Origin of the sequence: Fuscovulum sp. (assembly GCA_035192965.1) — a bacterium.
Lineage (GTDB): Bacteria > Pseudomonadota > Alphaproteobacteria > Rhodobacterales > Rhodobacteraceae > Paragemmobacter.
This window is the reverse complement of the sequence record CP136571.1, coordinates 1,385,849-1,443,207: the sequence shown is the minus strand read 5'-3', so window position 1 is coordinate 1,443,207 and position 57,359 is coordinate 1,385,849. Positions and strand designations below refer to the sequence as shown.

Sequence of the window (57,359 nt, the reverse complement as noted above, 5' to 3'; positions counted from 1 at the left end):
ATTCGGCCCACGCGGTGCGGGCCATGGAGCGGAAGACCATGATCTCGAACGCGTCCGGGCCAGTGCGGGAGAGGATGGCCTGCATGTGGTTGAGCGGTGCGCGGGCGGTGCGGCCCGCGGGGAAACTGGCCGCGCGCAGGTCCAGCGGGACGGGGCGCATCAACGCATCCGTAGCCGCAGGGCCGTGCAGGGTTAGAATGGCCCAGCCATCGGTCTGATCCGTCAGCGCGCCGTGATCGGCCAAGGCATCAGGAGCCGGGGCGCCGATCAGGAAGGCCTGATCGCGACCGGTCCAGATCAGGCGGACCTCGCCATTGGTGGATTGGGCATTGGGCGGCGGAAAGGCCAGACCGAGCGGCGCAAATGCGGCGTTGACCTGCGCCATCCGCCCCGGAAAGGGCGCGATGGAGGTGATCGGGGCCGCCCGCCCCTCGGCAAGAGTGGTGCCGAGCACGGCTACGGGCGCATGGCCGGACAGGGGGGATTTGGCGATGAGTTCAGGCACGGAGCTTTGCCCCTTCCTTGTCATGGAACACGGGATCGGTGATTTCGGCCATCACATCGATCTTGCGCAGGTGATCGACGACGCGGACCTTTTGCCCATGTCGCGCGCGGCCATCCTTGACGAAAGCCAGCGCCAGATGCGCCTCCAGCGTGGGTGACCAGCAGACCGAGGTGATATAGCCCTGATCGGTTTCACGATGCACCCGGTCGCCGGGGGTGAAGACATGCGCGCCTGCCGTCATGGCGGCACTGGCCCTCAAGCCCACCAACTGTTCCCGCTCTGGCCCGTGCATGCCGGGCCGCGTGGCGGCGGCCTTGCCGATGCAGTCCTTCTTGGCCGACACCATCTTTTCCATGCCGATGTCAAAGGCCGTGGTGCGGCCATGAATCTCGGCATGGGTGATGAAGCCCTTCTCGATCCGCAAGACGTTGAGCGCCTCCATCCCATAAGGACCGCCGCCCATGGTTTCGGCCCGCGCCAGCAGGTCGCGGAACAGCGCCTCGCCAAAGCGGGTGGGAACGGCGATCTCATACCCTTCCTCGCCCGAGAACGAAATGCGGAACAACCGCGCCGGGGTGGAGCCGAGCGTGATGTCCGTCACCCCCATGAAGGGCAGGTTGGGCGCCTCGCCCAGCAGCGTGGCCAGCAGATCGCGCGCCTTTGGCCCAGCGACGGCGAATTGCGCCCAGCCTTCTGTCACCGAGATGAAGCGCACATCCCAGCCCGCACAAAAGGCCTGATGCACGAAATCCAGATGGCGCATCACCAATCCGGCGGCGGCGGTGGTGGTCGTCATAAGATAGTGGTTTTCCCCCAGCCGCGCGGTGGTGCCGTCATCCAGCACCAGCCCATCCTCGCGCAGCATCAGCCCATAGCGGACGCGGCCCACGGGCAGGGTGGAGAAGGTGTTGGTATAGACGAAATCCAGAAAGCGCGCCGCATCCTTGCCCTGAATATCAATCTTGCCGAGAGTGGAGACATCGGCCACGCCCACGCTGCCGCGCACCATGCGGACCTCGCGGTTGCAGGCCTCCAGCCATGTCGTCTCACCCGGTTTGGGGAAATAGCTGGGCCGATACCACAGCCCCGCCTCGATCATCGGGGCACCCCGGTCGCGGCTGGCCTGATCGGAGGTGAGAAAGCGTTGCGGCGCAAAGCCCGCGCCGCGCCCGCCCGCCCCCATTGCGGCGATGGAGGTGGGGATATAGGGCGGGCGGAAGGTGGTGGTCCCGGTCTGCGGAATGCCGCGCCCGGTGGCATCAGCAAGGATCGCCAGCGCCGCCACGTTGGAGTTTTTGCCCTGATCGGGGGCCATGCCCTGTGTCGTGTAGCGCTTCATATGCTCGACGCTGCGGAAGTTTTCCTGCGCCGACAGCTTTACATCCTTGGTCGTCACGTCATTGGCGAAATCGAGCCATTGGCGGCCCTCAACCCCCGGCGTCTGCCAGAAGGGTGTGATGGCATAAGGCGCGTCCTCGGTCACCGGCAGGGGCATGTCCGGGGCGGTCTTGCCCAGCGCGGCAAGGGCGGTGCGGGCGGCCTCTATCCCGTCACGCAGACAGGCGGCGGTTGAGAAGGCACCGTTGCAGGCCCCGGCAGGCGTCAGGCGCGGCACGGCATCGGGGGCGGGGATGAAGGCGGCGATATCCTCGCGCCACAAGGGGCGGCCGTTCATGTGGCAGGTCAAATGGACCGTGGGGTTCCATCCGCCCGACATGGCAAGACAATCGGTTTCCAGCGTCGCTGTGCCGCCCGCATGGCGGAAGGTGATTGACGACAGGCCAAGCCGCCCGGCCGTGCCGGTGATCTGGGCGTTCAGGTAGACCGGGCAATCCTCCAGCGCCGTGGCATCGGGGCGGGTGTCGAGGATGGCGGTCACCTTGACGCCAGCCGCCATCAGATCGCGCGCGGTGGCGCGGGCGGCATCGTTGTTGGCGATGACGGTAATGCGGCTTCCCGGCACCACGCCGTAACGGTGCAGATAGCTGCGCACAGCCGAGGCCAGCATGATGCCGGGGCGGTCATTGTCGGGAAAGGCCAGCGGCCGTTCCAGCGCGCCGGCGGCCAGCACCGCCTGCCCCGCCACGATGCGCCAGAAACATTCGCGCGGCAGATGTGGGGCGGGTTTGACATGCAGCCCAACCCGCTCCAGCGCGCCGAAGGTGCCGTCATCATAGGCCCCGGTCACCGAGGTGCGGGTCATCAGGCGCACATTGGGCATTGCGCGCAACTCGGCCAGCACGGCATCGGCCCAATCCGCGCCGGGTTGCCCATCGATGCGAAGATTTTCGGCAAGCAAGCGGCCGCCCATGCGGGCATCCTCTTCGGCCAGGATCACATCCGCCCCCGCCTGCGCGGCGGTCAGCGCGGCCATCAGGCCGGTCGGGCCAGAGCCAATCACCAGCACATCGCAAAAGGCCCAGGCCTTTTCATACTGCGCTTCGTCATGCTTGCCAGACAGCGAACCAAGACCCGCCGCGCGGCGGATCAGCGGCTCATACAGCTTTTCCCACAAGGGGCGCGGCCACATGAAAGTCTTGTAATAGAACCCCGCCGACAGGAAGGGCGCGGCAAGGTCATTGACCGACAGAAGGTCGAATTTCAGCGACGGGAACCGGTTCTGGCTGCGGGCGGACAGACCGTCGAACAGTTCCTGCACCGTGGCGCGGACATTCGGGGTCTGCTGGTTGCCCTCAAGGATTTCGACCATCGCGTTCGGCTCTTCGCTGCCTGCCGTCAGCACGCCGCGCGGACGGTGGTATTTGAAGCTGCGCCCCACCAGACGCACATCATTGGCCAGCAAGGCCGAGGCCAGCGTGTCCCCCTGGTAGCCCTGATAGCTGCGCCCGTCGAAGGTGAAGCTCACAGGTTGGCTGCGGTCGATCAGTCCCTTACCGGCGAGCCTCATGCCGCGTCTCCCTTGCGGTCGGCCACGGCTTCGACGGACAGGATCTCATGCGTCACCGTGTTGCGCGTTACCACCAGCCACGAAGAACAGCCCATGTCGTGATACCACAGATCGCGTGTCACCCCCGCAGGGTTGTCGCGGTTATGCAGGTAATCATCCCAAGCCTGCGGCGCGGCATCAGGGGCGGGGCGATTCAGGTAATCCTCGGCGCCATAGTAATAGAACTCGCGCCGGTCGCGGGGGCCGCAGAGGGGGCAGGTCAGGCGCATGGCAAGCTCATTTCGTGGAAGCGGTGGTTTGTCTGACGGGCGGATTTCATCTTGGCCCAAATACCCTCGCCGAAGGCGGCGACAGAAGGGGCCGGGTGCAAGGCATGAGGTCTGGTCATGGTCAGTGCAGATTGTGTTGGCTGCCGGTGCCTTCCTCATCGAGGAGGTGGCCGGTCGCGAAACGGTTCAGGCGGAAGCGGGCGGCAACGGGATGGGATTCCCCCGTCGCCATCAGATGCGCCATGCACCAACCCGAAGCGGGGACGGCCTTGAAGCCGCCGTAGTTCCAGCCGCAGTCGATGAACAGGCCATCCACCGGCGTTTTGTCGATGATGGGCGATCCATCCGGCGACATGTCCATGATCCCGCCCCAGGACCGCAGCACCTTGGCCCGCCCGATCATCGGCATCAGCGTCATGCCTGCCTCCATCACATGTTCCACCATGGGCAGGTTGCCGCGCGACGCATAGCTTGCGTAAAAATCCAGATCGCCGCCAAAGACCAGACCGCCTTTGTCGGACTGGCTGATGTAGAAATGGCCCATGCCGAAGCTGACGACATGGTCGATCACCGGTTTCAGCCCTTCGGTCACGAAGGCTTGCAGAATGTGGGATTCAATGGGCAGGCGCATCCCTGCCATGGCGGCGACCTGCGACGACCGGCCCGCAACGACGATGCCCACCTTCTTGGCCCGGATCGCGCCGCGCGTGGTCTGCACGCCGGTGACGCGGCCATTCTGGACGTCGATCCCCGTCACCTCGCAGTTCTGGATCAGGTCCACGCCGCGCCGGTCGGCCCCGCGCGCATAGCCCCAGGCCACCGCATCATGCCGCGCCGTACCGCCGCGCGGGTGGAACAGGCCGCCATAGATCGGGAACCGCGTCTGTTCGAAATCGAGATAGGGCAGATGCTCGCGCACGCCTTCGCGGTCCAGAAGGATCGCGTCGTCGCCCTGATTGATCATCGCATTGCCGCGCCGGGCAAAGGCATCGCGCTGGCCATCGGAATGGAACAGGTTGATCAGCCCGCGCTGGGAATGCATCACGTTATAGTTCAGGTCGGGCTCTAGCCCTTCCCACAGTTTCATCGAATGGCTGTAGAATTCCGAATTGCCCGGCAGGAAATAGTTGGCGCGCACGATGGTGGTGTTGCGCCCGATATTGCCGCTGCCCAGATAGCCCTTTTCCAGCACGGCGATATTGGTCAGCCCGTGGTTCTTGGCCAGATAATAGGCGGTAGAAAGGCCATGCCCGCCCCCCCCGATGATGATGGCATCGTATTCCGCCTTGGGGGCCGGGTCACGCCAGGCGGGTTTCCAGCCCTTGTTGCCGAAAAGCCCTTCCTTGATGACCTGAAAGCCTGAATAGCGCATCGCTTTATCCCGTCCGCTGGCCGCGCCAAGACAAGCGCGCCACGGGCGAAGATGCAACCCCCGGCGGGCTGGGCCATTGCCGGGGGCGACAGGAAATGTCGCTTATGGTCAGAGACCCTTGGACCGATAGGTCTGCGCGACGCGACCGATCGACACAAGATAGGCCGCCATCCGCAGGTCTTCGACATCAGCGCGGCTGTGCCAGACCTCGCGCATGGCCTGATAGGCCGATCGCATCGTGTCATCCAGTCCCGACCGGACCAGTTCCAGCTCCCCTGCCCCGCGCAGATAGGTTTCCTTGAAACCGGGGTTCAGTGTCCAGCCCAGCCCTTTGTCGGCGGACAGGCGTTCCAACTCATCCACCAGCAGGTGATGTCGCGCCTCTTCGGCGCGGCGCTGCATCCGGCCAAAGCGGATATGCGACAGGTTCTTGACCCATTCGAAATAGCTGACCGTGACCCCGCCCGCATTGGCATACATGTCGGGGATGATGACCGCACCCTTGGCGCGCAGGATTTCGTCGGCGCCAAAGGTGATAGGGCCATTGGCTGCCTCAACGATCAGCGGCGCGCTGATGCGCGCGGCGTTGCCCTTGTGGATCACGCCTTCCAACGCGGCCGGGATCAGGATGTCGCAATCCTTTTCCAGCACCGCCGCACCATCGGCGGTGAACTCCGCCCCGGCAAAGCCTTTCAACCCGCCGGTGGCGGCCATGTGCTGACGCACGGCTTCCACATCAAGGCCGGTATCGGAGATCAGGGCACCATCGCGTTCGATGATGGCGGTGATCTTCGCCCCATCCTCTTCCGAAAGGAACTTGGCCGCGTGATAGCCCACATTGCCCAGGCCCTGCACCACCACGCGCTTGCCGTCCAGCCCGCCGGACAGCCGCGCTTTGGCCACATCTTCCGGGTGGCGGAAAAACTCGCGCAGGGCGTATTGCACGCCCCTGCCCGTCGCCTCAACCCGCCCCTGTATGCCACCGGCATGGGGCGGCTTTCCGGTCACGCAGGCCCGGGCGTTGATGTCGGTGGTGTTCATGCGGGCGTATTGATCGGCAATCCAGGCCATTTCGCGTTCGCCCGTGCCCATATCGGGGGCGGGCACGTTCTGCGCCGGGTGGATCAGGTCGCGCTTGATCAGCTCATAGGCGAAGCGGCGGGTGATCTGTTCCAATTCATGTTCATCCCAGGCGCGGGGATCAATGCAAAGCCCACCTTTCGATCCGCCAAAGGGCGTTTCTACCAGCGCGCATTTATAGGTCATCAGCGCGGCCAGCGCCTCTACCTCATCCTGGCTGACGGAAAGGGCATAACGGATACCGCCCTTCACCGGTTCCATATGTTCGGAATGGACCGACCGATACCCGGTGAAGGTTTCGATCTTGCCGCGCAGACGCACCCCGAAGCGGACGGTGTAAGTCGAATTGCAGACCCGGATCTTCTGTTCCAGCCCGGGGCTGAGATCCATCAGCCGGACCGCGCGGTTGAACATCAGATCGACAGATTCCCGAAAGCTGGGTTCACCGGAATGTTGCATGTCATCCTCCCTGTCGCGCCAAACAGGGGACGCGGCCCTGACTGCGACGCTAGCACAGCCTGATCCTGTAGCCTCAGGATTACGACGGACAGGTTTGCAGGGATTTAAGACAGCTGCATGAAACAGCCGCAAATGCAGGCGCGCGGGGCCGGTTCGGCAGGGCGCTGCGGCGCTAAGATTTACCTCAATACGCCTGCTTCTTTCCCAATCCTGCCTCAATCCTGCCTAGCGGAATGGTTAACTTCTGCAGACTTGAGGATGGGTGCCAATCCGCTTGGAACATCCCGGAAAGGGTAAGACATGACGATTTACCATATCAACCGCCGCACAAGGGCAATAATTGCCCGGGCGGCATCGGGCGAATCAGTCTCGGGCAGCCTTCGGGCCGCCCGCAAAGCACTGTCTGCGGCCCCGCCACAATCATGGCGGAATTTGGCCGACCGTTTCGGCGACACCCCCTCTGCCAACCTTGAATCTTCACAAAGCTTGCAGCCAGCACAGGCATCCCGCATCCCTGATCGGGGGCGCAAAGATGCGGTAAACCGGGTTACCGGGCTGCCGTGCAATGATCATGGGATCACGAGTCATGCGTAATTCTGTCCTCTCACTTCTCGGTCGGCCGTTCCGTCGGTTCCACCGCAGCGAGGACGGCTCGCTGCTGGTCTTCGGTCTGTTCCTTTTCGCGACCTTCTTCCTGATGAGCGGCATGGCCGTTGATCTGATGCGGACGGAAAACCGCCGCACGGCGCTGGCGCAATCGCTGGACCGCTGCGCGCTGAACGCCGCCGCCCTGCGCCAGACGCTGGACCCCGCAACCGTGGTGCGCGACTGCGTGGATCGCGACGGGATGCTGTCCTACCTGACAGACGTCAAGGTCACCAGCGTCGCCGGTCAGCGGTCGGTCGAGGTGAAGGGAAAGATCCCTGTAGAAACACTGTTCATGGGCGCATCGGGCGTGGACGTGATCGATGTGGCCGCCCGGTCGGTTGCCGAACAGCGCGCCACGAATATCGAGATCGTGCTGGTTCTGGACGTGTCCGGGTCGATGCAGGGCAGCAAGCTGACCTCCTTGAAAACCTCGGCCAAGAATTTCGTGTCCACCGTTCTGGCAAACAACACCGACAAGATTTCCATCGCTGTGGTGCCCTATAACGGTCAGGTGAACCTTGGCGCATCGTTGCGGACCAAATTCAACGTCACCAATATTCCCGGCCTGACGGCCACCCAGAATGTGAACTGCGTGGACATGCCGTCGAGCGTCTATGCAAACACGGGCATTGCGCGGGATTTCCCGATGCCGGCAACGGGCTGGGTTGATGCTTTCACGACATTGGCCAACGGCAACAGCACCACGGGCGGTTACGGGACTAACATGTCCAACTGGCCAACGACCTATACGCACACTCTCCGCGCGCCGGATGGTGCATCGGTCTGGTGCCCGCCGTCCACGGTCAACGTCGTGCGTCTGCAGGATGACAACATTGGCAACCTGCACACTTACATCGACGCGCTGGTCGCCATCGGCGCAACGTCGATCAACGCCGGGATGAAGTGGGGCGGCGCCATGCTGGACCCGCAGTTCCGCAGCGTCGTGAACGAATATGTCACCGCAGGCACCATTCCGACAGAATTCCGCGACCGCCCGTTCGATTATTCCAAGCGTGACGCGCTCAAGATCGTCGTTCTGATGACCGACGGGGAAAACTTTGGCGACGTGCGGCTTAACAATGACTATCGCACCGGCCCTTCGCCAATCTTCAAGGGTACCGATGGGAACTATTCGATCCAGTTCACCACCGGGCGGCCGACTGCGGCAGGAAACAACCAATTCTGGGTGCCCCACCGCAACAGCAATGCGGGCGAATGGCGTGCCACATCTTGGGGCGGGGCGACCAACACACAGGGCACCCGTATGAGCTGGCAGGAAGTCTGGCAGGATATGAACACCAGCTGGACGGCATGGCACCTTTATGCACGGGCATTGGGCACCACCTCCACCACACGGACCAACACCTACAACACCTGGTTCAACAACTTCCGCGCGCAACGTGGCAGCAGTTCATCGACCCCGGAAATGGATGCAGAACTGCTCCAGATCTGCAATCTGACGAAACAGCAGGGTGTCATGGTCTACGGGATCGCCTTTTCGGCACCCACGCGCGGCATCAACGCGGTCAGAGGCTGTTCTTCTTCTGAAGGTCACTTCTTCAACTCGACCAACACAACGCAGCTGAACGCCGCCTTCCAGGCGATTGCCACCAACATCACCCAACTGAGGCTCGTGAATTGATGCGTGTGTCATCCATGATGCGCCGCTTCCGGCGGCGCGAGGACGGAACGGCAACGGTGGAATTCGTCATCCTCGTGCCGCTGATCTTTTCGATCTTCATCGCGACGCTGGAAATCGGCATGATGATGTCGCGCTGGTCCAGCATCGACCGTGCCGCCGATATGGTGATCCGGTCGCTGCGCCTTGGGCAGTATACAAACCCGACGGCGCAACTTTTGCGGCAGGAAATCTGCGATGACGTGTTCCTCGTGGAAAACTGCTTCGAAAACATCGCCGTCGACATCCGCCGCATCAACCGGGCAACCTTCCTGATGCCCGATGATGACGAACCCTGCGTGACGCGCGATCAGGACATCATCCAGCCGGTAACGCAGGTCACGCCGGGCCAGCAGAACGACCTGATGCTGATCCGCGTCTGTGTCGCGGTGGATGCCATGTTCCCGACATCGCGCTTTGCGCTGCCGATCACGCTGGATGCACAGGGCGGCTATGCGCTGTCGGTCGCGTCTGTCTATGTCAACGAACCAAGCTAAGGGGCAGTTCATGCAAATCCTGTCCTCCATCACTGCGGGCATCAAACGGTCTGTCCGCCGCTTCGCCAAAGATACCTCGGGCAGCATGCTGGCCGAAGCCATGTTCATCGTGCCGGTCATGGCCATGGGGATGTCGGGCTTTTATGCCTTCTGGGATGCCTATCAGACCCAGAACCGCGTGCAGAAAGGGGCCTATGCCATTTCCGACATGCTGTCGCGCGAGATGGTTCCCGCGACCCCGGCCTTTCTGAACGGGCTGGAAACCACGTTGGAATACCTGATTGGCACCAATGCCCGCACCCGCATCACCAGCATCCGCCGCAATTCGGACGGTCCGCTCGGGGCGACCGGGCTGGTGGTGCTGTGGTCGCATTCGCCCGGCAACACGATGCCGCCGCTGACCAACGGCACCCTGAATCAGGTGATTTCAGAAGTCCCGATGATGGCCGTCGGGTCGAACATGGTGGTCTATGAGGTGGTGGTCCCCTATTCCCCGGTGACCGAGATCCTGACACTGAACACGATCAACGAAACCGTCGCCATGCGGCCGCGCTTTCTGCCCACCCTGTGCCTGACGGGCGTGACCTGCTGACGTTTGCCTGACGCGCGGCCCTTGCGGGGCTGTGCGCCACGGCACCAACCTTCTGCACGGGGCGGCGTTGTCCGCCCCGTTTGCATGACCTAGGTTACGGCTTGTCCAGCAGCAGGAAGCCCGCCCATGTCCATCCGCCCCGTCGTTCAGGAAAACCGCGCCCAGCCCACCTATGAAGGCGCGGGCGTGCATCTGCACCGCGCCTTTGGCTTTGGCGACCCAGACCGGATGGACCCGTTCCTGCTGTTCGACGATTTCCGCAACGAAGACCCGCGCGATTACATGCGCGGCTTCCCGTGGCACCCCCATCGCGGGATCGAGACGATCACCTATGTTCTGGCCGGGGCCGTGGAGCATGGCGACAGTCTGGGCAACCACGGCCTTCTGAAAGGCGGCGATGTGCAATGGATGACCGCCGGTTCGGGCATCCTGCATCAGGAAATGCCGCGCGGTAACGCCCGCGGCCAGATGCACGGCTTCCAGCTATGGGCCAACCTGCCCTCGACCCTGAAGATGACGGCGCCGCGCTATCAGGATGTGAAGGGCAAGGACATCCCCGAGATCATGGATGACGACGGCACGGTGGTGAAAGTCATCGTGGGGTCATTCTGGGGCAAGACCGGCCCGGTAGACGGGATCGCCGCCGATCCGCAATATCTCGACATTTCCGTCCCGCCCGGGCGGCGCAAGACCTTCAAGGTGGACACCTATCGCCGCGCCTTCGCCTATGTCTTTGACGGCAAAGGAACTTTCCGCGATGCAAGCCGCCCCAAAGGCGTGCTGCTGGAGAAAGAAGTGATGGGCCAGGAGGTGAACATTCGCGACATGTCGGGGGATCGCACGCTGGTGCAGTTCGGCACCGGCGACGAGGTGACGGTGCAGGCCGGGCCGGACGGCATCCGCTTTCTGCTGATCTCCGGTGCGCCGATTCAGGAACCCGTGGCATGGCACGGCCCCATCGTGATGAACACGCAGGCCGAAATCCGCCAGGCCATGGCCGAGTTGAAGAACGGCACCTTCATCCGGCCTGCGCATTGACGCGGGCGCCACTTGCGGCTTTGCTGCGCGCCAGCCTGACCGGAGCCCGAGCGATGCACGTTGCGCCTGCCCTTGCTATTGCCACCCTGGCCCTCTTGGCGGGGTGCAGTGAACCGGGCTTCATCCGCAAGGCCGAACCCGCTGCCACGCCCAGCCTGCTGCCGATCGACGAAATCCTCAGCGGCGACAGCCCGCAACTGGATGCCGAGGCCGCCGCAGCCCTGACGGCACGCGGCGCGGCATTGCGGGCAAAGGCCGGCACGTCCGGTTAGCCCGCGTTGCAAGCCCTGCCGCGAACGGCTAAGGGGGCGCTGTGCCTGTCCGCTTGATGGAGTCTCTCATGCCTGCGCCCCTTCGCCTTGGTCTTGCCGGTCTGGGAACCGTGGGCATCGGTGTGGTGAAGATCGTGCAAAAGCACGCCGATCTGATCGCTGCGCGCGCCTGCCGCCCGGTGGTGATCACCGCTGTCTCCGCCCGCGACCGCAGCAAGAACCGCGATGCCGATCTGTCGGGTTTTGCCTGGGAAACCGATCCCGTCGCACTGGCGCGGCGCGACGATGTGGACGTGTTCGTCGAGGTGATGGGCGGCCATGAAGGCCCCGCCCGCGCCGCGACCGAGGCCGCCATTGCAGGCGGCAAGGACGTGGTCACCGCTAATAAGGCGCTTCTGGCCCATCATGGCCATGCGCTCGCGCTGGCCGCCGAGGCGGCAGGGCGCGTGATCCGTTTCGAGGCCGCCGTCGCCGGGGGCATCCCGGTGATCAAGACCCTGACCGAAGGGCTGGCCGGTAACCAGATCCGCCGGGTGATGGGCGTGATGAACGGCACCTGCAACTATATCCTGACGCGCATGGCCAATGCGGGCCTGCCCTATGAGACGGTATTCGAAGAGGCGCGCCAGCTTGGCTATCTCGAGGCTGACCCGAACCTTGACGTGGGCGGCATCGACGCGGGGCACAAGCTTTCACTGCTGGCTGCCATTGCCTTTGGCACTCGCGTCAGCTTTGACCATGTGGAACTGGAAGGCATCGGCAACGTCTCGATCGAAGACATCCGCATGGCCGATGACATGGGCTATCACATCAAGCTCTTGGGTGTGGCGCAGATGACGGGGCGCGGGCTGGAACAGCGCATGACCCCTTGCCTTGTGCCGGCGGAAAGCCCGCTGGGCCAGTTGCAGGGCGGCACCAACATGGTGGTGCTAGATGGCGACAGCGTGGGCCAGATCGTGCTGCGCGGCCCCGGCGCGGGCGAAGGGCCGACAGCCAGCGCCGTGATGGGCGATGTGATCGACCTCGCCCGTGGCATTCGCGTGCCCACTTTCGGGCGGCCCGCCGCGACCCTTGCCGAACCGATCCCGGCCAAGGCCGCGACCCCGGCGCCCTATTACCTGCGGATGACACTGCTCGACAAACCCGGCGCGCTGGCCAAGGTGGCCACCTGTCTGGGCGAGGCGGGCATTTCCATCGACCAAATGCGCCAGATCAACCAGCCCGGCGAGGCCGATGACAAGGCGGTGGTCCTGATCGTCACCCACAAGGCGGCCCCTGCCGACATCGCCTATGCACTGGCGCGTTTTGGTGAAACCGGCGTGGTGATGGGTGCGCCCGTCGCCATCCGGATCGAGGAAGTCTGAGGGCGGGACAAAAACTTTCCACGGAAAGTTTTTGAAGGGCGCAAATTTTTCGACGAAAAATTTGCCTGCCGACCTTTGGTCGGCAAGCCGGAAAATTTTTCAGTGAAAAATTTTCTCTCATGCGCCCGTCCAGGATCCCTTGTCACCGAGTGTTAGCGCGACCACGCTTGCCCCGCCCCTGTCCGGGCGCTAAGGGGCGGGAAGCACAGCCGGGGCGAGGAGCACGATACCATGGCCGACAAGCAGGAATTTGAGGACCGTCTCCTCTCGCTGGGCCTTGCCCGCGTGTCGGAAGCGGCGGCGCTGGCCAGCGCGCAGCTGATCGGTCGGGGTGATGAGAAAGCCGCCGATCAGGCCGCCGTCAACGCGATGCGCGACCAGCTCAACCTGCTCGACATTGCCGGGGTGGTGGTGATCGGCGAAGGTGAGCGGGACGAGGCGCCGATGCTCTATATCGGCGAAAAGGTCGGCACCGGGAACGGGCCTGCCGTGGATATCGCGCTTGATCCGCTGGAAGGCACCACGCTGACCGCCAAGGACATGCCCAATGCGCTGACCGTGATCGCCATGGCCCCGCGCGGCACGATGCTGCACGCGCCCGATGTCTATATGGAAAAGCTGGCCATCGGCCCGGGCTACAAGCCCGGCACCGTGACCATGTCCATGAGCCCGTCTGAACGGGTCTCGGCACTTGCTGCGGCCAAGGGCTGCTCGACCGAGGATATCACCGTCTGCGTGCTGGAACGCCCCCGGCATGAGGAGATGATCAACGAACTGCGCTCCACCGGGGCCTCGATCCGGCTGATCACGGATGGCGATGTGGCGGGTGTGATGCACTGTGCCGAGCCTGAGGTGACAGGGATCGACATGTATATGGGATCGGGCGGCGCGCCCGAAGGGGTGCTGGCGGCGGCCGCGCTGAAATGCATGGGCGGGCAATTCTTCGGCAAGCTGTTGTTCCGCAACGAAGATGAGCGTGCCCGTGCCCGCAAGGCCGGGATCACCAATTTCGACCGCGTCTACACGCGCGATGATCTGGTGCGCGGCGACGTGATTTTTGCGGCCACGGGCGTGACCAGCGGGTCACTGCTGGCAGGCATCAAGCGTGAACCCGGCGTGGTGACGACCGAGACGATCCTGATGCGGTCCAAGACCGGATCGGTGCGCCGGATGACCTATCGCAGCCCGGTGAAGTGAGCGCAGTTCGGCCTGCCGTTCCGTGGGCGGGGCTTGCAGGTGGTGCCGCTTTGCGGCACTTCCTTTGATATGATAGCACGCGCTTTTCTCAACGTCGAAGCGTCGCTCACTGGGCGGCGCTGGATCGGTCCTTCTGCCGAAGAGGACCGTCTGGCCGAAGCCATGGCCCAAGTCACGCGCCTGCCGCTGGCCCTGTGCCACACGCTGGTCAAGCGGGGCGTGGCACCCGAGGATAGCGCCGCCTACCTTGCCCCCGCCCTGCGCGATCTGCTGCCCGATCCCTTGACGCTGCGCGACATGGGCCCTGCCGCCGCGCGCTTTCTGCGGGCGTTGAAGGCGCACGAAACGATTGCAGTCTTTGCCGATTATGATGTCGACGGCGGGTCATCTGCCGCGCTTCTGATGATCTGGCTGCGCGCGATGGGCCATGCGGCCACGCTCTACATCCCCGACCGTATCGACGAGGGCTATGGCCCCAACGTTCCGGCCATGGCGGGGCTGGCCGAAAAGCACCGGCTGATCATTTGCGTCGATTGCGGAACCCTGTCGCATGATCCCATCGCGGCTGCGGTGACTGCGGGTGCGGATGTGGTGGTGCTGGACCATCACCTTGGGGCCGACACCCTGCCCCCCGCTTTGGCCGTCGTGAACCCCAATCGGCAGGATGAAGATGGCACCTTGGGCCACCTCTGCGCGGCATCGGTAGTGTTCCTGATGCTGGTAGAGGCCAACCGTCAGTTGCGCGCCGATGGCGTGCAGGGACCGGACCTGATGGCGCTGCTTGATCTGGTGGCGCTGGCCACGGTGGCCGATGTGGCCCCGCTGATCGGGGTCAACCGGGCGCTGGTGCGGCAGGGGCTCAAGGTGATGGCGCGGCGCGATCGGGTGGGTCTCCGCGCGCTGGCCGATGTGGCGCGGATGGATACGGCCCCCAACACCTATAGCCTCGGCTTTCTGCTTGGCCCCCGCGTCAACGCAGGCGGACGCATCGGCGCGGCCGATCTGGGTGCGCGGCTGCTGTGCACTGATGATGAGGCCGAGGCCAAGGCGCTGGCCGACCGGCTGGACGAGTTGAACACGGAAAGGCGCGAGATCGAGATGCGGGTGCGCGAGGCCGCCATGGCACAGGCCGAAACCCGTGGTCTGGACGCCCCCCTCGTCTGGGCTGCAGGGGAGGGCTGGCATCCGGGCGTGGTGGGCATCGTCGCTAGCCGGTTAAAAGAGGCGACCAACCGCCCCGCCGTGGTGATCGGGCTGGAAGGCGGGATGGGCAAGGGATCGGGGCGGTCCATCTCGGGCGTCGATCTGGGCGCATCCATCCATCGGCTGGCCGCCGAGGGTTTGCTGGTCAAGGGCGGCGGGCACCGCATGGCCGCTGGCCTCACGGTCGAGGAAGGCAAGCTGGACGCGGCGATGGCCCGCCTGTCCGACCTGCTGGCGCGTCAGGGCGCGGGCAGCGCGGGCCCTGCGGACCTGAAGCTGGACGGGCTTTTGATGCCCGGTGCCGCCGACCGCGATCTGGTGGAAAAGCTTGAAGAAGCGGGGCCCTTCGGGGCCTCTTCCCCTGCCCCGCGTTTTGCCTTTGCCGCCATGGCCGTGAGCGCGCGGCGGATCGGCGAATCCCACCTGCGCCTGTCCTTCGGCGATGGGATTGGCCCAAAGCTGGAGGCCGTGGCCTTCGGTGCCTTTGACGGCCCGCTCGGCCCCGCCCTGCTCGAAGGGGGCCATCAACGCTTCCATCTGGCCGGTCGGCTGGAATTGAACCAATGGAACGGCAAGACCAAGGTACAGCTCCGCCTGGAAGACGCCGCACGGGCCTGACCGCTGTGCGCCCCTGCTGCCAAAGCGCCCCTGTGTCGCACATTTTCCCCCTTGCGAGTCACCCAGCCCCCCTTTAGACACCCGCCACCGACAGTGGCCCGTTCGTCTATCGGTTAGGACACCAGGTTTTCAACCTGGGAAGAGGGGTTCGACTCCCCTACGGGCTGCCACTTACCCCGCCATTGCAGAGACGCCACGCCGCTAGTCGGTATTATCGCGCACTATCAATGGCTTGCGTCGTGCTCCGGCGTAAGGAGACGGCGAAATCCACTCTGGGACGGCCCAGTTTCACCATCCGTCTCTTCTCGCGGATTTCGTGTTTCCAGTTTGGGAAATGCCCGGTTCAGGCGACGCTAAACAGCGATTTCTGGACAGCCCAGTCCGCCGGAATCTCATGCCTGAGACACCACTCGGCGGTGAGAAATGACGGCTGCCGACACTCAACGATCCGCCGGACAACGTCCGGCGAGAGGAACGCAAACTCGACAATCTGCTGCACACGCTTGATCGAGAGATCACTGGACCTTGCGATGTCTTGGGTACTCAGGCCGGAGGTGATCAGGTCGAGGAACGCCCGCCCTTTGGCGATGTTTCGGATCAGGGTCTCATCTTGTGGGAGTGCGTCACCGTCCAGCAGAAGTTTCGTCTCCACGCCCCGTCGGCGGAGCGAGACCGGCACTTCGAACGCAAGTGGCTCCGGATCAACTTCGCGTTCACTGACGCCAAAAGATCTTGCGAGCGACTTTCGGTCGATGGTGATCCCGAGCCGTTCTTGACCGACGCAGGCCCGGTCGATCACCGCAAGCGCGTTTATGTCGCCGTGATCAATCCTCGCCACGGTGGCTGAGATCCAGATTGGATCTGCCTGCCGGACAAGCCCGTGTAGGACAGCGGCTCTGAGATGCGTTCTGACTGCGGCGGCGATCCTGTCTTCAAGCACCCGTGCCGGCAGGCGCCAGCCGTCGGCTCTTTCCTCTGGATCTGCGCCGGCCTTGAGCGACTGCGAGATGTAGTAATCATAGCGACGCCCGCGCTTCTGCGTATGCACCGGCGTCATGCGCGAGCCGGATGGATCGAACAGTTTGCCGGCCAATGGTGAGGTGGGGCGCCCCGAGTTTTGTTGCCCACGAGGGAGGGAGGATTGTGCCGTCATGATCGCCTGCACCCTCTCCCACTGCGCTGTCCCGATGATCGCAGGGTGCTGCCCCTCGTGGCTCGTGCCCTTGTGGGCGATGCGGCCGACATAGAGCGGGTTGGTGAGGATTTTGTGGATATGACCGCGTGACATGACCTGTCCTCCCTGGTCCCTCCCTGATTGCGTGACGTAACGCTTCGACCGAAGACCAAGGTGCTCGGCTTTGCGTTGTCGGTCTGTTTCATGCTGGTCTCCACTTGGTTCGGGGCGCGGATCATCCCGCTCCCAGTACCGCGCAGAGCCCGGCACTCCGGGCGAAGGTCGCCGACGACAGCTGTGTCGGCACGGGATCAGTACCGCTCTTTGTCGCATGGATGTCCAGTCGAAAGGCTGACAGAGGAGGCTGTTTTGCAGCTCTGGCCGGGCTCGGCCGGGAAGGAACTGCGAAAGATCGCCGCGGCCAAAAAAGGCGGATGCCGTGCTGCGCGACCAGGCGCGAAGTTGCCAAGTGTGATACTAGATTTTCCGGATTACCTTGGTCTCGATTAGAGCATGAAGATGGGCGTGCAGAGCTGCCGGGACATGGCCACGACTGATTACTACGCCAGCCTCCATATTCTTCTCCAGCGCGTGCCCAGTCAGGTTAGCGCTGGTCAAAAAGGCTGAATTGCCGTCGGCAACAGCCACTTTCGCGTGAACCCTTCCTTCGGTGAACGGTTCAGGCCGGTCCGTCCAGACATACAGGTCTGCCAAAGGCACACACCTCCGCATCGTGGCGACAGGGTCTACGGACAGGCTTCCACCTTGGCTCGCTGATGCCTCCAGCAGAATACGGACGTCAATGCCGCGAGCAGCAGCGGCATTCAATGCGTCGACAACCGAGGAGACATCGTATGCGACGAAGCTGACAAGAAAGAGGTCACTCTGTGCGCGATGGATGAGATCAAGAAGCACCTGCTCTGTGCGGCGGGCGCCAGCACCGCGTCGATCGGGCGCGCTTCTCCTAGCTTCCTCTTGGTAACCCATTTGCCCTGTGCCGGATCGAAGGCGCCCTCGAATGGCACCTCGAGCTGATCAAGGTATCGAGGAATATCTTGACTCGATACGCGTGAGGTCAGTTCGCTGACCTCCTCAACACGACGTTGGGAGAGCCCGGGCCGATCCACCAGGCTCATTTTGACGCGGAACGAACGCGTCTGTACGTCGTCCTCGGCCAGCCGCTTCATGCCACCGAGCTCTCGCAGGGAGTTAAAGTAGCCGACGAGCGTCATGTAGGGATCGGCCACCGGGCCGAAGCGGTCGAACAGCGCCTGCGCGGCGGTCAGAAACGCCGTGTAGGTCCTGATCAGTACCGCTGGGCGCGAACTTCCAGGGGCGCAGATACCCATGTACCGCCGACCAGGCTTCTCAGCGATGGGGCGCTGAACTGAGAAGAAGTTGTCTTCGACGTCGAGTCCAGAAGGTGGGAAGACTGATATCCGGCGCATGAACACATTGCGCACCTGATCGTCAGCGCGCCGCACGGTCGCTGTGGATGCAACGACCTTCGGGCGAACCTTCTTTTCGCCCAGAGACCAGCTGCTTAGCTCGTCGACTGCCGTCTCGTAGAGGCCCACCATGGTGCCCAGCGGACCGCTGATGAGGTGGAACTCATCCTGAATGATCAGGTCTGGTGGTCGGATTGCGCGGACCGGCTTCACGCTCGCGGCCGGATATGCCCCTTTCGCTCGGTGTCCGGTTCTACAGTCGTGGCCTGGCCAGAGTAAGCCATGACGCACGCACTCCTGCTCGACGCGGCCGAACAGGTTTCGCACCTCGGGACGCCACGCCATCATCGCGAACTTGTCGACGGTCGCGATCATCATCGTCGGCGGGCGGTGATAGATTTCCTCATCGACGACTTTCACGGGAAGCCCCGGGTGAGGCTGCCCAGTGGATTTCGCCTTCGAGAAAGCGCAGCTGCCCAGCTTGTCGCCGCAGTGGATCAGCGTTCGGCCAGCGATCCTGTCGACCTCGATGTCGCGACCACCGGAGATCTCCGAACCGCACCAAGGGCAGCTGGTCAGCTGTGCAGGCGATGCAATTCCCGCCTTGTTGCGATCGTTGTTTCTGATGGCTTCAATAGCTTGGTGAGACGCTTCGGTAGTCCCCGGTGTGACGCGATTGCCGACCCAGAGGCCCAGTGTGAAAGGTTCTTTGCCCCAGATACTGACGTCTGCACGGCGGATAGGCTTTCGACCGCATAGCGGCCGACGGTCGGGGCAACGTTATGAGCCTCGTCGATAATCAGCAGATCGAATTTCCTTGGGTGGCTCACGTACGGGGGCAGTGCGTCCCGAAGAAGACGCAAGCCTTCAAAGGCACGGCGCAGAAACGAATAAAGATCGTTGGCGTAGACGGTTCGAAAGAGCGCTTCGTCAAAACTCATCTTGCAACTTCGCCTGTTTCAGTTTGACGAGTTCGGCTTGCCAATCCGCTTCCTCGAGCATCACCTGAAGGTCGGCGTCGGAGTAGCCCGACTGGTAGGCGTCACCGGATAATTCCGTTTCAGCCAGAATCAGACTGGTCAGCAACCGTGCGGCGGCGACGTCTCCTTTAGCTGCTTTGTTGAACATGGCAGCAACGACCACGTCCAACTTGGTCATCTTTTTCTCAACACCCCCTTCGAGAACGGTGACCTTCTTTGCCGCATGTTTCACGATCAGCTTTTTGAAGTTCCCAATGCCCCTGGGCCGCCCTTTCGAATTGCCGGACTGGCCTGGTTTGAATTGATGCTCCAGAGGAGGCACGCCGTAGCCCACCTTTGGACCGTCAGTCGGTTCCGGTGTGTCGCCCATCAGAAGTCCTCATCGCTCGAGGCCACCGGCCGGGGAGCGTCGGGGGCAGCCCCCCTGCCCGTACCCTGAGCCGCCCTGCGCGCATCACGAAGCGCAGTGAAGGTCTCTCCTGTTACGTCGTGGATGGCCTCTAGTCCGGTCAACTGCTCCCACCGACCGATGACAACGTCAACATAGGCCGGCGAAATTTCGAGGCCCACGCAGATCCGTTTCGAAACCTCCGCCGCAATGATCGTCGTGCCCGAGCCAAGGAACGGGTCAAGGATCACGTCGCCCATTGCTGTGACATCCAGAATTGCGTCACGGACCAGCCTGACCGGCTTCACGGTCGGATGGAGCGAGAAGTCGTCCTCAGCCGCCTTACGTCCGCCGGTGGCGCCGGCATAAGACCAAAGGTTCGTTCGGTTCCGGCCATGGATGCCAAGCTGAACATTATTGAGGTGTGACGCCCCTGGCCGTTTGATCACAAGAACGAGTTCATGCTGACTGCGGTAGAGCGATCCCATTCCACCCTTTTCTTTGGCCCAGACACAGGTGTTGATAAGTTCGAGCCCGAGGGTTCGAACGACGCGCATCAGCACCTCGACGTGGCGCCAATCAATGCAGAGAAAGATTACGCCGCCGGGTTTGATGGCTTCCATCATGTGACGCGTCGTGATCCGGAGGAACTCCTCGTACTCAGCTGGTGACTTTTCACCGGAGGCCTCGGCGAATTCGGGGAACTTGCCGCCCCCGACCCGGATGTGGCGGTCTACCGAGACGTTGTACGGATGATCTGTAAAGACAGCGGAGATCTCCCGATCCTCGACAGCGGTCCCGATATCGTCCTTACTTCGAGCATTGCCGCAGACCACCCGGTGGCTTCCCAATCGCCAGATATCACCTGGACGGCTGGCGGCTGTTGCATCGGGGTCGGGAAGCTCACCCACGTTGTCGAGCGGGTCGGGTTCTCCGAGGCCAAGGTCGTCCAGAACAAGGATGCGATCAATCTCCGGAGGATCGAAGCCGGTCACGGAAAGGTCCGGCTCGAACTCCAGCAGGTAGGCAAACTCGATCTTCAACGCCAGTTCGTCCCATTCGCCGCGCTCTGCGATCCGGTTCAATGCGATGCGGAGCAGGCGGACGTCTTCGTCCGAAAGGTCATCTGCGATGATGCAGGGAATTTCCTTCAGGCCAAGTCGGCGCGCAGCCTCAAGCCGCGCATTTCCGTCAATTAGCTCACCACCCTTGCCGAGGATTGGCGGAATACGAAAGCCGAACCGTCGAATGGATTGTGCTGCACGCGCGACCTGCCGTTCACTTTGCTTTTTGACCGGATGGTGGGGTTTTGCGATCGCGGACAGTGGGACCGTCTCGACCCGCATCGTCGGAAGTAAGTCGTTGCGCCCGGCTGAGACCGATTCAACAACCTTCGGAGAGTCAATATTTGACGGTAAACCGATCTTGGCGGACTGGACGCCGGCGGCAGCAGCACTTGATGTCGGCTTGTTTATGAAAGTTATGGCCATCGTTGCACTTCCTTTCTCGAACTGTTGAGGCGGGAAATGCGGCCTTCAAGACCGCAATGCCCGCCTTGATTGGCGTTGGCATCATCACTGGTCTCCAAGGTTGTGGCATCGTGAGTTGTACAGGACACAACATATAGCGTCAACACATCTTCTACCCTAGGTTGACGAACGGGTACTGGGGTTTTACCACCAAATCCCGGCGCCTCGCGGTTCCGTTCTCCCTGCTTGGTGCGCGCTGTGTTGGTTCTCGCTGCTAGTTGGACTGAACAACGTCCATCGTATGGCCTGCCAACCCTCTGGACGGGGCACCAGCTATGGCTAGCATCAAGAAACCAGTGGTCTGCGTTGACTAGATCGGCGATTGACCGCGAGCTGCCGCCTTACATGATTGCCAGCAGGTTCGGCATGCTGCCGGTTTTGTGGAAAGGCAATTGAGAAAACTAGGAATGGTTAGATATCCGTCCGAAGAGATGCGTGTTCCGAAGGTCACCAGCCTGGATACCGGTCGCTGTCGACCATATCGGTGCCCTCATCTGCAAGATCCCCTGCAAGGCGGCAGATCAGATCGGCGCATTCGATCTCACGCCGCCAAGGATGCCTCATGACCTCGTTCGGGTAGAGAAGACCCAGAAGGTTCCCGGCGATAGCGCCGGTACTGTCGCTGTCGCCCGAATGCGTCACGGCGATCCGCAGGCCTTCCTCGAACGATCCCGAATTCAACGCCGCGTAAAGCGCGATCGAGAGCGCTTCCTCGGCGACCCAACCGCCTCCCAAGGCTTCGATTGTTTGCGGCGTCCCGTCACCGGGAGCGGACAGGGCGGACTTGATGGACGTGGCCGTATCGCCCCCGACAGTCTCGAGAGCGGCGTTTGCAGCATCCTGAAGCCCCTGCCCTTCCAGAACATTGCTCAGAATCATTGCCCAAGCGGCAGCGGCTTCCTGTCCGGTTGGATGGCCATGCGTCAGGGCAGAGGTCTCGGCGGCGAGCTTCGTCCGATCGCCGCGATAGCCGGCCATCAGCGCAATCGGGGCGACGCGCATGATGGTCCCGCATCCCTTGGAGCGGTTTCGCGCCACTTCACCGAAGTGTTCTGCCGCAGCGAGTGACGACATGCAGGTGTTTCCGGGCGCACGGCGCACATGAAGACGCCTGTCGGCGACCAGCCCTGTTCCATCGATTTGCATTCTTGGCGCTCCACCCTGCGTCGCAAACCAGCGCAAAAGGGCATGATGGACGATGCCCGGCGGATAGCAGATGCCTTTTTCGAAGGCGCGGTTCAGCGCGCGGAGAAGACCTTCGGCCGTGAAAAGCGTCATCTGCGTGTCATCCGTGATCGCGCCAACCCGACCCTGATGGGCCAGCAGGTCGTCGACACCGCCCGGAAAGCGATCCAGAATATCAGCAAGCGGCCAGAACTCGATCTCGGCACCAAGCGCATCTCCGATCGCCCCGCCAAAGAGGCTGGCGCGGGTCAGTTCCGTTCGCCGATCCCCCTGCCCCGCTTGCCCTTCAAGGAACTTCTCTTGCACTGCTGTCTCAATCGCGCCCGGGCGGATCTCACGGACCCTCCTCATCGCCACTGACCACGGCTCACCGCGCTCGATCAACACAAGCGCGGCAATCATTCCCGAACGGCCGTGGCCTCCCCTGCAATGGAACAGTACCCGCCCTCCCCGATCGAGGGTCTGGTGCAGAGCCGGAGAAACTGCGGCCCAGGCCTTCAGCGTGCCGATGTCGGGCGCCGCAAAATCAGCAATCGGAAGGTGGTGCCAGATCATGCCGGCCCGGCGCACCGCCGCACCAAGATGTGGCACGCCAAGCGCCTCCATCTCGTGTTCTTCTACCAGAGACACGACAGCGTCGGCACCCCACTGTCTGATCGCGGAAACATCCCTGCCAAGGTCGCGGCTGCGGGGGGCCCCGATGGCCCCGCCTTCGGTCTTGCCGGGACAGATGGTCAGACCCATGCGGCCCGGACCAACTCTGATCTCTGCGATGTTCAGCGGTTGTGACTGACTGGTCTGCAAATAGTTACCCTCATCAAGAGGTTCCAAGCTCTGGACCAAGCTGGGCAGACGCCGCGGGGCGTTCTTCCCCGCTTTCGCTGCTTAGGGCGAAACGGTCCCTGTTTCGGAACCGAAATTCCCTGTTCCGCGCGACAGGGAATTTAGCATCAACTCATTGTAATACGTAGGTATTTTTGGAACAGATCGGCAAGAATTAGAGCTATTTCCGGCATTTCCCTGATATTTTCCCTGATAGCAGGGAATTTTTCGGCGAGACCGGTTAGCCCAGGACTACGACCACTGCCACCTCCTGCCATCAACATCCAATTCGGACTCCGGCCTTTTGTGCCGCGTATTCGCAATGCGGGATCGGTCTGTCCGCAGACTGGCGACACCGCCCTTCCCCCGTGCCATGATGCTGCCAGTGACCCCGTCTTAGAGGCGCAGATGCAGACGATCCCCCTCGGCCCCACGGGCCATAGCGACACCTTCACCCGCGATAGCCTGCCCCCTGCCGACCAGTGGCCGGAATTGCAGCTGGGCGCGTTCGACTATCCCGACTGGCTTAACGCCGCTGTGGAACTGACCGACCGGATGGTTGATCGCGGCTTTGGTGACCATACCGCGCTGATCGGCAATGGCCGCGCGCGCACCTATAAAGAACTTACCGACTGGTCCAACCGCATCGCCCATGCTCTGGTCGAAGATTACGGCGTCAAACCCGGCAACCGGGTGCTGATCCGGTCGGCCAATAACCCGGCGATGGTGGCCTGCTGGCTGGCCGCCACCAAGGCGGGGGCGGTGGTGGTGAACACCATGCCCATGCTGCGCGCGGGCGAGTTGACGGCCATCGTGAACAAGGCCGAAATCACCCACGCCCTGTGCGACACCCGCCTGATGGAAGAACTGGTCGCCTGCCAGAAGGACAGCGCTTTTCTTCACACGGTCGTGGGCTTTGACGGCACGGCCAACCATGATGCGGAACTCGACCGGATCGCCCTGCGAAAATCCGTCCGTTTCACCCCGCACCCCACGGGGCGCGATGACGTGGCGCTTTTGGGCTTCACCTCGGGCACCACGGGCGCGCCCAAGGCCACGATGCATTTCCACCGCGACCTGCTGATCATCGCCGATGGCTATGCGCGCGAGGTTCTGGCCGTCACCCCCGATGACGTTTTTGTCGGCTCCCCACCGCTGGCCTTCACCTTTGGCCTTGGTGGCCTTGCCATCTTCCCCCTGCGCTTTGGCGCGGCGGCGGCGCTGCTGGAACAGGCCAGCCCGCCCAACATGATCGACATCATCACCGAACATCGCGCGACGATCTGCTTCACCGCACCGACCGCCTATCGCGTCATGCTCAAGGCGATGGAGGACGGCGCGGACCTCTCCTCGCTGCGCGCCGCCGTCAGCGCGGGCGAAACCCTGCCCGCCCCGGTCTATGAAGAATGGATGGCACGCACGGGCAAGCCGATGCTCGACGGCATCGGTGCGACCGAGATGTTGCACATCTTCCTGACCAACCGCTTCGATGACCACCGCCCCGGTTGCACCGGCCGCCCCGTCACGGGGTATGAGGCGCGGATCGTCGGCCCCGACATGGCCGAGTTGCCGCGCGGCGAAGTGGGTCGTCTGGCCGTGCGCGGCCCCACCGGCTGCCGCTATCTGGCCGATGATCGGCAGACCAACTATGTCCGCGATGGATGGAACCTGACGGGTGACAGTTTCTGGCAAGACGAAGACGGCCGCTTCCACTTTGCCGCCCGCTCTGACGACATGATCATCAGCGCAGGCTATAACATCGCCGGGCCAGAGGTAGAGGCGGCGCTGCTCTCCCACCCCGCCGTTCAGGAATGCGCCGTGATCGGTGCCGCCGATGCGGAACGCGGTCAGGTGGTCGAGGCCCATGTTGTGCTTGCCGCCGGTCATGCGGGCGACGCGCTGATGATCAAGCTGTTGCAGGATCACGTGAAAAAGGTGATCGCGCCCTACAAGTACCCGCGCCGGGTGCTGTTCACCGACGCTCTGCCGAAAACCCAGACCGGCAAGATCCAGCGCTTCCGCCTGCGCAGCAACTGACCCCGATCCCGGCTCTCAGGCCGGGATCACCGCCGTTGCCTCGATCTCTACCTTGGCGCGATCCTCGACCAGCGCCACCACCTGCACCAGCGCCATCGCCGGGTAATGCCGCCCGATCACCGCCTTGTAGACGCGGCCAAGCTCCTTGAGCGACCCAAGATATTCCCGCTTATCGGTGACATACCATGTCAGCCGCACCAGATGCTCCGGTCCCGCCCCCGCACAGGCCAGCACCTCGACGATGGATTTCAGGGCCTGCTCCACCTGCCCCACGAAATCATCCGTCTCGAACTGCTGTTCGGCGTTCCAGCCGATGATGCCCCCTGTGAACACCATCCGCCCCGTGGCGGCCACCCCGTTGGAATAGCCGATGGCTGGTTTCCAATGCGAAGGGTGCAGGAATTGCAGCGCGGTTTCGGTCATGCGGTCGTCTCCAGATGTGCGGTCAGCACCGCGCGAATACGATCGGGCCAGCGCGCAGGCCGCCCCTCGGGCGACATCCAGACCAGCACCAACCGCGCCGTCAGCCGATGCGCGCCGCCACTGCCCATGTCCAGCCGGACGGTGACGGAACTGCCGCCCACCTTTTCCACCACCAGCACCCAGTCCAGCACATCGCCAAGGCGCGACGGCGCGCGGAAATCCGTCTCCACCCGCGCGGTCGGTACGCCGATGCCATCCTCCATCATGGCATGATAGGAATAGCCCACCACCTCGCGGAAGAAATTCTCGCAGACGGAATTGGTCATCTCGAAATAACGGGGATAGAAGACGATCCCCGCCGGATCGCAATGGTTGAACTCCACCCGGATCGTGCGCGCATAGCTCATCCCAGCACACTCCGCGCGATCACAACCCGCTGCACATCGGATGCGCCCTCATAGATCCGCAGCGCCCGGATCTCGCGGTACAGGCTCTCCACCACCGACCCATGCCGCACACCGTCGCCCCCGTGCAACTGTACCGCCATGTCGATGACCTCCTGCGCGGCCTCGGTGGCATAAAGTTTCGCCATCGCCGCTTCGCGCGTGACCCGCGCCGCGCCACTGTCCTTCACCCAGGCCGCGCGATAGACCAGCAGCGCCGCCGCGTCGATCTTCACGGCCATATCGGCCAGATGTCCCTGCACCATCTGCAATTCGGCCAGCGCCTGCCCCTGAATCCGCCGCGCCTTCACCCGCGCCAACGCCTCATCCAAAGCCCGCCGCGCAAAGCCCAGCGCCGCCGCCCCGACGGTCGACCGGAACACGTCCAGCACCGACATGGCGATCCGGAACCCCGCGCCCGGTTCGCCGATCAACGCCCCCTCCGGCAGCACCATCCCCTTCATCCGCAACGTCGCCAAAGGATGCGGTGCGATCACCTCCAATCGCTCCACCACCTCCAACCCCGGTGCATCGGCGGGCATCAGAAAGGCCGACAACCCCTTCGCCCCCGGTGCCTCGCCCGTGCGGGCAAAGAGCACATAGACATCTGCAATCCCGCCATTGGAAATCCAGGTCTTCTCCCCCTCGATCAGCCATCCGCCCTGCACCTGCGTGGCTGTGGTCGCCGTCGCCGCCACATCCGACCCCGATCCCGGCTCTGTCAGGGCAAAACCCGAAATCGCCGCTCCCGTCCGCGTGCGCGCCAGCCACTCCTGCTGCGCAGCCGTGCCGAACAGGCTCACCGCCCCCATCCCCAGCCCTTGCATGGCAAAGGCGAAATCCGCCAGCCCGTCATGCCGCGCCAGCGTCTCACGGATCAGGCACAGCGTGCGCACATCCAGCCGCTCCCCCGCTGCAGCAGCGCTGTGCTGCAACCAGCCACCCGCCCCCAGCATGGCCACCAGCGACCGGCAGGCTGCATCCACATCGCCATGATCCACCGGCAGATGCGCCCCGCACCACGCCTCCAGCGCGACGGACAATTCGCGATGCCGATCTTCAAAGAAAGGCCAGTCCAGAAAACTCGTATCGCTCATGTCATCTTCTCTGTTTCAAATATCCTCAGGGGGTGAGGCGCGGCACGCGCCGAGGGGGCGCGAGCGCCCCCTGATTTTTCGCATGAAAAATCGTCAATCCCCGCCAAACACCGGCGTTTCCTTCGCCACAAAGGCACGGTAGGCCCGCTCGAAATCCCGGGTTTGCATGCAGATGGCCTGTGCCTGTGCCTCGGCCTCAATCGCCTGCTCCAGCCCCATGTTCCATTCCTGATTGAGCTGTGTCTTCGTGATCCCATGCGCAAATGTCGGCCCTGCCGCCAGGGCCCGTGCCAGCGTCATCGCCGCCGCCTCCAGCTCTTCTGCCGGATGCAGCGCGTTCCAGAACCCCCACCGCTCGCCTTCCTCGGCGCGCAGCACGCGCCCGGTATAAAGCAGTTCCGCAGCCCGCCCCTGCCCGATGATCCTCGGCAGCATCGCGCAGGCCCCCATGTCGCACCCCGCCAGCCCCACACGGGTGAACAGAAACGCGCATTTCGCCCCGGGTGTTGCCAGCCGCAGGTCCGACGCCATCGCCATGATCGCGCCCGCCCCCACGCAAACGCCGTCCACCGCCGCGATGATGGGTTTGCCGCAGCCGATCATCGCCTTCACCAGATCGCCTGTCATGCGGGTAAAGGCGAGAAGCTCCTTCATCTCCATCCCGACCAGCGGGCCAATGATGTCATGCACATCGCCGCCGGAACAGAAATTCCCCCCATTGGACGCAATCACCACCACATCCACATCCGTCGCATAGACCAGCGCGCGGAACGTATCGCGCAACTCGGCATAGCTCTCAAACGTCAGCGGGTTCTTCCGTTCGGGCCGGTTCAGCCGCACCACGGCCACCCGATCCACCACTTCCCACAGGAAATGTTCGGGCCGCAGCCCCGCCATCGCGCCCATCACGCGCCCCCCATGCGTTTGAGAATATCGGTCAGCGCGTCCAGATCCGCTTCGGACAGGTTGGCAAAGCGGCGCGACACTTCGGTCTCATGCCCCGCGGCCAGCACTTCGAACTGCGCCAGCCCCTCGGGCGTCAGCGCCACGAACACCGTGCGCCGGTCCACCTCGGACGGTGTGCGCCGCACCAGCCCGTCCTTCTCCAACCGGTCCACCACCGTGGTCGCATTGCCATTCGACACCAGCAGCATCCGGCTCAACTCGCTCATCGTCACGCCTTCACGGCGGCGATAAAGCGCGGCCATCACGTCAAAGCGCGGCAAGGTCGTCTGGTGCTGCAACCGCAGGAACTCACGCAGATCGCTTTCCGCCATCCGCGTCACCCCCAGCAGGCGGATCCACATCTTCAGCCGCCGTTTTGACAGAGGATCGGTCATACCTCCCCCCCGGAGATCACGATCCCCTGCCCGTTAACCCCATCGGCCCCATCTGATGCCAGCCACAGCGCCGCCGATGTCACCTCGTCGGGGCGATACAGGCGGTTCTGCGGGCTCATCGCTTCCAATGCGGCCCGCGCCTCGGTCAGCGACCGCCCAGTCTTTTCCGAGATGACCTTGATGGACTGCTCCGTCATCTCGGTATCCAGAAACCCCGGGCAGATCGCGTTCACTGTCACCGGCCCGCGCGCCACCTCCAGCGCCAGCGACCGGACGATCCCCATCACCCCATGCTTGGCCGCCGCATAAGGGGCGACCTTGGCATAGCCCTTGACCCCCGCGGTCGAGGCTACGGCGATCAACCGCCCCCAGCCATCGAACTGCCGCAACCCTTCGCGAAAGGTCAGGAACACCCCCGTCAGGTTCACCGCCAGCATCGCATTCCACTGCTCCAGCGTGGTGCGGGCAAAGGGTGCGCTATCGGCCTGCCCCGCATTCGCGATCACCACATCCACCCGCCCAGCCTGCGCAAACAGCGCCTGCACCGAGGACTCATCCGTCACATCGCAAGGCAGCGCCCGAATGGCGGGGTGTTGCGCGGCGACCGAAGCCAAGGCTTCCAACCGCCGCCCGCAGATCACCACCTCGGCGGCACCGGCACGGGCGAAGCCAAGCGCAAGGTCTGCCCCCGCGCCCGATCCGCCGCCCGTGACCAGAACCCGCCGTCCCGTGATGCTCATGCCCGGATCACCTCTGTCCCCTTTTGCGCCAGCCGCCGCATCTGATCGCGCCCGGCCAGATAGGGCAACGGCCATTCGGTGGCAGCATCGCCCATGGCGACGGCGGCGTGAAGGGTCCAATAGGGATTGGCCAGATGCGGCCGCGCGAGGCAGACAAGATCCGCCCGCCCTGCCAGCAGGATGGAATTGACGTGATCCGGTTCGGTAATGTTGCCCACCGCCATGGTGGCAATCCCCGCCTCGTTGCGGATGCGGTCGCTGAACGGTGTCTGGAACATGCGGCCATAAACCGGCTTGGCGTCTACGGACGTCTGCCCCGCCGACACGTCGATGATATCCGCCCCATTGGCCGCGAACAGGCGCGCAATCTCCACCGCTTCATCCGGCGTCACGCCTTCGTCGCCTACCCAATCGGTGGCCGAAATACGCACTGACAAGGGCTTCTCCTCGCCCCATGCCGCCCGCATCGCGCGCAACACCTCAAGCGGCCAGCGCATCCGGTTCTCAAGCGATCCACCATAAGCATCGGTCCGGATGTTCGATTTCGGGCTGATGAAGGACGACACCAGATAGCCATGCGCCGCGTGCAGTTCGATCATGTCAAACCCCGCCCGCTTGGCCATCTCGGTCGCCGCGACAAACTCCGCCGTCACTGCCTCCATATCCGCCCGCGTCATCTCGCGCGGGGTGGCGTTCTTGGCCGACCAGGGCAGCGCGGATGGCCCGATGATCTCCCAGTTCCCCGTGGGCAAGGGCGCGTCGCCCTCCTCCCATCCGACCTGCGTCGATGCTTTCCGCCCGGCATGGCCGATCTGGCAGCAGATCTTGGCCTCCGTCTCGGCATGGACAAAATCCACCACCCGCCGCCACGCGGACTCATGCTCTGGCGCATAGAGCCCAGGACAGCCCGGCGTGATCCGCCCCTGCGCCGAGGTGCAGGTCATTTCCGTATAGACCAGCCCCGCGCCCCCCTTGGCGCGTTCGCCGTAATGGACCAGATGCCAGTCGGTCGGGCAGCCCTCCACCGCCTTGTATTGCGCCATGGGTGACACGACGACACGGTTCTTCAGTGCCATATCGCGCAAGCGGAACGGCGCGAACATGGGCTTGCGCCCCTTCACCCCACCCGCCTGTTCCTGAAACCAGTCCTCGGTCCGGCCCAGCCATTCTGGGTCACGCAGGCGGAGGTTTTCGTGCCCGATCCGCTGACTGCGGGTCAGCAGGGAATAGGCGAATTGCTCGGGCGGCAGGTCCAGATAGCGTTCCACCTGCTCGAACCACTCCAGCGAATTGCGCGCCGCAGATTGCAGGCGCAGCACCTCTACCCGCCGCTCATCCTGATAGCGCTGGAAGGCTGCCTCCATCGTCGGCTCACTATGCAGGTATTCCGCCAGCGCGATTGCGGAATCAAATGCCAGCCGCGTGCCCGACCCGATGGAGAAATGCCCCGTCGCCGCCGCATCGCCCATCAGCACCACATTTTCATGGAACCACTTGCCACAGACCACGCGGGGGAAGTTCATCCACACCGCCGACCCGCGCAGATGCGCCGCGTTGGAAATCAGTTCATGCCCGCCCAGATGCCGCTCGAATATCCGCCGGCATGTTTCGACCGTGTCCTCCTTGGACATGTCCGCAAAACCCCAGCGGTCCCACGTCTCCTGCGCCATTTCGACGATGAAGGTCGCGGTCTTGTCGTCGAACTGGTAGGCATGGGCCCAGACCCAGCCATGCTCCGTCTTCTCAAAGATGAAGGTAAAGGCGTCGTCGAATTTCTGCTGCGTGCCCAGCCAGACGAACTTGCACAGCCGCATGTCGATATCGGGCTGGAACACGGGTTCATATTCCCGGCGCACCGCCGAATTGATGCCATCACAGGCGACGACGATATCGTATTCCTTGCGATATTCCTCGGCCGATTTGAACTCTGTCTCGAACTGCAGATCGACGCCCAACTCGCGCGCCCGCGCCTGCAACAGGATCAGCATCTGCTTGCGTCCGATCCCCGCAAAACCATGCCCGCCCGATACCGTGCGCACGCCGTCATGCACTACGGCGATATCATCCCAATAGGCGAAATGATCGCGGATCGATTGGGTGGACACCGGATCGTTCCGCCCCATCCGCCCCAGCGCATCATCCGACAGCACCACGCCCCAGCCAAAGGTATCATTGGCGCGGTTGCGCTCCAGCACGGTGATCTGATGCGCCAGATCGCGCAGCTTCATCGAAATCGCAAAGTAAAGGCCGGCAGGGCCGCCGCCCAGACAAAGTATCTTCATGGCCCACATCCCAGATGGCGCGGAATGCGCCTTGGGGAAAAGCTACACTGGATCAAAACAATTTCAAGCTTGAAATTTTCGGGCTTGAAATTTCTGCCGCGCTTGCGAAGATCACCCGCATGGACCTGATCATTGACCGCATGGGGGGCTGGGCCCGCCTCACCCTCAACCGCCCGGCGCAGAAGAATGCGCTGAACACCGCGCTCCTCGCAGCGGTGGCAGATGCGCTTGCAGGCTTTGCCGCCGATCCCGCGATCCGCGCCGTGCTCCTGACCGGGGCGGATGGCAACTTCGCCGCCGGGGCCGATATCGGCGAGATTGAACACAAGACCGCAGCCGAAGGGGCCGCCGATCCGCGCAAGGCGCATTGGGCCACCATCCGCGCCTTTCCCAAACCCCTTGTCGCGGCGGTAGATGGCTTTGCCCTTGGCGGCGGTTTCGAACTGGCGCTGATGGCCGATCTGATGGTGCTTGGCCCCACCGCGCGGGTAGGCTTGCCAGAAACCAACCTCGGCCTGATCCCCGGCGCGGGCGGCGGGCAGCGCCTGCTGGCGCTGGCAGGACGCGCGCGCGCCATGCGCATGGTCCTGACGGGCGAGGTGATCGACGCCGCCACCGCCTATGACTGGGGCATCGCCACCCATCTGGCGGACGGCCCCGCGCTGGCATTCGCCGAACCGCTCACCACACGCCTTGCCACCCGCGCCCCACTGGCGCTGATGGCGGCCAAAGCCGCGCTGATCGTGGGGTCGGAACAGGCGCTCGCCCTGTCACAGGAACGCGCCGCGTTCGAGGCGCTGCTGGATACCGACGACAAGGCCGAAGGCATCCGCGCCTTCCGCGCCCGAACGAAACCGGAGTTCAGGGGAAAATGACCATCGCCATCATCGGCCTTGGGGCGATGGGCCTTGGCATCGCGCAGGTCTACGCGCAGGCGGGCCACACCATCCGCGCCACCGATGCGAGCACGGACGCGCGCAGCACCGCCACCGCCCGACTTGCCGCAACCCTCGCCCCCCGCGTGGCCAAAGGCGCCATGACGCAGGCCGACTGTGACGCCATCCTGTCGCGCCTTCACATCGTCGACCGGATCGAAGACCTCGCCCCCGCCGATCTGGTGATCGAAGCCGTGGTCGAACGGCTGGCCGTGAAACAGGCCGTGTTCACCGTGCTGGAGCCGCTTTTGCCGCCCCATGCCGTGCTGGCGACCAACACATCATCCCTCTCGGTCGCCGCAATCGCGCGCGGCCTTTCCCACCCGGAACGCCTGCTGGGCCTGCATTTCTTCAACCCCGCCCCGGTGATGCGTCTGGTGGAATTGATCCCCCATGCCACCACCGCATCCGATGCCCTCGCCGCCGCCCGCGCCTTGACGGAAAGCGCCGGAAAGACCGTCATCCAATGCCCCGACCGCCCCGGTTTCATCGTCAACCGCTGCGCCAGGCCCTTTTATGGCGAAGCGCTGGCAATGCTGGAGGAAGGCCGCAACGCCGGTGAGATTGACGCGGCGATGATGGCCGAAGGCTATCGCCTTGGCCCCTTTGCGCTGATCGATCTGATCGGTGCCGACATCAACCTTGCCGCGACGGAGGGCCTCGCTGCCGCGATGGACCACCACCCGCGCTACCAAGTCTTTGACGCGCTCAAGGCGCAGGTGGCGCGCGGCGATCTGGGCCGCAAGACCGGGCGCGGCTTTATCTTTCCCGCCGATCCCCCACCGCCCCCGCAAGATGCCGCGGCCATCACCCTGCGGATCGAAGCCGCGCTGGTGAATGAGGCCGCATGGCTGCTGGCGGAAGGCGGCAGCACTGCGGATGGCATCGACACCGCCTTGAAACTGGGCCTCAACTTCCCCCGCGGCCCGTTCGAAGCACTGGCTCTTCACGGGCGCAGCCGGGTGCTGGCGACCCTCGCCGCATTGGAAAGCGCGGCCCCGCCGCATCTGAAAGGGCGCTACCTGCCTGCACCGGAGCTGACCGCATGACCGACGTTTTCCTCTGCGCCCATCGCCGCACCCCCATTGGCCGCCATGGCGGCGCACTGGCCATGGTCCGACCCGATGACATGGCCGCCCATGTGATCGACGGGCTCTTGGACCTGCATCCCGGTCTGACAGTGGATGAGGTGATCCTTGGCTGTGCCAATCAGGCGGGCGAGGATAACCGCAACGTCGCCCGCATGGCCGTCCTCCTCTCACGCCTGCCCGACAGCGTGCCGGGACTTACCGTGAACCGCCTCTGTGCCTCCGGCCTTGATGCGGTGATCGCAGGCGCGCGCGCCGTGCGCGACGGGGCGGATGTTGTGATCGCAGGCGGCGTGGAAAGCATGACCCGCGCGCCCTTCGTTCTGACCAAGGCAGAAACCGCCTTTTCCCGAAAAGCGGAGATTCATGACACCACCATTGGCTGGCGTTTCGTGAATGACCGGATCGCGCGCGCCTATGGCACAGACTCGATGCCCGAAACGGCCGAGAATGTGGCGGCAGAGCATGCCATCTCCCGCGTCGATCAGGATGCCTTCGCCCTGCGGTCGCAATCGCGCTACAGCGCCGATTGGCATGCGTGCGATCTCTTGCCCGTCACGATCACGGGGCGCAAAGGCGACACCGTGGTCGCGCAGGACGAACACCCGCGCGCCACGACGCTGGAAAAGCTGGCCGCCCTGCCCACCCCGTTCCGCGCGGGCGGCACGATCACGGCAGGCAATGCCGCAGGCATCAACGATGGCGCGGCTGCGCTGATCCTCGCCTCAGCCGCCGGGGTGAAGCGCCACGGCCTCACCCCCCTCGCCCGGATCGGCGCGGCGGCATCCGCAGGGGTTGCCCCGCGTGTCATGGGCATCGGCCCGGTGGCCGCCGTGGAACGCCTGACCGCGCGCACAGGCCGCGCGGCCGCCGACTACGACGTGATCGAAATCAACGAAGCCTTCGCCGCGCAGGTGCTGGCTTGCCTGCGCGGCTGGGGCATCGCGGACGATGATCCGCGCGTGAATGCCTTTGGTGGCGGCATCAGCATCGGCCACCCGCTTGGCATGTCCGGCGCACGCATCGCGGGGGCTGCAGCGCGCAGGCTGGCCGAAAGCGGCGGCAAAAGCGCTCTGGTCACGCTCTGCGTGGGCGTAGGACAAGGCGTCGCACTGGAATTGCTGGCCACCTGACCCGGCATGCCGAGGGGCGCTATCCCCCCGCCCGCCCCCCCGTCCTCAAGGTATCGCGCGGCGACAGACCATACTGCGCGCGGTAAAGCTCGGAAAACCGCCCGAAATGGGTAAAGCCCCAGCGCAGCGCAACATCCGTGACTGTCGTTCCCGGCGGTGCAGACAAAAGATCGGCATGCGCCCGCGCCAACCGTGCCGCGCGCCAAAAGGCCAGCGGCGTGGTCCCCCGCCAATCGCGAAAGGCCAGTTGCAGCCCGCGCGGCGAAACCCCCGCCGCCGCCGCCACATCCTCGATGGTGATGGGCTGATCCAGATGCGCCTCGATGAACCCTTCGGCCAGCCGCAGATGGCGCGGGCGAGGGGCCGCGCGCTGGCGCGCGATCTGGGGGTGATGGTCGTGCCGCGCCTCCAAGAGGCCCGACAGCACCGTGCTTTCGATCTGCCGCGCCATCAGCCCCGGCCCGATGGGCGGGTTGCCCGCATCCACCTCATCCACCAGCCACAGCACCAGCCGCCGTAGTGCCGCGCCCGGTCCAGAAGCCAAGTCCAGCGGCCCATCAAACGTCAGCGGTCGGTCCGATGGGCCGCCCAGCAGACCCGCCAAATGATCCTGCATCGCGCGGCGCGAGATCTGCACCAGAACCTGCCGCGTGCCTTCCTCCCATGTCATCCGCGTGGGCAGATGCGGGTTCAGGATCGCCGCGCGGTCCGGCGTGGACAGATAGGTGTCGCGCCCGTTGGTGATTTCCGCACCGCCCTCCAGCGGGATCTGAAGCAGATAGAACCCGCCCAACTCCCCCGGCGCGATCCGCGTGCGCGCGCCGTATTCGATGTAGTTCAGCGACAGCCGTTCCCCCGCCAGATGGTGGTGGCAGGCATCAAACAGGTTCCGCGCCCCCAGCGTTTCCAGCCGGTGCGGGCAGAACACCGCCGCCACCCGCTCGCGCGCCTCATCAAGGTCGCGGGTGCGAAACAGAGCATGATGACGCAGGAGCGGCAGGTTCATCAGCGGCGACCTTTGTGTCCTTGGCCTTGTTTTGTTGATTCAGCCTAGCATGACAGCCGCCAATCAGACCCGCCCCGCCTGTCGATTTTTTCGTTTTCCGGATAATCCCCGCGCCCGGCGGATAGACCCATCCCGCCAGCCCGTCACAATCCTTTCAAATTCAAAGGAAAAAGCGGAGGGCGCGGATGCGGGGATTATCGGGCAAGGTGGCCATCGTGCCGGGGGGCTGCACGAAAATCGGGCGCGCGGTGGTCGATGCCTTTGTTGCCGCAGGCACAAAGGTGATGGTGGCAGACATCGCACCGGGCGAGGGATTCGCGCCCGAGGTGGGGTTTCAATCCTGTGACCTGCGCGATGATGCCCAGATCACCGCGCTCGTGGCTGCCACGAAGGACCGGTTCGGTCGCATCGACTTTCTGGTGAACGTCGCCTGTTCCTATCTGGACAACGGCGCCGCCTCCACCCGCGCGGAATGGCTGGAAAGCCTGAACGTGAACGTGGTGGGATCGGTCATGCTGATGCAGGCGGCCGAGGCGGAGTTGGCCGCGACCCGTGGCGCGATCGTCAATTTCGGCTCCATCTCGTCACGCGTGGCGCAGACGGGGCGCTGGCTATACCCGGTGTCCAAGGCCGCGATCCTGCAACTCACGCGCAATCAGGCGATGGACCTTGCCCCAAAGGGCATCCGCGTGAACGCCGTCAGCCCCGGCTGGACCTGGTCGAACATCATGGACCAGTTGACGAACGGCAACCGCGCCAAAACCGATGCCGTCGCCGCCCCCTTCCACCTGCTGGGCCGCGTCGCCAACCCGGAAGAGGTCGCCTCGGCCGTGCTGTTCCTCTGCTCGGATGAGGCCAGCTTCATCACCGGCACCGATCTCTGCGTCGATGGCGGCTATACCGCCATGGGCCCGGAACAGGCGGTGCCTGCCATCCCGCTTTTGATGTCCTGACCTTTGGCGAGGGGTCGCGATAAGGCCCCCGCCCCAACCCACGGGGAACCACAATGAAAATCGCCATCATCGGGGCCGGTTTTGCCGGACTGACCACCGCGCGCCACCTGCGCGACTTCGGCCATGACGTGACCGTGTTCGAAAAGGTCCATGACGTGGGCGGCGTCTGGTCCACCACGCGGCTTTATCCCGGCGTATCGACGCAAAATGGCAAGGACACCTATCACCTGTCCGATTTCCCGATGCCGAAACACTATCCCGAATGGCCGTCAGGCCAGCAGGTGCAGGCCTATCTGAACGCCTATGCCGATCACTTTGGCCTGAACCCCCTGATCCGCCTGTCCACCCCCGTCACCCATGCGGCACAGGGCACAGACGGGCGCTGGACCGTCACCTTCCGGCCCGACGGGCAGGCGGAACAAACGGAGAGCTTCGATTTCCTGACCATCTGTAACGGCATCTTCTCTGCCCCCGCCATCCCCGATTTCGCCGGCGCCGAGGCGTTCAAATCCGCAGGCGGCACGATCTGCCATTCGTCGGAATTCCTTAATCTGGAACAGGCGCGGGGCAAGCATGTGGTGGTGATCGGCTACGGCAAATCCTCTTGCGATGTGGCGGTGGGGCTGGTCGATGCCGCTGCCTCCATGACCGTGGTCGCGCGGGAACTGATCTGGAAGATGCCCAAGAAACTGGGCGGCGTGCTGAATTACAAATACCTCTTCCTCACCCGGATGGGCGAGGCGCTGTTTCCCTATATCCGCCTGCAGGGGGTTGAGAAATTCCTGCACGGCGCAGGCCGCCCGGTGCGCAATTCCATGCTGGGATCGGTGCAGGCGGTGATCACCAAACAGCTGAAACTCAAACAGCGCGGCGCACTGCCACGCGGATCCTTTGAACGCATCGCGCGGTCCACCGTCAGCCTTGTCACCGACGGCTTCTTTGATCTGGTGGAGAAAGGCCGCATCACCATCAAGCGAGACACGGCGATTGACCAGTTGGTTATCGAAGGCGGCCGCCGCTTTGCCCTGCTGAAATCGGGCGAAAAGATCCCCGCCGATATCGTGATCTGCGGCACCGGATGGCGGCAAGAGGTGCCCTTCCTCGACACGGCACTTCAGGCGCGCATCATGGACGGGCGCGGCAATTTCCGCCTTTATCGCTGCATCCTGCCTACGGGCGTGCGCAACCTTGCCTTCAACGGCTATAATTCCTCCTTCTTCTCGCCCCTGTCGGCGGAAATGGGCGCGCTCTGGATCGCGGCCCATCTGGGCGGCGCGCTGGACCTGCCGTCCGAGCGTGCGCAGCTTGAGGCGACCGATGCCCGCCTGCGCTGGATGGAGGAACGGACCGAAGGCAAACATGCGCGCGGCACCAACATCATCCCCTTTTCCATGCATCAGGTGGATGAGTTGCTGGCAGACATGGGCCTGTCCATCGGCCCGATGCAGCGCTTCATGGAATGGCAGATGCCGGTCAAGCCGGGGGCCTATGCCCGCGTCGCACGCGACCTGCACCGCCGGCTGGACAGCGCCGAACGAAACCCCGCGCTGGCCTGAGCTGCGTCACGGCCGGCGGTGCGTGGCGGCAACGCGCGAGATTTCCTCGTAAATCCCGGACAGCAGGTTCAGTGTGCGCGTGGCCTCGGCCAGACGTTCGCTGAATCCCGGCACATTGGCCACCGCCTGCAACAACAGCCGCCGCCGCAATGCGCCATAATCCTCGGTCACGCGCAGGCCTTCTTCGGTCACCTCATAGGTCACACCCGACCGCCCCGCCCCCTTGCGCAGCACCAGCCCCGCCCCGATCAGCTTGCGCAGCGAATACTGGATGTTGGGCACATCATCCCGGTTCGTCAGCCGCGCCAGATCCTTGATCGTCTTGGGGCGGTCGTTCATTCGGATGATGTGCAACAGCGCGTTCTCCGGCCCCGTCGCCGCCAGATCGCAGACCGACGCCAGACATTCCGATTGCCACCGCCCGAATCCCTCAAACGTGCGCATCAGGGCGAATTCCAGCTCGGTCGTGTCCACCTCGACCGCGCTTTGCGCCAGATGCCAGTGCCAATCCAGCCCCCGCACCCGTGCATCATTTTGAACTGGAATGATTTTGTCTGCCATGAACCCCGCCCTTTTCCAGCGTGACTCTGGCCGCACGCGCCCGTTGACGCAAATGGAATTTACGATAGACTTTCAAACATAAAATACTTTTAAAACTCCAACAGGGACGGCTGACAATGACCCAACACCCGATGCTCTCGGGCGATCGTTTTCGCCTTGGCACTTTTTCCACCAACTGCTCCTCGGGCATGACGCCCACCAAGGCGCCCGAACGCTGGAACAACAGCTGGGACAACAACCTGAAACTGGCGAAAATGCTGGATGAGGCAGGGATCGATTTCATGCTGCCGATTGCCCGCTGGATCGGCTACGGCGGCGAGACGGATTTCCACGGCGGCGTGCTGGAAACCATGACCTGGGCCGCGGGCCTGCTGGCCGCCACAAAGAACATCGCCGTCTTCGCCACCATCCACACTGCCGCCAACCACCCCGTCGTGGTGGCCAAGCAGATGGCCACGATCGACCAGATCGGCCACGGCCGCGCGGGGCTGAACATCGTCGCGGGATGGAACAAGCCGGAATATGAGGCGCTGGGTCTGACCCTGCCCGATGACCATGAAACCCGTTACAGCTATGCGCAGGAATGGTTCGACCTGATCCGCAAGCTGTGGACATCGGACGATCATTTCGACTGGGACGGCAAGTACTTCAAAGCCGCCAAGGTGAAGGGCGACCCGAAACCGATGCGCGGCACGGTCCCCATCATCAACGCGGCAGGCAGCCCGCAAGGCCGCGAATTTGCCACCGACAATGCCAACTTCCTGTTCACCCCCGCCATCGACCTTGAACGCTCAAAGGTGGAAATCGCGGAACTGAAGGCGCAGGCCAAGGCCAAGGGGCGCGATGTGAACGTGCTGACCTTCAGCCATGTCATCTGCCGCCCGACCGAGGATGAAGCAAAGGCCTATGCCGATTACACCGCCGTGCAGAATGCCGATACCGATGCCGTCGACAATCTGGTGCGCCTGCAATTCGCCCATGCCCACAGCTTTCCCCACGATCTGCTGGCCCAGATCAAGCATCTTTTTGCGCTGGGGCATGGCGGTTTCCCCTTGATCGGCACGCCCGAACAGGTGGCCGACGGAATCGTGAAGCTGCATGCGACAGGATTTGCAGGAACCACGCTTTCCTTTGTCGATTATGTCGAAGAGTTCCCCTATTTCCGTGACCATGTGCTGCCCCGGCTGGAGGCGGCAGGGATCAGATAGGAGAACGGCAGATGGCCGAACCGGACGCCAAAGCGTTTCGCGATGCGATGCGCGCCTTTGTGGGCAATTGCAGCGTGATCACCGTGGGCGAGGGCGAAGAGGCGACGGGGTTGGTCGTCACCTCGGCCATCTCGCTTTCGGCCGAACCGCCCTTGCTGCTGGCCTGCGTGAACCGCTCGGCCTCCAGCCACCCCTTGTTCGCGCGCTACGGCCATTTCGGCTGGAACTCGCTGGGCGCGGCGCATCAGCCGGTGGCGGAACGTTTCTCCGGCTTTGCCGGGGTGCGTGGGGCCGCGCGCTATGAAGGGGCGGAATGGGAAACCGCCGTCACCGGGGCGCAACTCCTGAAAGGCGCACCGGCCGCCTTTGACTGCACGCTGGAGGAAATGATCGACCGCGCCACCCATTCCATCCTGATCGGCCGCGTTCGGGCGATCCGCACCACCCCGAACGCCGGGGCGTTGATGTATTGGAACGGCGCCTATCGCGCGCTAGAGGCTTAAGGCAGCAAGGGGGGGCAACCGCCCCCCTTGACCCCCCATTTTCCTTTTGCCCAAACCTTGCGCAGCGGTGCGGGCAGATTGGGTATTTGGGCCAAGATGAAGCGGCTAGAAAAGATCTAGGTGTCAGGCGAAACTGCGGATCGTGGCCACAGCCCCGTCCAACGCCTTGCCCTCTTCATCCTTCAGCGCAGCCTCCCGCAACCGGCGGCACCAGTCGGCGGCATCCGGGCGCGCGGCGATCTGCCCGGTGGCGGCAAGGACGCGGTCAAACTTGGATTGCCCGCGCGCATGCGTATCGGAATAGCCCTTGATCAGGCGGCGACAGCGGATGAGTTCCACCGCCAGATCGTAATTGCGCGTCGTCTCGGCCAGGGCCGTTTGCAGCCAGCGCGCCATATGCGCCTGTTCCTGCGCGTGGCGCAGCGTGCGGCGACGCCATCCGCGCAAGCCCCCCACGATATGCAACGTCAGAAAGGCGCGCAGGCTGTCGGTCCGCAGGCGGCGGCCCTTGTTAAACCACCGATCCAGCCGCGCCATCCATTTCGGATCGGCCTCCACCTTCGCACCCAGACGCGCCGGGAACAGCCCGACGATTTCCTCAGCCCGGGGGTGAAAGAATTCGGTCAGGTGCAGAAGGTTTGCCTCCTTCACCCGCATCTCCTTGCGGATACGGTCAAAGCGGCGGCCGCGGGTTTTCAGATCGGCCACGCGGATGATGTCGTCATAGGCCATGGCGTTGGCGATGTACTTCGCCGCCTCGCGCGACAGGGCCCAGCCCTGCGCCGCGCTGTCCTGCGCCAGAACTGTGGCAAGCCGGTCCAGGTATTCTCCCCCATAGGCGATGTCCTGAAAATCCACCACCTTGCGCAGGCCTGGAAGGGCCATCTCGGCCACCGGCGTGGGCAGGGCCGCGACGCGGGCGGCAAGTGTGTCCCAGGCTGCCGTCAGCCGGGCGGGGCCTGTCACCTGTGCCGCTACCGCCTTGGGCTTTGGCGCGGCCACCTCGGCCACCGGGTTTGCCGCCACGACCAGCGCCGCGCCAAAAGCGCGCAGCGACCCCTCCACTCCCTTGCCGCTGGCACGGATCGCCGCCTCGAACGCCGCGCGGTCAAAGGGCAGCGCCCCCGACCCCGCCAGCGCCCCGAAAAGCGAGGCGGAAATCACCGACCCGTTCGCAATCGCCAGCGCGTCGAAATCCGCCGCGATGAAGCGCTGCGCCGCGATCTCTGCCGCTGCCATCACCTCATCCGATGCCGCGATACCATCCCCCGGCACCATCTTTTCCGACACCGCCAGCGCGCGGTGGGTGCTGGCGATCAGCGTCGTCCGGTCCGGCGTCACGAACCCCCGGATGATCGACCGCCCGGCCTCCATCATTTCCGCGGCAATCATGATGTCCACATCGCCCGCCGCCGGCATCAGCGAAAAGACCGGCATCGGATCACCCGCCCGATGCGGGGCCATCTCGATGTAATAGACCGTGGCCCCGGTCCGTTGCGCCACCCCCGCCACGGATGTGGCCTGCGCGGCATAGCCGTTGGACCGCGCCAGATCTTCGATCCAGGTGGTCAGAACCCCACCGCCCTGCCCACCCACGGCCAGGATCGCCAGCTTGATGATCCCCGACAGGCGCGGATCGGCGGATTTGGCGGGCAAGGCACCCGACACCATGTCATGCACCGTCATGCCGCCCCCCCGAAATCCAGCCGCCGCGCGGCGCGGCGGGCCTGCAACCAGCCGATCACGCGCGTGCGGAAAGCCGCCAGCCGTGTTTCCCATTTCGACGGGTTATGGATCACATCCGCGCGGTAGAAGGAGGGGCAAAGGACAGCGGCATCCGCCACCTCACCACAGTTCCCGCAGCCCACACAGCTTTGGTCGATGCTGGCCACCGGATCGTCGCGCAGCGGATCGTCCAGCTTCTTGACGGACAATGACGGGCAGCCCGACAGGCGGATACAGGCATGATCGCCCGTGCAGACATCCTCATCCACGCCAAAACGCGGCGCCTCCACCCGGCGGCCTTCCTTGATCGCCTTGGCCGCAAGCGGTTTTTCCCGGCGCTGCTTGTTCAGCATGCATTCGCTGGAGGCGACAATGACCTTCGGCCCCGGCGCATCTGTCGTCAGCGCCTCGCGCAGCACGTCGCGCATATGGCCCACATCATAGGTGCGGTCCACCTGACGGACCCAGTCGATCCCGATGCCCTTCAGCGCCTTGGTGATCGGGTGCTTGGTGGCCTTGGTCGGGTTGTCGGCGCGCGACGACATGATGTCCTGCCCGCCGGTGGCGGCGGAATAGTAATTGTCCACGATCACCGCCACGCCGTCGGATTTGTTGAAGGCCATGTTGGTGAAACTGGACGACAGCCCGTTATGCCAGAAGCCCCCATCCCCGATGATCGCCACAGGCCGCCGCTCCCCCCCGCCATCAAAGGCGGCATTCGCGGCGGGGCCAAGGCCATAGCCCATGGTCGCGCCGCCAATCTCGAACGGCGGCAGCGCGGCAAACAGATGGCAGCCGATATCGGCGCTGATCTGCAACTTGCCGGTTTCCTTCTGCACCAGCTTCATCGCGGCAAAGATCGGCCGTTCCGGGCAACCGGTGCAGAATCCCGGCGGGCGGATCGGCACGGTTTTCGTCAGATCGGGGATCTGCGGCTTGTCCTCATTCGGGGCGCGCACCAGCGCGGGCAGCATCTGGGGCGCGGCCTCCTTGAGAAAGGCCGTGATCCCGTCCAGCAGCACTTGGCCCGTATATTCCCCCGCCATCGGCAGGATGCCCTTGCCGCGCAGCTTTACCGACGATCCCGCGCGATAAAGATAGGTCGTTAACTGTTGTTCGATGAATTCCGGCTGGCCTTCCTCGATCACCAGCACCTGATCCTTGCCCTCGCAGAACTGCAGAAATTCGCCTGCCAGCAGGGGATAGGTCACGTTCAGCACATAAAGCGGCACCTCGGTATTGCCGTGCAGGTCCGCCAGACCCAACCGCTGCAAGGCGCGGATGACGCCGTTATACATGCCGCCTTGCAACACCAGCCCCACCGGGGCGGTGCTGGGACCGAACACCTCATTCAACGCGCGCTCGCGGATGAACCGTTCTGCATTGGGCCAGCGATTTTTGATCTTGTCCTGCTCATGGGCAAAGGACATGGGCGGCAGCACGACACGGGCAAAATCGGATTGCGGGTTCGACAGCGCATCCTTCACGCTCAGCGTCGGGCGCTGGTTGTCGCGCGTCTGGAAAGACCCGGTCACATGGCAGGACCGTATCCGCACCATCAGCATGACGGGCGTATTCGATGCCTCGGACAGTTCAAACCCGTCCTTCACCGCCTTGGTGATGCAAGGGAGGTTCGGGCGCGGGTCCAGCAGCCAGAATTGCGATTTCATCGCAAAGGCATGGCTGCGTTCCTGCATGATCGAGGAACCCTCGCCATAATCCTCGCCCACGATGACCAGCGCGCCGCCGTTCACCCCCGATGATGACAGGTTCGCCAGCGCGTCAGAGGCCACGTTCACCCCGACCGATCCTTTGAACGTCACCGCCCCCCGGATCGGGTAATGCACAGATGCCGCCAGCATCGCCGCCGCCGCCGCCTCATTGGCATTGGCCTCGAACCGGATGCCCAACTCGCCCAGCAATTCTTCGGCATCGGCCAAGACGTCCATCAGATGCGAAATCGGCGCACCCTGATAGCCGCCGACATAGCCCACCCCGTTTTCCAACAGCGCCTTGGTGATGGCCAGAATCCCCTCGCCGGTGAAGGTTTCCCCCTCGCCCAGCCGCAGATGTTCCACTTCCGCCTTGAAGGACCGTTCAGCCATGTCAGATCTCGTGCTTGCGGATATTGGTCAGCATCTTCTGCAACGTGCCCACAAATGCCCGCCGCTCATCATCGGGAATACCGCGGAACATGCGGGCATGTGCCTCGGCCATCCGGGGCCAAAGCGCCTCGAACGCCGTGCGCCCACCTTCTGTGATGAAAATACGCGTCGCGCGGCTGTCGCTGGCATCCGCCTCGCGCCGGATCAGGCCCTCTGCCGCCAACTGGTCCAGCGCGCGGGACAGGGTGGATTGCTCCACCACCGAATAGACCGCCAGTTCCCGGATCAGCGGCCCCTCGATCACCGACAGCACCGCCAAGGCCCGCATCTTGGGCGTTGTCAGGCCCTGCCCCGCCATCTCATCGCGCAAACTGGCGTTGTACCGCCCCATGATGCGGTTCATCAGATAGGGCGCGTAATTCGTCAGCCCGATCTCCCCCAGCCGGGGCAAAGATGACGGTGGCTTTTCCGGGGGCGATTGATCCGTCATGCGCCCAACCTTTTCGCCGCAAGGAAGCCCGACCCGCCACCAAGTCCGGGGCCCGGATGGGTAGACGCGCCGATATGGATCAACCCGCGCACAAGGCCCGTGCCATTGGTGGAATGGGCATAAGGGCGGAAGATGAAGAACTGGTCGATGCTGCACAGCCCGCCATAAGGGTCACCCCCCACAAGGTTGACGTTCATCGCCTCCAGATCGGCGGGCGAATAGGCCCGCCGCGCCAGCTTGACCCTATCGAAATCCTTGATGTGGCGGCGCAGGATGCCCTCGATCCGGTCGGCAAAGCCTTCTCTCACCGCCTCGGACCACGCGCCGTCGGTGGCAATCGCGCCCGCTGCATCACCCTTTACCACCCTTGGCGCGTCGGGGATTTGCAGCCACAGCACCGCCTTGCCCTCTGGCACCCGCGACGGGTCCAGCCGGTGCGGTTGACCCACGCAGATTGTGGGAACCGCAGGCAGCATCCCCCGCTCTGCCTCATTGGCGGATTTGGACACCGAGTCGATCCCGTCCGCCAAATGGATCAGCGCCACATCATCCAGCCCCGGCGACAGCCATTCAGGATGCCGGTCCAGCGCGTAATGCAGCTGGAAATTCCCGCGCCCATGGCGGAACACCTTGGCCGCCACCTGATCCTCGGGCAAGTTCACATCCCGCAACAGCCGCCCCTGCAACTGCCCCGGCGCGACAGATGCCAGCACGGACCGGCAGGCAATCTCTTCCCCGCCCACCAGCGCCACGCCGCGCACATGACTGTCCTTCACGATGATCCGGTCCACATCCGCGCCGCAGCGAATCTCGCCGCCCTTCTCTTCGATCAAGGCGCGGAACGCGGCCACCGCCGCCCCCGACCCGCCCTTCACGATCGGCGCGCCCGCCGCCTCCAGCGCGAAGGCAATCACCTTGCCCATCTGGCCGGAATAGGTGCTTTCCGGCGTCAGCCCGCAATGCAGCACCCAGGGTGCATAAAGCGCCTGCACATCGGGCGAGGTATAGGTCGTCTCCAGCCACCCCCGCGCCGGCACCAGCGCGCGCCCGAACCACGCGGCCAACCCGCGCAGGCCCCGCTTTCGCACCTGCCCCCACAGCAGCTTGGCCGTGGGCCAAGACCACAAGGCCCCACCCAGCAGCGCGAACAGGAAGGGCGCATCTACCTCCACCCCGCCCACATCGCGGCCATGGGCATCACCATCCCCCGCCGCCCGCGCGTTGAACGCCGCAATATTCGCCGCGCGGTCGGTGGTAAGCACCAGCGCCGATCCATCCGGCCGCAATACGGCGGTCGGATGCGGTGTATGGCAATAGTCGAACCCGTGCCGCGCCAGATGGGGGCCAAGCGCGGCCCCCGCCGGTGATGTCATGAACAGCACCCATGTCGCCGCCATCACGTCATGCTTGAAGCCCGGCAGCGTGATCTCTTCGGTCCGCAGGCACCCGCCCGGCACCGACTCCCGCTCCAAGAGCAGCACGCGCTCGCCCTTCAGGGCCAGCATGGCCCCGGCGACAAGCGCGTTGATCCCGCTTCCGATGATGACGTGATCAGGCCGCATGGATCAGCCCTTGGGAACCAGCGCCAGCGCCCGGATCGGCGACCCCGTGCCTTGCTTGATCTTCAACGGCGCGGCGATCAGGATCGCCCCCTTGGCAGGCAGCTTGTCCAGATTGGCGAGACTGGCCAGACCGAAACAGTTGTTCTTGTGCAAAAGGTTATGCGCCGGGAAGGGCGGGTTCATGCCGCCCGCCTGCCCCGCATCGGTGCCGATGCACTGGCTGCCCCAACCCACGATGCCCTTGGACAGCAGGTATTCGATCACTTCGGCGGTCGGCCCCGGCGTGTGCGGCCCGGTGGCATCGGCGTTCAGGAAGGCCGCCTCGTCATGCGCGCGCTTGTCCCAGTCCGACCGCAGGACAACCCACTCGCCCGCATTGATCGGCCCGTTGCGCGATTCCCAATCCTGCACATGCTGGATGGTCAGCAGGAAATCCGGGTTCGACGCACATTCCTTGCTGAAATCCAGCACGTTCACCGGAGCCACCAGCCGCTGCACATCCAGCGTATCGGTATAGCCGTCCGGATAATCCTTGCCGGTGATCCAGTGGTGCGGCGCATCGAAATGCGTGCCGGAATGTTCACCCAGTTCCAGCCAGTTCCACGCCCAGAACGGCCCGTCCTTGTCATATTCGCTGATGCGGTGAATCTTGATCGGCGGGGTGTCCTTGGCGAAATCTGGCGGCAGTTTCAGCAGGGGCGTTTCCGGCCCCAGCACCCCGGAACAATCCACCACTTCGATCCCGCCGGATGCCAGCATTCCCGCCATGGCCTGAAGCACGCTTGCAGAGGTCATCACCATCTCCCTGTTGGCCGGTCCATCCCGGCATAAGCTGCGCCGGTTGTCCCGGCATTCATGGAATCATGCTAGACAGATTTAAATGCATTTGCAAATATCCCTGCGTCACTCTGTCGGGGAAGACATGACCGCAGGTTCCAACGCCACATTCGATGCCGTCCTGATCGGGGCGGGCCACAACACGCTGGCCGCCGCGCTGCATCTGGCGGCCAAGGGCTGGCGCGTGGGCCTGTTCGAACAAGCCGCCACCGTGGGTGGAGCGGTCAAGACGGGCGAATACACGCTGCCCGGATTCCGGCATGACTGGGCGGCGATGAACCTGTCGCTCTTTGCGGGAAGCCCTTTTTTCAAGGCCTACGGCGCCGAACTTACCCGCCACGGCTGCGCTTTCGTGCCGGTGAACCGCCCCTTCGCCTCCAGTTTCCCCGATGGCACATGGGCGGGTGTGTCCACCGACATGGCCGATACATTGACCAGCCTACGGGCCCTGTCGCCCCGCGATGCCGACACATGGTCCACCCTCGCCGCCCGATTCGGGGATGAAGCACCGCATCTCTTCGGCCTGCTCGGGGCCGAAATGAAATTCCGTGCGCTTGCATATTTCATGTTCAAAACACTCCGCGCCAAGGGTCTGGCCGGAACGCTGGACATGGCCCGCTTCCTCATCGCCTCGCCCCGCGCCTGGCTGGAAGAGACGTTTGAACATCCCCATATCCGCGCCCTGCTGGGCGCCTGGGGGATGCATCTCGATTTCGCCCCCGATGTCGCGGGCGGCGCGATGTTCCCCTATCTCGAAGGCATGGCAGGCCAGGCCTTCGGCATGGTGATCGGCCAAGGCGGGGCCGATACCGTGACCCGCGCGCTGGTAGCCGCCATTCAGGCGCGCGGCGGCGTGGTGGAAACCGGCGCCTCCGTCGCGCGGATCATCCATTCCGGCAACCGCGCCACGGGCATCGAACTGGCAGACGGCCGCCAGATCACCGCCACCCGCGCGGTGATCGCGGGCATTGCCCCCCGCGCCCTGCCCCGCCTGACAGGTGGCACCACCCCCGCCTTTGACCGCGCGATGACGGGCTTCCGCCACGCGCCCGGCACCATGATGATCCACCTCGCGATGGACGGCCTGCCCGACTGGCGCGCAGGGGCGGCGCTGCAATCGCATGCCTATGTCCACATTGCGCCCAGCCTTGACCAAATGGCCCGCACCTACCAACAGGCGCAGGCAGGCCTTCTGCCCGATGAACCCATCCTCGTCGTGGGCCAGCCCACCGTGTTCGATCCCTCCCGCGCGCCGGATGGAAAACACATCCTCTGGGTACAGGTGCGCATGGCCCCCGGCACGATCACCGGCGATGCCAAAGGCCAGATCACGTCAACCGACTGGGCGCAGGCCGCAGAGCCCTTCGCCGACCGCGCATTGGCGATCCTTGAGGCGCACGCTCCTGGCACGCGCGCCAAGATCATCGGTCAGCGCATCGTCACGCCGCTGGATCTGGAATCCGACAACCCCAACCTGATCGGCGGCGATCAGGTCTGCGGCAGCCATCACCTGTCACAGCATTTCCTTTTCCGCCCTGCGCGCGGCCATGCCGACGGGTCCACCCCCATCGACAGGCTGCACCTGACTGGGGCCGCCGTCTGGCCCGGCGCGGGTACCGGGGCGGGGTCGGGCTTTCTTCTCGCCCGCAAACTCGCCGGAACCTGATAGCGTCCAACCACAACCACAACCACAAAACCAAAAACCACCAACAGGGAAAATGACCATGAACCTCAACCGCCGGAGCCTTCTGAAGCTCTCTGCCGCCACCATGGCCGCAGGCACCATCGGTCTGCCGACCTTTGCGCAGGCCATCGACGAGCTGGTGATCGCCTATAACGTCAACCTGCCCTCATGGGACCCGACCGTCGGCCCCAGCGCGGTGAACCCCACCATTCAGGGCCTCTATCAATCGGTCTTTGACCAATACATCCTGCAACAGCCCGACCTGTCCCCCGCCCCCGGCCTGCTGACCGAATGGGGCTGGAGCGATGACAAGAAACAGGTCTGGATGACCGTGCGTGAAGGCGTCACCTGGCATGACGGATCGCCCTTTACCGCCGATGACGTGGCATGGAACCTCGCCCGCGTCGCCAACCCCGAAACCGGCAGCCCGATCCAGTTCGTCTGGGGCACGCTGACCAACCACCGGGTCGAAGGCAACCGCGTCATCGCGGATGTCGCGCAGTTCGACCCCACGATCTTCAAATGGATGTACTTCCTGACCGGCTACGTCCTGCCCAAGGCCTATTACGAAAAGGTCGGGGCCGAGGGTTTTGAGGCCGCGCCGATCGGCACTGGCCCGTACATGGTGGAGAAATTCGAACGCAACGCCTTTGTCCGCCTGAAGGCCAATGCCAATTACTGGGGCGGCAAGCCCGATTTCGACACCGTGACGATCAAGTTCGTCCCCGATGCCGCCGCCCGCGTGGCCGAGGTGGAATCCGGCAACTCCCACGTCACGCTGGAAATGCCGTATGAGGAATATGACCGCCTGAAAGGCGGCCCGCTGGCCGGCGTGGCCGCGCCCATTTCCGATATCGGGATGATCTTCCTGAACGATATCGAGGTGATGACCGATCCGAACGTGCGGATGGCTGCCGCCCATGCCATCGACAAGCAGGCCATCATCGACCGTCTTCTGTCGGGCTACGGCGTCAAGATCGACACGCTGCAAACCCCGGAATACGATGCCTTCGACGCCTCCATCGCTGTGCCCTATGACGAAGCGAAGGCCATCGAATTGCTGGCCGCCTCGGGCTTTGGCCCCGACAACCCGGTGAAGTTCAAGATCCAGACGACCAAGGGCTTCAAGCCCAAGGATTACGAAATGATCCAAGCCATCGTCGGCCTCTGGCGCAAGGTCGGGATCGAGGCGGAGATCGAGGTCTATGAAATCGCCAAGCATTACGAACTCCGCGCCGCCGACCAGCTTGCCCCCGCCGCCTTCTACAACTGGGGCAATTCGGTGGGCGATCCGACCACCTCGACCGGCTTCGCGATGTTCGGCCCCTCGCCCCATTCGGTGTGGGATGGCGAGGATCTGATCGGCATGATCGGCCCCCTGTGGGGCGAAGCGGACGAGGCCAAGCGCATCGATGGCTGGAAAGCGGTGGACAAATACATCGCTGACAACGCGCTGGTGATCCCGCTGCTGCAATATGTGCAACCCATCCTGCACGCGCCGGGTGTGGTGGTCACGCCCCATGCCTCGGGCTCATTGCTGCCGCATCTGATGAAGCGCGCCTGATCCGGCAAACCGGGGGGGCAACCGCCCCCCCGGACCCCCCTTTCGCGCCTGATGGGCGTGGCGCGGGGGTGATGCGTCGATTTGGGTATTTGGGCCAAGATGAAATGGGCAAGGGCAGTGCCTTGATCGGTTCTGTCACGGGGTGGGAATGGCGTTCTTGAGATTCGTTGCGATCCGGCTATTGACCACCGCCATCACCTTGGCGGGGGTGGCGGTGATCGTGTTCTTCGTGATCCGGGTGGTGCCGGGCAATCCGATTGCCATGATGCTTCCCCCCGGCGCGACGGAAGAAGACATCGCCCGCCTCTCGGCCCTTTACGGGCTGGATCAGCCCATCCTCACGCAATTCGGCATCTGGCTTGGCGGGGTGCTGCAAGGCGATTTCGGCACCTCCATCACCACGCGCCAGCCGGTGCTGGACCTCGTGCTGGGCCGCCTGCCCGCCACGCTGGAACTGTCGATCATGGCGCTGGTCATGGCCGTGATCCTGGGCGGTGCGGCGGCACTGACCGGCACACGCTTTCGCGGCGGCCGGCGTGAGGGCGCGATTGACGTGGCCAATGGCATGGCCCTGTCAGTGCCCGATTTCCTGTGGGGGCTCGTGCTGATCCTGCTGTTTGGCGTGCTTTGGCCGGTCTTTCACATCTCGGGGCGCGTTTCGCCATCATTGGACCTGCCCTTCACCACTGATTTCTACCTGTTCGAAAGCCTGCTCCGCCTGCGGTTCGACCTCTGGGCCGATCTGGTGGCGCATATGTTCATGCCCGCTCTGGCGCTGGCGATTCCGCTGGCCGCGATCATCGGGCAGCTTTTGAAGCAGAGCCTGAAGGAAACCATGAACCTTGATTATGTGACGCTGGCCCGCACCAAAGGCTATGGCGAGACGCGGGTCATCCTGCGCGAGGCGCTGCGTAATGCCATCCTGCCCACGCTGACGCTGGTGGGCGTGCAATTCACCTTTCTGATCGGCGGCACAGTGATCATCGAGCGGCTGTTTTCCTATGAGGGCCTTGGCAATATGGCCATCGACGCTGTGATCAACCGCGACCTGCCGCTGATCCAAGGGATCGTGATCCTGTTCGCGGTGATCTTCACCGTCGTGAACCTGATCGTCGATCTGCTCTATGCCGTCCTGAACCCCCGGCTGCGCCATGCTTGACGCCAAAGGCATGGACGGGCGGTCCCTGATCCGCCGCCGCGCGGGGTTGCGGCTGTGGCTGTCGGCCGGTTGGCTGGCCCTGCTGGCGCTGGCCGCCCTGCTGGCCCCTTGGATCGCGCCGCATGACCCGCTGGCACAGGACCTGTTTCTTGGTCGCCTGCCGCCCTTCTGGATGACAGGGGCCGAGCCGGGCTATTGGCTGGGGACGGATTCGCTGGGCCGTGATGTGCTGTCGCGCATCCTGCATGGCGCGCGGCTGGCACTGATCGTGGCGCTGATGGCCGGCAGCATCACCTGCTTGGTCGGGGCAACGCTGGGCCTGCTCGCAGGCTTTCTGCGCGGCTGGGTGGATATGGTCATCTCGCGCCTGATCGACATCTGGATGGCCTTTCCGCCCGTCCTGTTTTCCATCCTCCTGATCGCCGTCCTCGGCCCCGGCCTGACCTCCATCATCATCGCCATCGTCGTGATCGACTGGACCCGCTTCGCCCGCGTGGTGCGGGCCGAGGCGATGGCACAGGGCGCGATGGATTACGTGGCCTCTGCCCGCGTCGCGGGGCGGGGGCGGCTGGGCACGATGGTGCGCGAAATCCTTCCCAATGTCCTGCCCACCATCGTGGTTCTCCTCACCCTTGAAATGGGCATCGCGGTGATCGTCGAGGCAATCCTGTCCTTCGTGAACCTCTCCATCTCTACCGATGATCCCACTTGGGGCGGCATGATCGCCGAAGGCCGCACCTCCATCCATCAGGCGTGGTGGGTGCTGGTCTTCCCGCTGATCGCGCTGTTCCTCACCGTCCTGTCCTTTTCGCAACTGGGCGAAGGGCTGAAGGACCGCTTCGATCCGGTGCTGAGATGAGCTATCTTTCCATCCGCAACCTGTCTGTCCGGCTGAAAAACGGCCCGCCCCTCTTGCGCCGCGTGTCGCTGGATGTCGCGGCGGGTGAAGTGCGCGGGCTGGTCGGCGAATCCGGCGCCGGCAAATCGATGATCGGCAAGGCCGTGCTGGGCATCCTGCCGCCATCGGTGGAAATCATCGGGGGCCAGATCGTACTGGATGGCACCGACCTGCTGACCCTGCCCTTGGCCGAGCGCCGCCGCCGCATCGGGGCCACCTGCGCGCTGATCCCGCAGGACCCGCTCACTGCGCTGAACCCGTCCCATCGCATCGGGCCGCAGATCACCGATCGGCTGGTCGATATCCTTGGCTGGACGCGCGCGGATGCCGACGCGCGCGCCCGCGCCCTGCTGGAAGAGGTGCAGATTCCGAACCCCGACCGTGTGCTGCGGTCCTATCCGCATGAGCTTTCGGGCGGGATGCGCCAGCGCATCCTGATCGCCAGCGCCTTTGCCGCCGAACCCAAACTGATCGTGGCCGATGAACCCACCACCGCGCTGGATGTGACGGTGCAAAAACAGATCTTGAAGCTGATCGCCGGGATGCAGGCCCGCCATGGCACCGCGCTCTTGTTCGTGACGCATGATCTTGGCGTCGTATCCAAGGTCTGTCAGCACCTCTCCGTGCTCTATGCCGGGATGGTGGTGGAGGACAGCGCGGTCACCGATTTCTTTGCCGCCCCGCGCCATGCCTATTCCGCCGCCCTGCTGGCCGCGACGCCGAAATACACCGATCCCGCCGCCGGGCTGCACCCTGTCCCCGACGCGGTGATCGACGCCGTCCGCGCCGAAGTGGCGACTTTCGATAAAGGCGGGGCCGCGTGATGGACCTTTACCAGATCGAAAACCTGTCGCTGTCGCTGGCTGACATGACCGCCAAACCCCTGTTCGGGGCCGCGCCGCGCATCGAAATCCTCAAAGGTCTGTCCTTCACCATCCCCAAAGGCGCGGTCGTGGGCATCGTGGGCGGCTCTGGGTCGGGCAAATCCACGCTGGGCCGTGCGCTGGTGCGGCTTCTGGAACCGTCCGGCGGGGCCATCCGCTTTGGCGGTACCGATATCACCCATCTGTCAGAGCCCGCCCTGCGTCCGATGCGGCGGCGGTTTCAGATGATCTTTCAGGATCCGATGTCCTCACTCAACCCGCGCCATCGGGTGGGCACCATCATCGCCGAACCCCTGCGCCTGCACGGGATGGACGGCGTTCGCGCCCGCGTGGCCCGCGCGCTGGATCATGTCGGCCTGCCGCAATCCTTCGCCACACGCTTCCCGCATGAACTGTCCGGCGGGCAGCGCCAGCGTGTCGGCATCGCCCGCGCCATCGCGCTGGAACCCGATTTCATCCTCGCCGATGAAATCGTCTCCGGCCTCGACGTCTCCTCTCAGGCGCAGGTTCTGAACCTGCTGGAGCGGCTGGTGGCCGATCTCGGCCTGACATTGGCCTTCATCAGCCATGACCTGTCAGTCATCCGCCGCCTGTGCCAACGCACCATCGTGCTGCATCAAGGCCGGATCGTCGAGGATCGCCCCACCGCCGACCTTTTCGCCTCCCCGCAGGCCGCCTATACCCGCGACCTGCTGGACGCGATCCCGCTGCCCGATCCGGCGCAGGTCTGGGCCTAACTTGCCGGGGCCTGAGGGCCACCGACAGGCCGCCGCTCCGGCACCTCGGCAGGCCCCATCAGGCTTTCCAGCTTGGCCTTCACATCCTCGGGCCAGACCATCGAGGTGTGGCTGTCCAGCCAGCTTGCCGCAAGCACCTGCTCGACCGACCAGCGATGTTCCTCGCCACAATGCACCGTATGCGCCAATCTGAGCGAGGATTTGCCCACCTTCAGCACCGTCAGCCGAAAGGTCAGCTTGTCGCCAAAGAAAGACGGTTTGGAAAAATCGCAGGACAGATGCACCGTCGGCGTCCCCCAGCGTTCCTTCCAGATGATCTCATGCCAGGGCCAGCCGATATGCGTCCAGAACTCCTCGACCACCCCGTTCAGGATGTTCATATAGGCCGGGTAATAGGCCGTGCCGGAAATGTCGCAATCGCCAAAGCGCAGCATCCTGTCGGTCGTGAAGCAAACGGTCATCCTGTCCTCCCCTTTCCCGCCAAAAGGCCGCAACCGGGCGGCCTTGGTCAAGGGTGAAGTCCCGCCCGCTGCGCCAGCCCCGCCGCGCGCACCACATCGGCCACCTGCAACAACTGCTTGGACAGCGGCGATGTGCGCCGCCACACCATCCCGATCCGCCGCGACGGCTGCGCCCCGTTGAACCGCGCGATGGATACATGCGCCGACCGCGTCTCCACCGCCACCGCCATTTCCGGGATCAGCGTCACCCCGATCCCCGCCCCCACCATCTGCACCAAGGTGGACAGGCTGCTCCCATCCAGCAACTCACGCGGCGCGGCCTGCCCGGCATAGCAGAACGACAGCGCCTGATCGCGAAAACAATGCCCCTCTTCCAGCAAAAGCAGTCGCATCTCGCGCAGCTTTTCTGGGTTCGGCACCGGCTTGCCCGCCTCGGCCCCGGGGCGGACCAGCACGAAATCCTCGGCAAACAGATCAACCTCGGTCAGCGACGGTTCCGATACCGGCAGCGCCACGATGGCCGTATCCAGCCGCCCCTCTTCCAATTCGCGGATCAGCTTGGGCGTCACCGTCTCGCGCAGGTTGATGTCCAGCCCCGGATTGGCCTCGGTCAGCCGCGCGATGATGGCGGGCAGCAGATAGGGCGCAATCGTCGGGATCACCCCGATCCGCAGCCGCCCCGAAAGATTGCCCCGCGCCACCCGCGCCATATCCGCCAATTCCTCCACCCCGCGCAAAATCTCGCGCGCGCGCAGCAGCGTTTCCTCGCCAAACCCGGTCAGCCGCACCTGCCGCGCGCCTCGCTCGAACAGGTCCGATCCCAGCACCGCCTCCATCTCGCGGATCTGCATCGACAGGGCCGGTTGAGAAATGGAACAGGCCTCTGCCGCACGGCCGAAATGGCCGTGCTGGGCCAAAGCCTCAAAGTAGCGCAACTGTTTCAGCGTCAGATTTATCATAACCTCAACTTATCACGCCAATCAGAAAATCCAACTTAAACTAATCGACATGGGGTGTTAGAACGATTCCATTCCGGCAGGCCGCCGCCCGACTCATGGGTGGCGCGCGCCCGCCCCGCACAACCCTAGGAGAGCGACATGGACGGAAACGACGTTGGCAAATGCCCGGTGATTCATGGCGGTCAGACGACCACCGGCAAATCGGTCATGGATTGGTGGCCCAAGGCGCTGAACCTCGACATCCTGCATCAGCATGACACAAAGTCCAATCCGCTCAAGGGCTTCAACTACCGGGAAGAGGTCAAGAAGCTCGACTTCGCCGCGATCAAGGCCGATGTCCACGCCCTGATGACCGACAGTCAGGATTGGTGGCCCGCCGATTGGGGCCATTACGGCGGTCTGATGATCCGCATGGCATGGCATTCCGCCGGCACCTACCGCATCAGTGATGGCCGGGGTGGCGCAGGCACCGGCAACCACCGTTTTGCCCCCCTGAACTCCTGGCCCGATAACGCCAACCTCGACAAGGCCCGCCGTCTGCTCTGGCCGGTGAAAAAGAAGTATGGCAACCGCATCTCTTGGGCCGATCTGATGATCCTTGCCGGGACCATCGCCTATGAAAACATGGGCCTGAAAACCTATGGCTTCGCCTTTGGGCGTGAGGACATCTGGGCACCGGAAAAAGACATCTACTGGGGTTCGGAAACCGAATGGCTTGCGCCCTCGGAAAACCGCTATGCCGACCTGTCCGATCCCTCGACGCTGGAAAACCCGCTCGCCGCCGTGCACATGGGCCTGATCTATGTGAACCCCGAAGGCGTGAACGGCCAGCCCGACCCGATGAAAACCGCGGCGCAGATCCGTGAAACCTTTGCCCGCATGGCGATGAATGACGAAGAAACCGTCGCCCTCACCGCTGGTGGCCACACCGTGGGCAAGGCGCATGGCAACGGCCGCGCCGAAAACCTCGGCCCCTCGCCCGAAGGCGCGGATATCGCCGAACAGGGCATGGGCTGGATGAACCACACCACCCGCAGCGTGGGCCGCGACACCGTCACCTCCGGCATCGAAGGCGCATGGACCACCAACCCGACGCAGTGGGACAACGGCTATTTCCAACTGCTGCTGAACCACGATTGGAAACTGGTCAAATCCCCCGCCGGTGCCTGGCAATACGAACCCATCGGCATCCGCGAAGAGGACAAGCCGGTTGACGTCGAGGATCCGTCGATCCGCCACATGCCGATGATGACCGATGCCGACATGGCGATGAAGGTCGACCCGGCCTATCGCGCGATTTCGGAAAAGTTCTTCGCCAACCCGGATTACTTCTCGGAAACCTTCGCCCGCGCGTGGTTCAAGCTCACCCATCGCGACCTCGGCCCCCGCATCCGCTACATCGGCCCCGATGTCCCGTCCGAAGACCTGATCTGGCAAGATCCGGTTCCCGCGGGCAACACCGGCTATGACGTGGCGGCGGTCAAGGCCAAGATCGCGGCCTCCGGCCTGTCGGTCACCGACATGGTCACCACCGCTTGGGACAGCGCCCGCACCTTCCGCCAGTCCGATCTGCGCGGCGGTGCCAATGGCGCACGCATCCGCCTTGCCCCGCAAAAGGATTGGGAAGGCAACGAACCCGCCCGCCTGTCGCGTGTGTTGTCGGTGCTGGAACCCATCGCCGCCGCGACGGGCGCATCGCTGGCCGATGTGATCGTGCTGGCGGGCAATGTCGGCATCGAACATGCCGCCAAGGCCGCAGGCAT

At 64.0% G+C, this 57,359-nt stretch carries 50 protein-coding genes and 1 tRNA gene (2 of these 51 running past the window's edge); 24 read left to right on the top strand and 27 right to left on the bottom strand.

Translation table 11 applies throughout. From position 1 onward, the window contains the following. The 5 genes from RSE12_07080 to RSE12_07060 all read right to left on the bottom strand — a co-directional run. Window positions 1–505: the 5' portion of a sarcosine oxidase subunit gamma family protein gene (locus RSE12_07080; protein ID WRH64089.1), read on the bottom strand. The gene continues 47 nt to the left of window position 1, outside the view; only the first 505 of its 552 coding nucleotides appear in the window; it begins with the start codon at window positions 503–505; the stop codon falls past the left edge of the window. Further along, window positions 498–3,413: a sarcosine oxidase subunit alpha family protein gene (locus tag RSE12_07075; protein ID WRH64088.1), complete on the bottom strand. Its 2,916-nt coding sequence runs from the start codon at window positions 3,411–3,413 to the stop codon at window positions 498–500. Before RSE12_07075 ends, RSE12_07080 begins: the two co-directional genes overlap by 8 nt. Next, on the bottom strand, window positions 3,410–3,682 hold the full coding sequence (locus RSE12_07070) for a sarcosine oxidase subunit delta (GenBank protein WRH64087.1): 273 nt from the start codon (window positions 3,680–3,682) through the stop codon (window positions 3,410–3,412). The genes RSE12_07075 and RSE12_07070 overlap by 4 nt, the downstream gene beginning before the upstream one ends. Before the next feature lie 121 nt (window positions 3,683–3,803). After that, complete coding sequence (locus RSE12_07065; protein WRH64086.1) at window positions 3,804–5,054, bottom strand: sarcosine oxidase subunit beta family protein; 1,251 nt, start codon at window positions 5,052–5,054, stop codon at window positions 3,804–3,806. Window positions 5,055–5,162: 108 nt separating this feature from the next. Continuing rightward, window positions 5,163–6,593 carry a Glu/Leu/Phe/Val dehydrogenase dimerization domain-containing protein gene (locus RSE12_07060; GenBank protein ID WRH64085.1) on the bottom strand — a complete coding sequence of 477 codons (1,431 nt, stop codon included), beginning with the start codon at window positions 6,591–6,593 and terminating at the stop codon, window positions 5,163–5,165. A 586-nt stretch (window positions 6,594–7,179) separates the two neighbouring features. Between RSE12_07060 and RSE12_07055 the strand changes: the two genes are divergently transcribed. The 9 genes from RSE12_07055 (at window position 7,180) to RSE12_07015 (ending at window position 15,870) form a co-directional block, all read left to right on the top strand. Further along, the gene (locus RSE12_07055; GenBank protein ID WRH64084.1) at window positions 7,180–8,883 is read left to right on the top strand and encodes a VWA domain-containing protein; all 1,704 of its coding nucleotides are present in this window, start codon (window positions 7,180–7,182) and stop codon (window positions 8,881–8,883) included. After that, window positions 8,883–9,416: a pilus assembly protein gene (locus RSE12_07050; protein ID WRH64083.1), complete on the top strand. Its 534-nt coding sequence runs from the start codon at window positions 8,883–8,885 to the stop codon at window positions 9,414–9,416. The genes RSE12_07055 and RSE12_07050 overlap by 1 nt, the downstream gene beginning before the upstream one ends. Before the next feature lie 10 nt (window positions 9,417–9,426). Further along, entirely contained in the window at window positions 9,427–10,008 is a 582-nt protein-coding gene (locus RSE12_07045) for a hypothetical protein (GenBank protein ID WRH64082.1), read from the top strand. A gap of 126 nt (window positions 10,009–10,134) precedes the next feature. Further along, on the top strand, window positions 10,135–11,046 hold the full coding sequence (locus RSE12_07040; protein WRH64081.1) for a pirin family protein: 912 nt from the start codon (window positions 10,135–10,137) through the stop codon (window positions 11,044–11,046). A gap of 53 nt (window positions 11,047–11,099) precedes the next feature. After that, entirely contained in the window at window positions 11,100–11,318 is a 219-nt protein-coding gene (locus RSE12_07035; GenBank protein ID WRH64080.1) for a hypothetical protein, read from the top strand. A gap of 68 nt (window positions 11,319–11,386) precedes the next feature. Continuing rightward, window positions 11,387–12,682 (top strand): homoserine dehydrogenase, encoded by a 1,296-nt coding sequence (locus RSE12_07030; protein ID WRH64079.1) that lies wholly within the window; start codon window positions 11,387–11,389, stop codon window positions 12,680–12,682. Window positions 12,683–12,913: 231 nt separating this feature from the next. Continuing rightward, window positions 12,914–13,879 (top strand): class II fructose-bisphosphatase, encoded by a 966-nt coding sequence (gene glpX / locus RSE12_07025; protein WRH64078.1) that lies wholly within the window; start codon window positions 12,914–12,916, stop codon window positions 13,877–13,879. A 69-nt stretch (window positions 13,880–13,948) separates the two neighbouring features. Further along, window positions 13,949–15,700 (top strand): single-stranded-DNA-specific exonuclease RecJ, encoded by a 1,752-nt coding sequence (gene recJ, locus RSE12_07020; protein WRH64077.1) that lies wholly within the window; start codon window positions 13,949–13,951, stop codon window positions 15,698–15,700. Between the two features lie 95 nt (window positions 15,701–15,795). Continuing rightward, window positions 15,796–15,870 (top strand) — tRNA-Glu (locus RSE12_07015). Between the two features lie 173 nt (window positions 15,871–16,043). Here the strand turns inward: RSE12_07015 and RSE12_07010 are convergent. The 6 genes from RSE12_07010 to RSE12_06985 all read right to left on the bottom strand — a co-directional run bounded on the left by RSE12_07010 (window position 16,044) and on the right by RSE12_06985 (window position 23,235). After that, a complete protein-coding gene (locus tag RSE12_07010) occupies window positions 16,044–16,988 on the bottom strand; it encodes a recombinase family protein (protein WRH64076.1) in 945 nt (314 codons plus the stop codon). Window positions 16,989–17,698: 710 nt separating this feature from the next. Continuing rightward, a complete protein-coding gene (locus tag RSE12_07005) occupies window positions 17,699–18,742 on the bottom strand; it encodes a hypothetical protein (GenBank protein WRH64075.1) in 1,044 nt (347 codons plus the stop codon). Between the two features lie 155 nt (window positions 18,743–18,897). Continuing rightward, window positions 18,898–19,263, bottom strand: a complete 366-nt coding sequence (locus RSE12_07000) for a hypothetical protein (GenBank protein ID WRH64074.1) — start codon at window positions 19,261–19,263, stop codon at window positions 18,898–18,900. Continuing rightward, window positions 19,253–19,672, bottom strand: a complete 420-nt coding sequence (locus tag RSE12_06995; protein ID WRH64073.1) for a DUF5681 domain-containing protein — start codon at window positions 19,670–19,672, stop codon at window positions 19,253–19,255. Before RSE12_06995 ends, RSE12_07000 begins: the two co-directional genes overlap by 11 nt. Then, window positions 19,672–21,180: a DNA methyltransferase gene (locus RSE12_06990; protein WRH64072.1), complete on the bottom strand. Its 1,509-nt coding sequence runs from the start codon at window positions 21,178–21,180 to the stop codon at window positions 19,672–19,674. The genes RSE12_06995 and RSE12_06990 overlap by 1 nt, the downstream gene beginning before the upstream one ends. 486 nt (window positions 21,181–21,666) lie before the next feature. Beyond that, window positions 21,667–23,235 carry an ADP-ribosylglycohydrolase family protein gene (locus RSE12_06985; GenBank protein ID WRH64071.1) on the bottom strand — a complete coding sequence of 523 codons (1,569 nt, stop codon included), beginning with the start codon at window positions 23,233–23,235 and terminating at the stop codon, window positions 21,667–21,669. 399 nt (window positions 23,236–23,634) lie between these two features. Here RSE12_06985 and RSE12_06980 point away from each other — a divergent pair, with 399 nt between their 5' ends. Next, complete coding sequence (locus RSE12_06980; protein WRH64070.1) at window positions 23,635–25,263, top strand: AMP-binding protein; 1,629 nt, start codon at window positions 23,635–23,637, stop codon at window positions 25,261–25,263. Window positions 25,264–25,278: 15 nt separating this feature from the next. On the opposite strand, the gene RSE12_06975 is transcribed toward RSE12_06980, so the two are convergent. The 7 genes from RSE12_06975 to RSE12_06945 all read right to left on the bottom strand — a co-directional run bounded on the left by RSE12_06975 (window position 25,279) and on the right by RSE12_06945 (window position 31,588). Then, window positions 25,279–25,686, bottom strand: a complete 408-nt coding sequence (locus RSE12_06975) for a RidA family protein (GenBank protein ID WRH64069.1) — start codon at window positions 25,684–25,686, stop codon at window positions 25,279–25,281. Beyond that, window positions 25,683–26,093: a thioesterase family protein gene (locus RSE12_06970; protein ID WRH64068.1), complete on the bottom strand. Its 411-nt coding sequence runs from the start codon at window positions 26,091–26,093 to the stop codon at window positions 25,683–25,685. Before RSE12_06970 ends, RSE12_06975 begins: the two co-directional genes overlap by 4 nt. Continuing rightward, entirely contained in the window at window positions 26,090–27,226 is a 1,137-nt protein-coding gene (locus RSE12_06965; GenBank protein ID WRH64067.1) for an acyl-CoA dehydrogenase family protein, read from the bottom strand. Before RSE12_06965 ends, RSE12_06970 begins: the two co-directional genes overlap by 4 nt. Before the next feature lie 93 nt (window positions 27,227–27,319). Further along, window positions 27,320–28,132 carry an enoyl-CoA hydratase family protein gene (locus RSE12_06960; GenBank protein WRH64066.1) on the bottom strand — a complete coding sequence of 271 codons (813 nt, stop codon included), beginning with the start codon at window positions 28,130–28,132 and terminating at the stop codon, window positions 27,320–27,322. Next, the gene (locus RSE12_06955; GenBank protein ID WRH64065.1) at window positions 28,132–28,566 is read right to left on the bottom strand and encodes a MarR family transcriptional regulator; all 435 of its coding nucleotides are present in this window, start codon (window positions 28,564–28,566) and stop codon (window positions 28,132–28,134) included. Before RSE12_06955 ends, RSE12_06960 begins: the two co-directional genes overlap by 1 nt. Further along, window positions 28,563–29,306 (bottom strand): SDR family NAD(P)-dependent oxidoreductase, encoded by a 744-nt coding sequence (locus tag RSE12_06950; GenBank protein ID WRH64064.1) that lies wholly within the window; start codon window positions 29,304–29,306, stop codon window positions 28,563–28,565. The genes RSE12_06955 and RSE12_06950 overlap by 4 nt, the downstream gene beginning before the upstream one ends. Continuing rightward, entirely contained in the window at window positions 29,303–31,588 is a 2,286-nt protein-coding gene (locus RSE12_06945; GenBank protein WRH64063.1) for a bifunctional salicylyl-CoA 5-hydroxylase/oxidoreductase, read from the bottom strand. The genes RSE12_06950 and RSE12_06945 overlap by 4 nt, the downstream gene beginning before the upstream one ends. 119 nt (window positions 31,589–31,707) lie before the next feature. On the opposite strand from RSE12_06945, the gene RSE12_06940 reads away from it, so the two are divergent. From RSE12_06940 to RSE12_06930, 3 genes are read left to right on the top strand one after another with little or no spacing between them, the layout of a single operon-like run. Beyond that, window positions 31,708–32,463 carry an enoyl-CoA hydratase-related protein gene (locus RSE12_06940; protein ID WRH64062.1) on the top strand — a complete coding sequence of 252 codons (756 nt, stop codon included), beginning with the start codon at window positions 31,708–31,710 and terminating at the stop codon, window positions 32,461–32,463. Next, a complete protein-coding gene (locus RSE12_06935; protein WRH64061.1) occupies window positions 32,460–33,572 on the top strand; it encodes a 3-hydroxyacyl-CoA dehydrogenase NAD-binding domain-containing protein in 1,113 nt (370 codons plus the stop codon). Before RSE12_06940 ends, RSE12_06935 begins: the two co-directional genes overlap by 4 nt. Next, complete coding sequence (locus RSE12_06930; protein ID WRH64060.1) at window positions 33,569–34,744, top strand: acetyl-CoA C-acyltransferase; 1,176 nt, start codon at window positions 33,569–33,571, stop codon at window positions 34,742–34,744. Before RSE12_06935 ends, RSE12_06930 begins: the two co-directional genes overlap by 4 nt. Before the next feature lie 19 nt (window positions 34,745–34,763). Here the strand turns inward: RSE12_06930 and RSE12_06925 are convergent, their stop codons facing one another. After that, window positions 34,764–35,750, bottom strand: coding sequence for an AraC family transcriptional regulator (locus tag RSE12_06925; GenBank protein WRH64059.1), 987 nt, complete (start codon window positions 35,748–35,750; stop codon window positions 34,764–34,766). A gap of 185 nt (window positions 35,751–35,935) precedes the next feature. Between RSE12_06925 and RSE12_06920 the strand changes: the two genes are divergently transcribed. Both RSE12_06920 and RSE12_06915 read left to right on the top strand, forming a co-directional pair. Continuing rightward, the gene (locus RSE12_06920) at window positions 35,936–36,703 is read left to right on the top strand and encodes an SDR family oxidoreductase (protein WRH64058.1); all 768 of its coding nucleotides are present in this window, start codon (window positions 35,936–35,938) and stop codon (window positions 36,701–36,703) included. A gap of 53 nt (window positions 36,704–36,756) precedes the next feature. Further along, the gene (locus RSE12_06915; protein ID WRH64057.1) at window positions 36,757–38,259 is read left to right on the top strand and encodes an NAD(P)/FAD-dependent oxidoreductase; all 1,503 of its coding nucleotides are present in this window, start codon (window positions 36,757–36,759) and stop codon (window positions 38,257–38,259) included. A 6-nt stretch (window positions 38,260–38,265) separates the two neighbouring features. Here the strand turns inward: RSE12_06915 and RSE12_06910 are convergent, their stop codons facing one another. Continuing rightward, window positions 38,266–38,820 carry a winged helix DNA-binding protein gene (locus tag RSE12_06910; GenBank protein ID WRH64056.1) on the bottom strand — a complete coding sequence of 185 codons (555 nt, stop codon included), beginning with the start codon at window positions 38,818–38,820 and terminating at the stop codon, window positions 38,266–38,268. Window positions 38,821–38,936: 116 nt separating this feature from the next. Between RSE12_06910 and RSE12_06905 the strand changes: the two genes are divergently transcribed. Beyond that, window positions 38,937–40,028: an LLM class flavin-dependent oxidoreductase gene (locus RSE12_06905; protein ID WRH64055.1), complete on the top strand. Its 1,092-nt coding sequence runs from the start codon at window positions 38,937–38,939 to the stop codon at window positions 40,026–40,028. Between the two features lie 11 nt (window positions 40,029–40,039). Beyond that, the gene (locus tag RSE12_06900) at window positions 40,040–40,531 is read left to right on the top strand and encodes a flavin reductase family protein (GenBank protein WRH64054.1); all 492 of its coding nucleotides are present in this window, start codon (window positions 40,040–40,042) and stop codon (window positions 40,529–40,531) included. Between the two features lie 123 nt (window positions 40,532–40,654). On the opposite strand, the gene RSE12_06895 is transcribed toward RSE12_06900, so the two are convergent. From RSE12_06895 to RSE12_06875, 5 genes are read right to left on the bottom strand one after another with little or no spacing between them, the layout of a single operon-like run. Then, the gene (locus tag RSE12_06895) at window positions 40,655–42,217 is read right to left on the bottom strand and encodes an indolepyruvate oxidoreductase subunit beta family protein (GenBank protein WRH64053.1); all 1,563 of its coding nucleotides are present in this window, start codon (window positions 42,215–42,217) and stop codon (window positions 40,655–40,657) included. Continuing rightward, window positions 42,214–44,361: an indolepyruvate ferredoxin oxidoreductase subunit alpha gene (locus RSE12_06890; GenBank protein WRH64052.1), complete on the bottom strand. Its 2,148-nt coding sequence runs from the start codon at window positions 44,359–44,361 to the stop codon at window positions 42,214–42,216. Before RSE12_06890 ends, RSE12_06895 begins: the two co-directional genes overlap by 4 nt. Before the next feature lies 1 nt (window position 44,362). Further along, a complete protein-coding gene (locus RSE12_06885; GenBank protein WRH64051.1) occupies window positions 44,363–44,851 on the bottom strand; it encodes a MarR family transcriptional regulator in 489 nt (162 codons plus the stop codon). After that, window positions 44,848–46,413, bottom strand: coding sequence for an NAD(P)/FAD-dependent oxidoreductase (locus RSE12_06880; GenBank protein ID WRH64050.1), 1,566 nt, complete (start codon window positions 46,411–46,413; stop codon window positions 44,848–44,850). Before RSE12_06880 ends, RSE12_06885 begins: the two co-directional genes overlap by 4 nt. A 3-nt stretch (window positions 46,414–46,416) precedes the next feature. Then, the gene (locus RSE12_06875; GenBank protein WRH64049.1) at window positions 46,417–47,208 is read right to left on the bottom strand and encodes a cyclase family protein; all 792 of its coding nucleotides are present in this window, start codon (window positions 47,206–47,208) and stop codon (window positions 46,417–46,419) included. 127 nt (window positions 47,209–47,335) lie between these two features. Here RSE12_06875 and RSE12_06870 point away from each other — a divergent pair, with 127 nt between their 5' ends. From RSE12_06870 to RSE12_06845, 6 genes are all read left to right on the top strand, one after another. Then, window positions 47,336–48,916: an NAD(P)/FAD-dependent oxidoreductase gene (locus tag RSE12_06870; GenBank protein ID WRH64048.1), complete on the top strand. Its 1,581-nt coding sequence runs from the start codon at window positions 47,336–47,338 to the stop codon at window positions 48,914–48,916. Window positions 48,917–48,974: 58 nt separating this feature from the next. Continuing rightward, window positions 48,975–50,498: an ABC transporter substrate-binding protein gene (locus RSE12_06865; GenBank protein WRH64047.1), complete on the top strand. Its 1,524-nt coding sequence runs from the start codon at window positions 48,975–48,977 to the stop codon at window positions 50,496–50,498. A 148-nt stretch (window positions 50,499–50,646) separates the two neighbouring features. Beyond that, on the top strand, window positions 50,647–51,657 hold the full coding sequence (locus RSE12_06860) for an ABC transporter permease (protein ID WRH64046.1): 1,011 nt from the start codon (window positions 50,647–50,649) through the stop codon (window positions 51,655–51,657). 10 nt (window positions 51,658–51,667) lie between these two features. Next, window positions 51,668–52,516, top strand: coding sequence for an ABC transporter permease (locus tag RSE12_06855; GenBank protein WRH64045.1), 849 nt, complete (start codon window positions 51,668–51,670; stop codon window positions 52,514–52,516). Then, window positions 52,513–53,379 (top strand): ABC transporter ATP-binding protein, encoded by an 867-nt coding sequence (locus RSE12_06850; GenBank protein WRH64044.1) that lies wholly within the window; start codon window positions 52,513–52,515, stop codon window positions 53,377–53,379. The genes RSE12_06855 and RSE12_06850 overlap by 4 nt, the downstream gene beginning before the upstream one ends. Further along, window positions 53,379–54,176, top strand: coding sequence for an ATP-binding cassette domain-containing protein (locus RSE12_06845; protein ID WRH64755.1), 798 nt, complete (start codon window positions 53,379–53,381; stop codon window positions 54,174–54,176). The genes RSE12_06850 and RSE12_06845 overlap by 1 nt, the downstream gene beginning before the upstream one ends. Here RSE12_06845 and RSE12_06840 read toward each other — a convergent pair. Beyond that, complete coding sequence (locus RSE12_06840) at window positions 54,173–54,637, bottom strand: thioesterase family protein (GenBank protein WRH64043.1); 465 nt, start codon at window positions 54,635–54,637, stop codon at window positions 54,173–54,175. The two genes, RSE12_06845 and RSE12_06840, sit on opposite strands and share 4 nt — an antisense overlap. A gap of 47 nt (window positions 54,638–54,684) precedes the next feature. Continuing rightward, window positions 54,685–55,596, bottom strand: coding sequence for a LysR substrate-binding domain-containing protein (locus RSE12_06835; GenBank protein WRH64042.1), 912 nt, complete (start codon window positions 55,594–55,596; stop codon window positions 54,685–54,687). 138 nt (window positions 55,597–55,734) lie between these two features. Between RSE12_06835 and katG the strand changes: the two genes are divergently transcribed. Beyond that, window positions 55,735–57,359, top strand: the 5' portion of a protein-coding gene (gene katG, locus RSE12_06830) for a catalase/peroxidase HPI (protein WRH64041.1). Its footprint extends 541 nt past the window's final position; the window shows 1,625 of its 2,166 coding nt (coding positions 1–1,625); the start codon lies at window positions 55,735–55,737; its stop codon lies off the right edge, out of view.

What these genes read in the sequence shown, in the direction of transcription:
- RSE12_06970 (WRH64068.1), bottom strand. Translation starts at nt 26,093, where the DNA reads ATGAGCTATGCGCGCACGATCCGGGTGGAGTTCAACCATTGCGATCCG.
- RSE12_06915 (WRH64057.1), top strand. Translation starts at nt 36,757, where the DNA reads ATGAAAATCGCCATCATCGGGGCCGGTTTTGCCGGACTGACCACCGCG.
- RSE12_06965 (WRH64067.1), bottom strand. Translation starts at nt 27,226, where the DNA reads ATGAGCGATACGAGTTTTCTGGACTGGCCTTTCTTTGAAGATCGGCAT.
- RSE12_06960 (WRH64066.1), bottom strand. Translation starts at nt 28,132, where the DNA reads ATGGGCGCGATGGCGGGGCTGCGGCCCGAACATTTCCTGTGGGAAGTG.
- RSE12_06845 (WRH64755.1), top strand. Translation starts at nt 53,379, where the DNA reads ATGGACCTTTACCAGATCGAAAACCTGTCGCTGTCGCTGGCTGACATG.
- RSE12_06925 (WRH64059.1), bottom strand. Translation starts at nt 35,750, where the DNA reads ATGAACCTGCCGCTCCTGCGTCATCATGCTCTGTTTCGCACCCGCGAC.
- RSE12_06855 (WRH64045.1), top strand. Translation starts at nt 51,668, where the DNA reads ATGGACGGGCGGTCCCTGATCCGCCGCCGCGCGGGGTTGCGGCTGTGG.
- RSE12_06885 (WRH64051.1), bottom strand. Translation starts at nt 44,851, where the DNA reads ATGACGGATCAATCGCCCCCGGAAAAGCCACCGTCATCTTTGCCCCGG.
- RSE12_06975 (WRH64069.1), bottom strand. Translation starts at nt 25,686, where the DNA reads ATGACCGAAACCGCGCTGCAATTCCTGCACCCTTCGCATTGGAAACCA.
- RSE12_06850 (WRH64044.1), top strand. Translation starts at nt 52,513, where the DNA reads ATGAGCTATCTTTCCATCCGCAACCTGTCTGTCCGGCTGAAAAACGGC.
- RSE12_06835 (WRH64042.1), bottom strand. Translation starts at nt 55,596, where the DNA reads ATGATAAATCTGACGCTGAAACAGTTGCGCTACTTTGAGGCTTTGGCC.
- RSE12_06920 (WRH64058.1), top strand. Translation starts at nt 35,936, where the DNA reads ATGCGGGGATTATCGGGCAAGGTGGCCATCGTGCCGGGGGGCTGCACG.
- RSE12_06955 (WRH64065.1), bottom strand. Translation starts at nt 28,566, where the DNA reads ATGACCGATCCTCTGTCAAAACGGCGGCTGAAGATGTGGATCCGCCTG.
- RSE12_07045 (WRH64082.1), top strand. Translation starts at nt 9,427, where the DNA reads ATGCAAATCCTGTCCTCCATCACTGCGGGCATCAAACGGTCTGTCCGC.
- RSE12_06900 (WRH64054.1), top strand. Translation starts at nt 40,040, where the DNA reads ATGGCCGAACCGGACGCCAAAGCGTTTCGCGATGCGATGCGCGCCTTT.
- RSE12_07055 (WRH64084.1), top strand. Translation starts at nt 7,180, where the DNA reads ATGCGTAATTCTGTCCTCTCACTTCTCGGTCGGCCGTTCCGTCGGTTC.
- RSE12_06980 (WRH64070.1), top strand. Translation starts at nt 23,635, where the DNA reads ATGCAGACGATCCCCCTCGGCCCCACGGGCCATAGCGACACCTTCACC.
- RSE12_06895 (WRH64053.1), bottom strand. Translation starts at nt 42,217, where the DNA reads ATGACGGTGCATGACATGGTGTCGGGTGCCTTGCCCGCCAAATCCGCC.
- RSE12_06860 (WRH64046.1), top strand. Translation starts at nt 50,647, where the DNA reads ATGGCGTTCTTGAGATTCGTTGCGATCCGGCTATTGACCACCGCCATC.
- RSE12_06945 (WRH64063.1), bottom strand. Translation starts at nt 31,588, where the DNA reads ATGAAGATACTTTGTCTGGGCGGCGGCCCTGCCGGCCTTTACTTTGCG.
- RSE12_07000 (WRH64074.1), bottom strand. Translation starts at nt 19,263, where the DNA reads ATGAGTTTTGACGAAGCGCTCTTTCGAACCGTCTACGCCAACGATCTT.
- RSE12_07060 (WRH64085.1), bottom strand. Translation starts at nt 6,593, where the DNA reads ATGCAACATTCCGGTGAACCCAGCTTTCGGGAATCTGTCGATCTGATG.
- RSE12_07050 (WRH64083.1), top strand. Translation starts at nt 8,883, where the DNA reads ATGCGTGTGTCATCCATGATGCGCCGCTTCCGGCGGCGCGAGGACGGA.
- RSE12_06870 (WRH64048.1), top strand. Translation starts at nt 47,336, where the DNA reads ATGACCGCAGGTTCCAACGCCACATTCGATGCCGTCCTGATCGGGGCG.
- RSE12_06875 (WRH64049.1), bottom strand. Translation starts at nt 47,208, where the DNA reads ATGACCTCTGCAAGCGTGCTTCAGGCCATGGCGGGAATGCTGGCATCC.
- RSE12_07035 (WRH64080.1), top strand. Translation starts at nt 11,100, where the DNA reads ATGCACGTTGCGCCTGCCCTTGCTATTGCCACCCTGGCCCTCTTGGCG.
- RSE12_06990 (WRH64072.1), bottom strand. Translation starts at nt 21,180, where the DNA reads ATGGCCATAACTTTCATAAACAAGCCGACATCAAGTGCTGCTGCCGCC.
- glpX (WRH64078.1), top strand. Translation starts at nt 12,914, where the DNA reads ATGGCCGACAAGCAGGAATTTGAGGACCGTCTCCTCTCGCTGGGCCTT.
- RSE12_07070 (WRH64087.1), bottom strand. Translation starts at nt 3,682, where the DNA reads ATGCGCCTGACCTGCCCCCTCTGCGGCCCCCGCGACCGGCGCGAGTTC.
- RSE12_06865 (WRH64047.1), top strand. Translation starts at nt 48,975, where the DNA reads ATGAACCTCAACCGCCGGAGCCTTCTGAAGCTCTCTGCCGCCACCATG.
- RSE12_06995 (WRH64073.1), bottom strand. Translation starts at nt 19,672, where the DNA reads ATGGGCGACACACCGGAACCGACTGACGGTCCAAAGGTGGGCTACGGC.
- RSE12_06950 (WRH64064.1), bottom strand. Translation starts at nt 29,306, where the DNA reads ATGAGCATCACGGGACGGCGGGTTCTGGTCACGGGCGGCGGATCGGGC.
- RSE12_06905 (WRH64055.1), top strand. Translation starts at nt 38,937, where the DNA reads ATGACCCAACACCCGATGCTCTCGGGCGATCGTTTTCGCCTTGGCACT.
- RSE12_06890 (WRH64052.1), bottom strand. Translation starts at nt 44,361, where the DNA reads ATGGCTGAACGGTCCTTCAAGGCGGAAGTGGAACATCTGCGGCTGGGC.
- RSE12_06940 (WRH64062.1), top strand. Translation starts at nt 31,708, where the DNA reads ATGGACCTGATCATTGACCGCATGGGGGGCTGGGCCCGCCTCACCCTC.
- RSE12_07075 (WRH64088.1), bottom strand. Translation starts at nt 3,413, where the DNA reads ATGAGGCTCGCCGGTAAGGGACTGATCGACCGCAGCCAACCTGTGAGC.
- RSE12_06935 (WRH64061.1), top strand. Translation starts at nt 32,460, where the DNA reads ATGACCATCGCCATCATCGGCCTTGGGGCGATGGGCCTTGGCATCGCG.
- RSE12_06840 (WRH64043.1), bottom strand. Translation starts at nt 54,637, where the DNA reads ATGACCGTTTGCTTCACGACCGACAGGATGCTGCGCTTTGGCGATTGC.
- RSE12_06880 (WRH64050.1), bottom strand. Translation starts at nt 46,413, where the DNA reads ATGCGGCCTGATCACGTCATCATCGGAAGCGGGATCAACGCGCTTGTC.
- RSE12_07065 (WRH64086.1), bottom strand. Translation starts at nt 5,054, where the DNA reads ATGCGCTATTCAGGCTTTCAGGTCATCAAGGAAGGGCTTTTCGGCAAC.
- RSE12_07040 (WRH64081.1), top strand. Translation starts at nt 10,135, where the DNA reads ATGTCCATCCGCCCCGTCGTTCAGGAAAACCGCGCCCAGCCCACCTAT.
- RSE12_06910 (WRH64056.1), bottom strand. Translation starts at nt 38,820, where the DNA reads ATGGCAGACAAAATCATTCCAGTTCAAAATGATGCACGGGTGCGGGGG.
- RSE12_06930 (WRH64060.1), top strand. Translation starts at nt 33,569, where the DNA reads ATGACCGACGTTTTCCTCTGCGCCCATCGCCGCACCCCCATTGGCCGC.
- recJ (WRH64077.1), top strand. Translation starts at nt 13,949, where the DNA reads ATGATAGCACGCGCTTTTCTCAACGTCGAAGCGTCGCTCACTGGGCGG.
- RSE12_07010 (WRH64076.1), bottom strand. Translation starts at nt 16,988, where the DNA reads ATGTCACGCGGTCATATCCACAAAATCCTCACCAACCCGCTCTATGTC.
- RSE12_07030 (WRH64079.1), top strand. Translation starts at nt 11,387, where the DNA reads ATGCCTGCGCCCCTTCGCCTTGGTCTTGCCGGTCTGGGAACCGTGGGC.